General features: G+C 63.4%; 58 protein-coding genes and 1 tRNA gene (2 of these 59 cut by a window edge). 26 read left to right on the top strand and 33 right to left on the bottom strand.

The window, feature by feature from the left end; all coding sequences use genetic code 11:
* Together NDO55_RS11690 and NDO55_RS11685 are read right to left on the bottom strand one after the other, a co-directional pair.
* Positions 1-108, bottom strand: partial view of an SIMPL domain-containing protein gene (locus NDO55_RS11690; RefSeq protein ID WP_252115404.1) — the 5' end (the start) only. Its footprint begins 624 nt before the window's first position; 108 of the gene's 732 nt are visible here — the first part of the coding sequence; its start codon is at positions 106-108; its stop codon lies beyond the left edge, outside the window.
* 100 nt (positions 109-208) lie between these two features.
* Positions 209-475 (bottom strand): GlsB/YeaQ/YmgE family stress response membrane protein, encoded by a 267-nt coding sequence (locus NDO55_RS11685; protein WP_252115402.1) that lies wholly within the window; start codon positions 473-475, stop codon positions 209-211.
* A gap of 236 nt (positions 476-711) precedes the next feature.
* Between NDO55_RS11685 and NDO55_RS11680 the strand changes: the two genes are divergently transcribed.
* The 3 genes from NDO55_RS11680 to NDO55_RS11670 are packed head-to-tail and all read left to right on the top strand — an operon-like array spanning position 712 to position 6752.
* Positions 712-1947: an efflux RND transporter periplasmic adaptor subunit gene (locus NDO55_RS11680; RefSeq protein WP_252115400.1), complete on the top strand. Its 1236-nt coding sequence runs from the start codon at positions 712-714 to the stop codon at positions 1945-1947.
* 26 nt (positions 1948-1973) lie between these two features.
* Positions 1974-5462, top strand: a complete 3489-nt coding sequence (locus NDO55_RS11675) for an efflux RND transporter permease subunit (protein ID WP_252115398.1) — start codon at positions 1974-1976, stop codon at positions 5460-5462.
* A gap of 33 nt (positions 5463-5495) precedes the next feature.
* The gene (locus NDO55_RS11670; RefSeq protein ID WP_252115396.1) at positions 5496-6752 is read left to right on the top strand and encodes a DUF445 domain-containing protein; all 1257 of its coding nucleotides are present in this window, start codon (positions 5496-5498) and stop codon (positions 6750-6752) included.
* Here NDO55_RS11670 and murA read toward each other — a convergent pair.
* The 5 genes from murA to NDO55_RS11645 all read right to left on the bottom strand — a co-directional run bounded on the left by murA (position 6749) and on the right by NDO55_RS11645 (position 11243).
* The gene (gene murA, locus NDO55_RS11665; RefSeq protein WP_252115394.1) at positions 6749-8032 is read right to left on the bottom strand and encodes a UDP-N-acetylglucosamine 1-carboxyvinyltransferase; all 1284 of its coding nucleotides are present in this window, start codon (positions 8030-8032) and stop codon (positions 6749-6751) included. The genes NDO55_RS11670 and murA overlap by 4 nt on opposite strands.
* Before the next feature lie 47 nt (positions 8033-8079).
* Positions 8080-9132 (bottom strand): serine hydrolase domain-containing protein, encoded by a 1053-nt coding sequence (locus NDO55_RS11660; protein WP_252115392.1) that lies wholly within the window; start codon positions 9130-9132, stop codon positions 8080-8082.
* A gap of 69 nt (positions 9133-9201) precedes the next feature.
* Positions 9202-10002, bottom strand: coding sequence for a helix-turn-helix transcriptional regulator (locus NDO55_RS11655; protein ID WP_252115390.1), 801 nt, complete (start codon positions 10000-10002; stop codon positions 9202-9204).
* On the bottom strand, positions 9981-10331 hold the full coding sequence (gene clpS / locus NDO55_RS11650; RefSeq protein ID WP_252115388.1) for an ATP-dependent Clp protease adapter ClpS: 351 nt from the start codon (positions 10329-10331) through the stop codon (positions 9981-9983). Before clpS ends, NDO55_RS11655 begins: the two co-directional genes overlap by 22 nt.
* A gap of 141 nt (positions 10332-10472) precedes the next feature.
* Complete coding sequence (locus NDO55_RS11645) at positions 10473-11243, bottom strand: phasin family protein (protein WP_252115386.1); 771 nt, start codon at positions 11241-11243, stop codon at positions 10473-10475.
* Positions 11244-11403: 160 nt separating this feature from the next.
* Here NDO55_RS11645 and gmk point away from each other — a divergent pair, with 160 nt between their 5' ends.
* Complete coding sequence (gene gmk / locus NDO55_RS11640; RefSeq protein WP_252115384.1) at positions 11404-12048, top strand: guanylate kinase; 645 nt, start codon at positions 11404-11406, stop codon at positions 12046-12048.
* On the opposite strand, the gene NDO55_RS11635 is transcribed toward gmk, so the two are convergent.
* Genes NDO55_RS11635 through NDO55_RS11610 form a run of 6 tightly spaced genes read right to left on the bottom strand, consistent with a single transcriptional unit; the run spans position 12045 to position 15880 of the window.
* Positions 12045-12734: an ATP12 family chaperone protein gene (locus NDO55_RS11635; protein WP_252115382.1), complete on the bottom strand. Its 690-nt coding sequence runs from the start codon at positions 12732-12734 to the stop codon at positions 12045-12047. The two genes, gmk and NDO55_RS11635, sit on opposite strands and share 4 nt — an antisense overlap.
* Positions 12731-12961 (bottom strand): hypothetical protein, encoded by a 231-nt coding sequence (locus tag NDO55_RS11630; protein WP_252115380.1) that lies wholly within the window; start codon positions 12959-12961, stop codon positions 12731-12733. The genes NDO55_RS11635 and NDO55_RS11630 overlap by 4 nt, the downstream gene beginning before the upstream one ends.
* Positions 12952-13617, bottom strand: a complete 666-nt coding sequence (locus NDO55_RS11625; RefSeq protein WP_252115378.1) for an HAD-IA family hydrolase — start codon at positions 13615-13617, stop codon at positions 12952-12954. The genes NDO55_RS11630 and NDO55_RS11625 overlap by 10 nt, the downstream gene beginning before the upstream one ends.
* Positions 13614-14810: an RluA family pseudouridine synthase gene (locus tag NDO55_RS11620; protein ID WP_252115376.1), complete on the bottom strand. Its 1197-nt coding sequence runs from the start codon at positions 14808-14810 to the stop codon at positions 13614-13616. Before NDO55_RS11620 ends, NDO55_RS11625 begins: the two co-directional genes overlap by 4 nt.
* Before the next feature lie 10 nt (positions 14811-14820).
* A complete protein-coding gene (locus NDO55_RS11615; protein ID WP_252115374.1) occupies positions 14821-15171 on the bottom strand; it encodes a ribose-phosphate pyrophosphokinase in 351 nt (116 codons plus the stop codon).
* 10 nt (positions 15172-15181) lie between these two features.
* Positions 15182-15880: a DUF4893 domain-containing protein gene (locus NDO55_RS11610; protein ID WP_252115372.1), complete on the bottom strand. Its 699-nt coding sequence runs from the start codon at positions 15878-15880 to the stop codon at positions 15182-15184.
* Between the two features lie 82 nt (positions 15881-15962).
* Here NDO55_RS11610 and rarD point away from each other — a divergent pair, with 82 nt between their 5' ends.
* Together rarD and NDO55_RS11600 are read left to right on the top strand one after the other, a co-directional pair.
* Positions 15963-16877 (top strand): EamA family transporter RarD, encoded by a 915-nt coding sequence (gene rarD, locus NDO55_RS11605; RefSeq protein ID WP_252115370.1) that lies wholly within the window; start codon positions 15963-15965, stop codon positions 16875-16877.
* A gap of 21 nt (positions 16878-16898) precedes the next feature.
* Complete coding sequence (locus NDO55_RS11600) at positions 16899-17120, top strand: hypothetical protein (protein WP_252115368.1); 222 nt, start codon at positions 16899-16901, stop codon at positions 17118-17120.
* Here the strand turns inward: NDO55_RS11600 and NDO55_RS11595 are convergent.
* The gene (locus NDO55_RS11595) at positions 17117-18802 is read right to left on the bottom strand and encodes a PHA/PHB synthase family protein (protein ID WP_425276902.1); all 1686 of its coding nucleotides are present in this window, start codon (positions 18800-18802) and stop codon (positions 17117-17119) included. The genes NDO55_RS11600 and NDO55_RS11595 overlap by 4 nt on opposite strands.
* Before the next feature lie 119 nt (positions 18803-18921).
* Here NDO55_RS11595 and NDO55_RS11590 point away from each other — a divergent pair, with 119 nt between their 5' ends.
* From NDO55_RS11590 to NDO55_RS11580, 3 genes are read left to right on the top strand one after another with little or no spacing between them, the layout of a single operon-like run.
* Entirely contained in the window at positions 18922-19542 is a 621-nt protein-coding gene (locus NDO55_RS11590; protein WP_252115364.1) for a trimeric intracellular cation channel family protein, read from the top strand.
* A gap of 55 nt (positions 19543-19597) precedes the next feature.
* Complete coding sequence (locus NDO55_RS11585) at positions 19598-20779, top strand: LL-diaminopimelate aminotransferase (protein WP_252115362.1); 1182 nt, start codon at positions 19598-19600, stop codon at positions 20777-20779.
* Positions 20776-21258, top strand: a complete 483-nt coding sequence (locus NDO55_RS11580; protein ID WP_252115360.1) for a DUF2721 domain-containing protein — start codon at positions 20776-20778, stop codon at positions 21256-21258. Before NDO55_RS11585 ends, NDO55_RS11580 begins: the two co-directional genes overlap by 4 nt.
* On the opposite strand, the gene NDO55_RS11575 is transcribed toward NDO55_RS11580, so the two are convergent.
* Positions 21255-21515 (bottom strand): hypothetical protein, encoded by a 261-nt coding sequence (locus NDO55_RS11575; RefSeq protein WP_252115358.1) that lies wholly within the window; start codon positions 21513-21515, stop codon positions 21255-21257. The genes NDO55_RS11580 and NDO55_RS11575 overlap by 4 nt on opposite strands.
* 115 nt (positions 21516-21630) lie before the next feature.
* Here NDO55_RS11575 and glpX point away from each other — a divergent pair, with 115 nt between their 5' ends.
* The 6 genes from glpX to NDO55_RS11545 all read left to right on the top strand — a co-directional run bounded on the left by glpX (position 21631) and on the right by NDO55_RS11545 (position 28265).
* The gene (glpX, locus tag NDO55_RS11570; protein WP_252115356.1) at positions 21631-22614 is read left to right on the top strand and encodes a class II fructose-bisphosphatase; all 984 of its coding nucleotides are present in this window, start codon (positions 21631-21633) and stop codon (positions 22612-22614) included.
* Between the two features lie 66 nt (positions 22615-22680).
* On the top strand, positions 22681-23229 hold the full coding sequence (locus tag NDO55_RS11565) for a PH domain-containing protein (protein WP_252115354.1): 549 nt from the start codon (positions 22681-22683) through the stop codon (positions 23227-23229).
* Entirely contained in the window at positions 23226-24833 is a 1608-nt protein-coding gene (locus NDO55_RS11560) for a PH domain-containing protein (protein WP_252115352.1), read from the top strand. The genes NDO55_RS11565 and NDO55_RS11560 overlap by 4 nt, the downstream gene beginning before the upstream one ends.
* Positions 24830-26575, top strand: a complete 1746-nt coding sequence (gene recJ / locus NDO55_RS11555) for a single-stranded-DNA-specific exonuclease RecJ (RefSeq protein WP_252115350.1) — start codon at positions 24830-24832, stop codon at positions 26573-26575. The genes NDO55_RS11560 and recJ overlap by 4 nt, the downstream gene beginning before the upstream one ends.
* Positions 26576-26641: 66 nt before the next feature.
* A tRNA-Glu gene (locus NDO55_RS11550) sits at positions 26642-26717 on the top strand.
* Positions 26718-26888: 171 nt separating this feature from the next.
* Positions 26889-28265: a C1 family peptidase gene (locus NDO55_RS11545; protein WP_252115348.1), complete on the top strand. Its 1377-nt coding sequence runs from the start codon at positions 26889-26891 to the stop codon at positions 28263-28265.
* Positions 28266-28352: 87 nt separating this feature from the next.
* On the opposite strand, the gene NDO55_RS11540 is transcribed toward NDO55_RS11545, so the two are convergent.
* From NDO55_RS11540 to putP, 7 genes are all read right to left on the bottom strand, one after another.
* The gene (locus NDO55_RS11540) at positions 28353-28694 is read right to left on the bottom strand and encodes a cupin domain-containing protein (RefSeq protein ID WP_252115346.1); all 342 of its coding nucleotides are present in this window, start codon (positions 28692-28694) and stop codon (positions 28353-28355) included.
* Position 28695: 1 nt separating this feature from the next.
* The gene (locus NDO55_RS11535) at positions 28696-29523 is read right to left on the bottom strand and encodes a universal stress protein (protein ID WP_252115344.1); all 828 of its coding nucleotides are present in this window, start codon (positions 29521-29523) and stop codon (positions 28696-28698) included.
* Positions 29524-30372 carry an S-formylglutathione hydrolase gene (fghA, locus tag NDO55_RS11530; protein ID WP_252115342.1) on the bottom strand — a complete coding sequence of 283 codons (849 nt, stop codon included), beginning with the start codon at positions 30370-30372 and terminating at the stop codon, positions 29524-29526.
* A complete protein-coding gene (locus NDO55_RS11525; protein WP_252115340.1) occupies positions 30372-30761 on the bottom strand; it encodes a VOC family protein in 390 nt (129 codons plus the stop codon). The genes fghA and NDO55_RS11525 overlap by 1 nt, the downstream gene beginning before the upstream one ends.
* Before the next feature lie 9 nt (positions 30762-30770).
* Positions 30771-31874, bottom strand: coding sequence for an S-(hydroxymethyl)glutathione dehydrogenase/class III alcohol dehydrogenase (locus NDO55_RS11520; protein ID WP_252115338.1), 1104 nt, complete (start codon positions 31872-31874; stop codon positions 30771-30773).
* 105 nt (positions 31875-31979) lie between these two features.
* The gene (locus NDO55_RS11515; RefSeq protein WP_252115336.1) at positions 31980-32459 is read right to left on the bottom strand and encodes a phage tail protein; all 480 of its coding nucleotides are present in this window, start codon (positions 32457-32459) and stop codon (positions 31980-31982) included.
* 45 nt (positions 32460-32504) lie between these two features.
* Positions 32505-33974: a sodium/proline symporter PutP gene (gene putP, locus NDO55_RS11510; protein WP_252115335.1), complete on the bottom strand. Its 1470-nt coding sequence runs from the start codon at positions 33972-33974 to the stop codon at positions 32505-32507.
* Between the two features lie 95 nt (positions 33975-34069).
* On the opposite strand from putP, the gene NDO55_RS11505 reads away from it, so the two are divergent.
* The 3 genes from NDO55_RS11505 (at position 34070) to NDO55_RS11495 (ending at position 38216) form a co-directional block, all read left to right on the top strand.
* Positions 34070-35431: an alkaline phosphatase PhoX gene (locus NDO55_RS11505; protein ID WP_252115333.1), complete on the top strand. Its 1362-nt coding sequence runs from the start codon at positions 34070-34072 to the stop codon at positions 35429-35431.
* A 92-nt stretch (positions 35432-35523) separates the two neighbouring features.
* Entirely contained in the window at positions 35524-37467 is a 1944-nt protein-coding gene (locus NDO55_RS11500; RefSeq protein WP_252115332.1) for a S9 family peptidase, read from the top strand.
* A gap of 20 nt (positions 37468-37487) precedes the next feature.
* Positions 37488-38216, top strand: a complete 729-nt coding sequence (locus tag NDO55_RS11495) for a CPBP family intramembrane glutamic endopeptidase (RefSeq protein WP_252115331.1) — start codon at positions 37488-37490, stop codon at positions 38214-38216.
* Between the two features lie 42 nt (positions 38217-38258).
* On the opposite strand, the gene NDO55_RS11490 is transcribed toward NDO55_RS11495, so the two are convergent.
* The 9 genes from NDO55_RS11490 to pyk all read right to left on the bottom strand — a co-directional run bounded on the left by NDO55_RS11490 (position 38259) and on the right by pyk (position 47599).
* Positions 38259-40268, bottom strand: a complete 2010-nt coding sequence (locus NDO55_RS11490; RefSeq protein WP_252115330.1) for an acetyl-CoA carboxylase biotin carboxylase subunit — start codon at positions 40266-40268, stop codon at positions 38259-38261.
* A gap of 71 nt (positions 40269-40339) precedes the next feature.
* Positions 40340-40732: a hypothetical protein gene (locus tag NDO55_RS11485; protein ID WP_252115329.1), complete on the bottom strand. Its 393-nt coding sequence runs from the start codon at positions 40730-40732 to the stop codon at positions 40340-40342.
* Complete coding sequence (gene scpA / locus NDO55_RS11480) at positions 40729-42855, bottom strand: methylmalonyl-CoA mutase (protein WP_252115328.1); 2127 nt, start codon at positions 42853-42855, stop codon at positions 40729-40731. Before scpA ends, NDO55_RS11485 begins: the two co-directional genes overlap by 4 nt.
* Positions 42856-42865: 10 nt before the next feature.
* Entirely contained in the window at positions 42866-43354 is a 489-nt protein-coding gene (locus NDO55_RS11475) for an RDD family protein (RefSeq protein ID WP_252115327.1), read from the bottom strand.
* A complete protein-coding gene (locus NDO55_RS11470; RefSeq protein WP_252115326.1) occupies positions 43351-43590 on the bottom strand; it encodes a hypothetical protein in 240 nt (79 codons plus the stop codon). Before NDO55_RS11470 ends, NDO55_RS11475 begins: the two co-directional genes overlap by 4 nt.
* Complete coding sequence (mce, locus tag NDO55_RS11465) at positions 43590-44009, bottom strand: methylmalonyl-CoA epimerase (RefSeq protein ID WP_252115324.1); 420 nt, start codon at positions 44007-44009, stop codon at positions 43590-43592. The genes NDO55_RS11470 and mce overlap by 1 nt, the downstream gene beginning before the upstream one ends.
* Positions 44006-44527 (bottom strand): hypothetical protein, encoded by a 522-nt coding sequence (locus NDO55_RS11460; protein ID WP_252115322.1) that lies wholly within the window; start codon positions 44525-44527, stop codon positions 44006-44008. The genes mce and NDO55_RS11460 overlap by 4 nt, the downstream gene beginning before the upstream one ends.
* On the bottom strand, positions 44524-46056 hold the full coding sequence (locus NDO55_RS11455; RefSeq protein WP_252115321.1) for an acyl-CoA carboxylase subunit beta: 1533 nt from the start codon (positions 46054-46056) through the stop codon (positions 44524-44526). Before NDO55_RS11455 ends, NDO55_RS11460 begins: the two co-directional genes overlap by 4 nt.
* A gap of 73 nt (positions 46057-46129) precedes the next feature.
* Positions 46130-47599, bottom strand: a complete 1470-nt coding sequence (gene pyk / locus NDO55_RS11450) for a pyruvate kinase (RefSeq protein WP_252115612.1) — start codon at positions 47597-47599, stop codon at positions 46130-46132.
* A gap of 143 nt (positions 47600-47742) precedes the next feature.
* On the opposite strand from pyk, the gene NDO55_RS11445 reads away from it, so the two are divergent.
* Together NDO55_RS11445 and NDO55_RS11440 are read left to right on the top strand one after the other, a co-directional pair.
* Positions 47743-47985, top strand: coding sequence for a DUF2312 domain-containing protein (locus tag NDO55_RS11445; protein ID WP_252115320.1), 243 nt, complete (start codon positions 47743-47745; stop codon positions 47983-47985).
* Between the two features lie 31 nt (positions 47986-48016).
* On the top strand, positions 48017-48337 hold the full coding sequence (locus tag NDO55_RS11440; RefSeq protein ID WP_252115319.1) for a heavy metal-binding domain-containing protein: 321 nt from the start codon (positions 48017-48019) through the stop codon (positions 48335-48337).
* Here the strand turns inward: NDO55_RS11440 and NDO55_RS11435 are convergent.
* Entirely contained in the window at positions 48334-49026 is a 693-nt protein-coding gene (locus NDO55_RS11435) for a CPBP family glutamic-type intramembrane protease (RefSeq protein ID WP_252115318.1), read from the bottom strand. The two genes, NDO55_RS11440 and NDO55_RS11435, sit on opposite strands and share 4 nt — an antisense overlap.
* A 61-nt stretch (positions 49027-49087) precedes the next feature.
* Here NDO55_RS11435 and NDO55_RS11430 point away from each other — a divergent pair, with 61 nt between their 5' ends.
* Positions 49088-49840, top strand: a complete 753-nt coding sequence (locus tag NDO55_RS11430; protein WP_252115317.1) for a YebC/PmpR family DNA-binding transcriptional regulator — start codon at positions 49088-49090, stop codon at positions 49838-49840.
* On the top strand, positions 49840-50325 hold the full coding sequence (ruvC, locus tag NDO55_RS11425) for a crossover junction endodeoxyribonuclease RuvC (protein WP_252115316.1): 486 nt from the start codon (positions 49840-49842) through the stop codon (positions 50323-50325). The genes NDO55_RS11430 and ruvC overlap by 1 nt, the downstream gene beginning before the upstream one ends.
* Here the strand turns inward: ruvC and NDO55_RS11420 are convergent.
* The gene (locus tag NDO55_RS11420; RefSeq protein ID WP_252115315.1) at positions 50322-51293 is read right to left on the bottom strand and encodes a YncE family protein; all 972 of its coding nucleotides are present in this window, start codon (positions 51291-51293) and stop codon (positions 50322-50324) included. The two genes, ruvC and NDO55_RS11420, sit on opposite strands and share 4 nt — an antisense overlap.
* Before the next feature lie 104 nt (positions 51294-51397).
* Here NDO55_RS11420 and ruvA point away from each other — a divergent pair, with 104 nt between their 5' ends.
* The 4 genes from ruvA to NDO55_RS11400 form a co-directional block, all read left to right on the top strand.
* Positions 51398-51997 carry a Holliday junction branch migration protein RuvA gene (gene ruvA, locus NDO55_RS11415; protein WP_252115313.1) on the top strand — a complete coding sequence of 200 codons (600 nt, stop codon included), beginning with the start codon at positions 51398-51400 and terminating at the stop codon, positions 51995-51997.
* Complete coding sequence (locus NDO55_RS11410) at positions 51994-52902, top strand: M23 family metallopeptidase (RefSeq protein WP_252115311.1); 909 nt, start codon at positions 51994-51996, stop codon at positions 52900-52902. Before ruvA ends, NDO55_RS11410 begins: the two co-directional genes overlap by 4 nt.
* Before the next feature lie 317 nt (positions 52903-53219).
* Entirely contained in the window at positions 53220-54251 is a 1032-nt protein-coding gene (gene ruvB, locus NDO55_RS11405) for a Holliday junction branch migration DNA helicase RuvB (protein ID WP_252115309.1), read from the top strand.
* On the top strand, positions 54251-54318 hold the 5' end (the start) of the coding sequence (locus NDO55_RS11400) for a DUF3089 domain-containing protein (RefSeq protein WP_252115307.1). 1060 nt of this gene lie beyond the right edge of the window; 68 of the gene's 1128 nt are visible here — the first part of the coding sequence; its start codon is at positions 54251-54253; the stop codon falls past the right edge of the window. The genes ruvB and NDO55_RS11400 overlap by 1 nt, the downstream gene beginning before the upstream one ends.

Below are 54318 nucleotides of genomic sequence, written 5' to 3'. Positions count from 1 at the left end.
CGTTGCATCCGCGCTCATGGCCGCAGGCGCGCTTTGCGCCATCGCCATGGTCGGCATGGCCGTGGCCAAAGCAAGGCCCGCCAGTGCCGGGGTCAACAAGTTACGCATACCAAATCTCCCTCAAATATGTGCGCGCGAAACCGCGCCGTTGCCCGCCAAAGGGCCACGGCGCGGCTGCACCAGCGATGAATGGCATGTGCGTGGCGCCTTAGCGCTTTTTCACGACCATCCGGTAGATGAAGAGGATGATCAGCGCGCCGACGATAGCGCCGATCCAGCTCGCGCCTTCTCCGGCATCGTAGAAACCGACCGCGCGGCCGAGGAAACCGGCGACGACCGCGCCGGCAATGCCGAGGATCATCGTGACGAGGCAGCCGCCCGGATCCTTGCCCGGCATGATGAGCTTGGCGATCCCGCCTGCAACAAGCCCGATGATGATCCAGGCCAGCCACCCATGTTCAGTCAACAAATCCATCACCCAAACTCCCTCTGTTGCGCGGGTTTTCCCTAGACTTCCCGCAATTGTCGCGTTGCCGATCTTAGAGCATTGCGGCGCCGATGCGACAAGCCCATGACCGTTTGTCGAAAAGACCGGCGCGCTGGCAAAGGCGATGCGGTTAAGCGGTGCAACTGTGCTAGGAACATGATACGGCTCGCGCGCGCATCAATAGTGGCGTGTCCAGCAATGGGGATTTTTTGGGAAAAATGGTCATGAACCGCGAAACGACGATCGGCACGCCCGCTATCGAAGACGAAAATTACGAACGCGACCGCAAGCGCCGTCGCTTGGCGCTCATCGTCGGCATCATTCTCGTCATCGGCGCCCTGCTGGCGGCCTTTTATCTGATGGGCGGCGAAGAGGAAACCGGTCCGGCCGGTGCCCAGGGTGCCTCCAGCAACCGCCAGGCCCCCAGCGTCACCGTCATCGTCCCCGGCAATACCGAAATCGGTCGTACCATCGTGACCTCCGGCACGCTGGCCGCGCGCCGCGACCAGTCGGTCGGCATTTCCGGCCAGGGTGGCCGTGTCACCCGCGTCCTCGTCGAGGCCGGCGACTGGGTCCGCCAGGGCCAGCTGCTCGCCTCGATCGAGCGCGACGTGCAGGTCCAGCAGGCCGCCCAGCAGCGTGCCAGCATCGCCGCCGCGCAGGCCGATGCCGCGCTTGCCAAGAACGAACTCGAACGCGCCCAGCAGCTGGTCGAGCGTGGCTTTGTCAGCCAAGCCGATATCGACCGCCGCCAGGCCACTTACGACGCCGCAGTCGCGCGGGTCGAAGTCGCCCGCGCCCAGCTGCGCCAGACCCAGGCCTCGATCGGCTTGCTCGACATTCGCGCCCCCACGTCGGGCCTGATCCTCGAGCGCAACATCGAAGTCGGCCAGGTCGTCGGCGGCGGCACGCCCAACGCGTTCCGCATGGCCCGTGGCGGCGAAATGGAAATGCGCGCGGTGCTGAGCCAGGAAGACCTCGCCAACGTCAGCGTCGGCATGCCCGCCACGATCATCCCGACCGGCACCGACCGCGAATTTGTCGGCCAGATCTGGCAGGTGTCGCCAGTCATCGACCCGCAGAGCCGCCAGGGTGAAGTGCGCATCGCCATCCCCTACGACTCGGCCATCCGTCCCGGCGGTTTTGCCGAAGCGCGGATCGGCGCCGGCGCGACGACGGCCCCGCTGCTGCCGCAGTCGGCAGTACTCGCCGATGCTAATGGCAACTATGTCTATATCGTCACCGAGAACGATACGGTCGCGCGCCGCGACGTAACGATCGGCACGGTCGATGATCGCGGCGTTACCATCGCCAGCGGCATCACCGGCGGCGAACGCATCGTCAGCCGCGCCGGCGCGTTCCTTACCGAGGGCCGTGCCGTCACGCCGGTGGTCGAACCCGCCGCGAGCGAAATGCCCGGGGCGGCAGCCGAGACCGACGAAGAAGCCGAAGTCCGCTAAGCGTATTTGAATCTGGAGCCAGCATCATGAATTTCCGCAACATTTCGGCATGGAGCATCCGCAATCCGGTGCCGCCGATCGTGCTGTTCACGATTTTGCTGGTTGCCGGGATCATCGCCTTCGTCCGCATGGAGGTGACCAACAATCCGGACATCGATTTCCCGGCGGCCAATGTCGGCATCAGCCAGCCTGGCGCCGCGCCCGAGGAAATGGAGAACCAGATCACGCAGCGTGTCGAAGCCGCCGTGCGCGGCATCGAGGGCGTCGACGAGATCAACAGCTCGGTCAACGAGGGCTTCACCAACACCTTCGTCCAGTTCGAGATCGGCACTCCGGTCGATCGCGCCGTCAACGATGTGCGCAACGCCATCGCGCAGATCCGCGGCGACCTGCCCGCCGGCATCCTCGAGCCGCGCGTGAGCCGCGTCGACATTGGCGGCGGCGGCAGCCTTTCCTTCATCGCCGCGCGCACCACCGACATGACGCTGGAACAGCTTTCCTGGTATATCGACAATGACGTCTCGCGCCGCCTGCTCGGCGTCGAGGGCATTGCCGAGGTCAGCCGCTTCGGCGGCGTCGATCGCGAAATCAGCGTCATCCTCGATCCGCGCGCGCTCCAGGCGCAGGGCATCACCGCCGCGCAGGTCAATTCGCAGCTGCGCCAGCTCAACATCAACGCTGCCGGCGGTGCCACCGAACTTGCCGGCTCGCGCCAGACCGTCCGCATCCTCGGCAACGCCGCGACCGCGGCCGCGCTCGCCGATACTCGTATCCCGACCTCGGGTGGGCGCACCGTGCGCCTCAGCGAGATTGCCGAAGTGCGCGATGCCGCGTCAGAGCAGACCAGCTATGCGCGCATGAATGGCGAGGAAGTCGTCGTCTTCAACTTCAGCCGCGCCAAGGGCGCCTCGGACGTCACCGCCTATGATGATGGCTGGGCCGAATTGCAGCGCATCGAACGCGATGATCCGCGCATCGACTTCATCGAGATTTCGAACAATGTGGACTATACCAAGATCCAATATACCAGCTCGATGACCGCGCTCATCGAAGGCGCGGTGCTGGCGGTCCTCGTCGTCTTCCTTTTCCTTCGCGACTTCCGCGCGACGATCATCGCTGCGGTCGCGATCCCCTTGTCGGCGATCCCGGCCTTCTTCTTCATGGATCTGATGAGCATCAACCTCAACTTCCTCAGCCTGCTCGCGCTCGCTTTGGTGGCCGGGGTGTTGGTCGATGACGCGATCGTGGAGATCGAGAATATCGTCAGACATATGCGGATGGGCAAGTCCGCCTATCAGGCATCGATCGACGCTGCCGACGAGATCGGGCTGGCGGTGCTTGCCACCACCATGACCATCGTCGCGGTCTTCCTGCCGGTCGCCATGATGCCCGGCATTTCGGGCCAGTTCTTCCAGAATTTCGGCTATACCGTCGTGCTCGCGGTCATCATGTCGCTCCTTGTCGCGCGCATGATCACGCCATTGATGGCAGCCTATTTCCTGCGCGCCGAGGGTGAAGCGGAACATGGCAATAGCTGGTGGATGCGCAAATATCTGGCGATCCTCGGCTGGACCCTGTCCAACAAGAAGTCGAAAGACATCATCAACGGCCTCGACGTTCCCGAGCGCAAGCCGATCTACAAGAAAATCCCGGAATATCTCGCGCTGGGCTTTGCCGCCTTGCTGATCATTTCGTCCTTCTTCCGTCCGCAGTCCGAGATGGTCGACGGCACCATGGTGATCACGCCCGGCCGCAGCGTCGACGGCTTCGGCGACCTCCTGAAGCTCCTCATGGACTTCGGCTTCACCTTCCTCGGCCTTCTGATCGTCATCAGCTTCGTCTTCATGGCGATTGCCGGGATCTGGGGCGCCATCACCAAGCAGCGCGATGGCTGGGGCCAGCGCGGTGTCTATCGCTGGAAGCGTATCGGTGCGCGCCTGCGCGACCATCGCCTCTCGGCGGTCGTCGGCGGCTTCGTGACGCTCGGCCTCACCATCATGCTGTTCGCCCAGCTGCCGATCGAGTTCAGCCCGCTTGAAGATCGCGACCAGTCGACCATCAACGTCTCGCTGCCCCCGGGCGCGACGATCGAGCAGACCGCTGCCATCGTCGAGCGCGTCGCTGCGACCGTCGAAGACCATCCCGAGGTCGATGCCGTGTTCCAGCGCATCTTTACCGGTCGCGGCAACGTCAACGTGATCTGGAACGAGGACCGTCCCAACCCGTCCTACGAATATGAACGCGAGCTCGCGCCTGCGCTGACGCAGATCCCCGATGCCCGCATCAACTTCCAGAACCAGGGCGGTGGCGGCCCCGGCGGTTCGGGTCAGGCGATCACCTATTATCTCGGCTCGACCGACCCGCTGCTGCTCGAGGAAACCGCCTACCAGATCATGGAAGAAATGGCGGCACGTCCGGAATTTGTCGGCCCGCGCGTGATCGGCGACGATATCCGTCCCGAAATCAACATCACGCCGCGCTTCGACCTCGCCGCGGACCTCGGTGTCTCGACCATCTCGCTCTCGCAGACGATCCGCATCGCGACCTTGGGCGACATCGAACAGAATAGCGCCCGCTTCAGTCTGTCGGATCGCCAAATCCCGATCCGCGTCGCATTGTCGGAAGAAGAGCGCGAGAATATCGATACGCTCCTCAACCTGCCGGTGCCGACCAATTCGGGCGGTTCGGTGCCGCTGAAGTCGGTTGCCGACATCAGCTTCGGTGCCGGTCCCACCTCGATCCAGCGCACCGACCAGCAACGTCGCATCGCCATCGGCACCGACGTCGCGCAAGGCGTCGCCATCGGCGAAGCGCGCGCACTGGTCCAGCAGCTGCCGACCATCGCCAACCTGCCGCAGGGCGTGCAGGAGCTCGAACTGGGCGAAGCCAAGTGGCAGGCCGAGTTGCTGCGCAACTTCGTCATCGCCGTCGGCGCGGGCATCATGCTGATGTTCGCGGTGCTGGTGCTGCTCTACCGCCGCTTCCTCGCGCCGTTCGTGAACATGGGCTCGCTGCTGCTCGCGCCCCTGGGTGCAGCCGTCGCGCTCCACCTTGCGGGCATGAGCGTCTCGCTGCCGGTCTTCATCGGCATCCTCCTGCTGCTCGGCATCGTCGCCAAGAACTCGATCCTGCTGGTCGATTTCGCGCTCGACATGATGGAAGGCGGCATGGAGAAGGACGAGGCGATCCACGAAGCCGGCCACAAGCGTGCCCAGCCGATCGTCATGACCACGGTCGCGATGGTCGCGGGCATGATCCCGATCGCGCTCTCGCTCCATGGCGACTCGTCCTGGCGCGCGCCGATGGGCTGGTCGGTGATTGGCGGCCTCATCTTCTCGACCGTGCTGACCCTGCTGCTCGTGCCGGCCTTCTTCAGCCTCGCCATCGATATCGAGAAGAAGATCGCCAAGCGCTTCGGCGGCCTCGTCAACGAGAATGAAGACCGGCGCCTCGAAGGCCCGCGCTCGCCGGAGCTTCCCGGCGACGACCGGCCGGGAATGCTGCCTGCCGAGTGACTTTCCTGAGGCACCTGCGTTAGGGAGGCAGTGATGAACGGTCCTGCCCCCCTTCGCACCGACCAGCCCGGCGCCGGCGGCATGAAACGGCTGGCGACCGGCCTGCTCGTCCTGATGATCGCGCTCTATTTCACGAGCCGCGCCTTCATCCCGCAATATCCCGCGCTCGAATGGGTCAATGCCTTCGCCGAGGCCGCGATGGTTGGCGCCTTTGCCGACTGGTTTGCGGTCACGGCCTTGTTCCGTCACCCGCTCGGCATACCCATCCCGCACACCGCGATCATCCCCAACAACAAGGATCGCATCGGCAACGCGCTGTCGCGCTTCATCCGCCAGAATTTCCTGACCCCGCCGGTCATCGCGCGGCGGATGCGCCGGACCGACGTGGCGGGCGCTGCCGGACGCTTCCTCGCTCGCCCCAGTGCCGGCGAAGGCCGCATGCGCGCGGGCGCCAGCCGCCTCATCGCCGATGCCTTCGAAAGCCTCGATGACGAGCGTTTGGGCGGCATTGCCAAGGGCGCCATTGCGGGCCGCCTCAAGCGCATGGAAATCTCCCCCGTCATCGGCCGCGCCATGGCGGTGGCGATCAACGAGGACCGGCACCTGCCCGTCATCGACAAAGCGGTGCTCTATCTCGCCAACGCCTTGGACGACAATGAAAGCATGATCCGCGACATGGTCTACAAGCGGACCAGCTGGATCCTGCGCATGGCCACGGTCGATGAGAAGATCGCCAATTCGATTGTCGAGGGCCTGCGCAAGCTGTTCCACGACATGGCCGCCGATCCCGGCCATCCGGTGCGGATCAAGATCGAGCAGCAGCTCGCCGACCTTGCCAACAACCTCCAGACCGATCCCGAGCTGCAGGCCAAGGTCGAGGCATGGAAGGTGAAGGCCATCGACAATTCGTCGGTCGCGCTCTGGCTCGACGATCTGTGGCAGCGCTTCCGCAAGTCGATCATCGACAGCGCGCACGATCCCGACGCGGTGATGGCCGGGCAACTGGGCGACGTGCTGCAGTCGATCGGCAAGAGCCTCGAGGAGGATGAGCGCCTCAAGAAAGCGATCAATCGCTTCGCCCGCCGCACGGCTGTCGGCGCGGCGGCCAGCTATGGCGACGCCATCGTCACCCTGGTCAGCGACACGGTCAAATCATGGGATGCGACGACGGTCACCGAACGTCTCGAAGGCGCGGTTGGCCGCGACCTCCAATTCATCCGCATCAACGGGACATTGGTCGGCGGCCTGGTCGGCCTAACGCTCCACGCGTTGCATCATTTCGGGGTTTAGCCGCCCGAGCGCCGCTCGATCGTTGCGCCAACGCCGGCCAGCTTTTCTTCCAGTCGCTCGTATCCGCGGTCGAGATGGTAGACGCGCAGGACTTCGGTTTCGCCCTTTGCCGCCAGCCCGGCGATAACAAGGCTCATAGAAGCGCGAAGGTCAGTGGCCATCACCTTTGCCCCCGTCAGGCCGTCGACGCCGCGCACGATGGCGCTGCGTCCGCGCGTCTCGATCTCCGCGCCCATGCGGCGCAGTTCGGGCACGTGCATGTAGCGATTTTCGAAGATCGTTTCCTCGAGATAGCTGTCGCCGTCGGCCAGCGTCATCATCGCCATGAACTGTGCCTGCATGTCGGTCGCAAAGCCCGGATAGGGCGCGGTCGAAATGGCCAGCGGGCGCAGCTTCTCGGTCGCGGTGACCTTGATGCCGTCGTCGGTAAATTCGGTGAGCATGCCTGCCGCAGCGAGCGCATTGGTGGTCGCCAGCATGTCGGATGCGCGCGCGCCGACCAATTCGATCGAGCCGCCCGTAATCCCGGCCGCGCAGGCATAGCTGCCCGCCTCGATCCGGTCGGGCATGACTTCATAGTCCGCGCCGTGCAGCGCCTCGACGCCCTTGATGGTGAGATGTGAGGAGCCGATCCCCTCGATATCCGCGCCCATCGCGACCAGGCAGTTGCACAGGTCGACGATCTCGGGCTCGCGCGCGGCGTTGAACAGCTGGGTCGTTCCTTCGCACAGCACGGCGCCCATCACCGCATTTTCGGTCGCACCGACCGACACCACGGGAAACTCGAAGTCGCCGCCGGGCAGCTTGCCCTTGGGGGCGGTCGCTTTGACATAGCCCTCGGCCAGCTCGATCTCCGCACCCATGGCTTCCAGCGCCTTCAGGTGCAGGTCGATGGGCCGGTCGCCAATGGCGCAGCCGCCGGGCAGCGACACGGTCGCCTCGCCCATCCGCGCCAGCATCGGGCCGAGCACCAGGATCGACGCACGCATCTTGCGCACCAGCTCGTAGGGCGCGACGGTCGAGGAAATGTCCGCGCCCGAATAGGTGATCTTGCGCTTGAACTCGCCCGCCTTCTTGCCCGAGACCTGCGTCGAGACGCCAAGCTCGTTCATCAAATGGCCGAAACTGTCGACATCGGCGAGGCGGGGAAGGTTGCCCAGCGTCAGCGGCTCGTCGGTGAGCAGAGCGCAGGGAATGAGCGTCAGCGCGGCATTCTTGGCGCCCGAAATGGGGATTTTCCCCTCGAGCGTCTTGCCGCCTTCGATCCAGATTGAGTCCATGGCTCCCCGCCATAAAGCGGATGGCGGGGAACACAAGGGCGCGGGACCTAGTCGAGCAATGGCATGAGATGCTCGGTCAGCAGCCGGTCGGTGATGGCATGCGGCTGGCGAACGTTGAAATTCTCGGTCGTGATGACGATCACCGCATTGCGCCCGGGCACCACGGTGACGCGATTGCCGCCCGCGCCGTTCATCGCATAGGTCGGTACCTGTTCGCCCGCGACCTCGAAGGTCGGCAGCCAGGTGAGGTAGCCATAGTCGAAGCCGGGCATGACCTGCGCCTTGGGCGTCACCATCGCTTCGGCATAATCGGCAGGCAGGACGCGCACGCCATCCACCTCGCCCTTGCCGAGCAACAGCCGCCCGAATTGCAGGAGGTCGCGGCTGCGATAGCCGGCCCCTCCCCCACCCTGCGCGAAGCCCAGCGGCGCAAATTGCCATTCGGGTTCGGCAATGCCGAGCGGTTCATGGAGCGTGCGGCGTGCGAAATCGGGCAGGCTCTCGCCGGTCGCCCGCTCGAGCATGGCGCCGGTCAGCGTCACCCCTGCCGTGCAATAGGAAAAGGCCCGGCCATAGGGGCGATCCCCGGGCTTGGGTTCCCAAGCCGGAAAGCCGCGCACCGGCAGGTCGAGCGCGAAACCCGCCCAATCCTCGATGAGATACATCTTCTCCTCATTGCCGCGCGAAAACTGGTTCTCGTCATTGCATTCGAGGAGGCTCGACATGGTGAGGAAATCCTCGATCGGGGCGGCCTGCTTGCGGGGGTCGGGATAGAGGTTGGGGCCACGGTCGGCGAAGAAGGGGAAGAGCGGTTGGGCGACACTATCGAGATGCCCCTCGCCAATCGCCGCGCCGACCAGCATGGCCGTCACCGTCTTGGTGGCCGAACGCGTGTTGCGCCGCGTCTCGGCATCGCCGGCATAATAGGCCTCGTGCAGGATCTCGCCGTCCTGCCAGATAACGACACTCGTCACTTGTTCGAAGTCGCCCGCCTCGATCGACGCATCGACTGCAGCGAAATCGACGGGCTGGGCGGTAACGGGGGCGGGAATGGCGGCCAGCGCGATCGCCAGCGAAACGGGTACATGCAATTTGGTCATCAACAGTCTCCTTTGGCGAGCTGTATTATTTGACCAATACGCTTACGTCTTGAATATTCGCAACCTCGTTCAGAAAAATTCCTGCTGCAATCGGCGCGGGGTCGTGCCGACGAGGCTGCGGATGGTCCGGCTCATATGCGCCTGGTCGGCAAAGCCGCATTCATGCGCGATATCGCCAAGCGCGCGGTCGCGCTGCATCCGCGCCATCGCCATGGAGGCGCGTCGCCGTAGCAGGCTGCGCGCAGGCGCCTCGCCGGTCTCGCGGCGCCAAACCCGCGCGAAATGTACCGGATGGACGCCGCAGCGCGCGGCGGCGAAGCGCACATCGCCGCCCGGCGTCGATGCTGCTTCGTCGAGCGCGACTTTCGCCCGCCCGAACCAGTCGGGCGCGCTCGATGCTTCATGTCGGCGGTCGATCGCCGCGACGAGATCCAGCGCCAGCGCTTCGATCATCAGCGGCGCATGGCCATGCCATTCAAGCGCCGGCCCGATCATCGCCATGATCTGCGTCTTGCCGCGACCAGACGGCAAGGCAGCAGGCACGCCCTCTTGGTCGATGAGGTCGAGCGGCAGGTCGATGGCAAGGAAGCGCCCGCCCGTCGCGACGAAACGGTCGCGATGTTCGGTTCCGGGCGGATTGTAGACGGCAAAGCTGGAGGCCGCCGGATCGTCGTCATTGGCACGGCTCTGGTAGCCGGCATCCACGGCGAGGACGCAATGCGCCTCGTCATGGCCATGTTCGGGAAGGTCGCCGGGGGCAACCGTAGCCCGGCTCAGCGTCAGGCCGATACCACCGGCCATGCGGCGGTGCACGGCACTGCCGAAATAATTGCCCGAGCGGTCGGGATTCAGGCCTTTTCCAGCGTGCATTGCAGCGGGTGCTGGTTCTCGCGGGCGCAATCCATCACCTGCACGACCTTGGTTTCGGCCACTTCGTAGGGAAACACGCCGCACACGGCGACGCCATTCTGGTGGACTTGGAGCATGACGCGAGTCGCATCTTCCACGCCCATATTGAAAAAGCGCTGCAGGACGTGGACGACGAATTCCATCGGCGTGTAATCGTCGTTGAGCATCAGCACCTTGTAATTGCTGGGCTTCTTGGTCTTGGGACGCGTGCGGACGGCGACGCCGGTATCGGTGTCGCTATCGTCGGTGCCGGTCGGGCCGGCGGTAATTTTCCATTCGAACTGGGTCATCTTGGTCCCTGATATGGCACTCCCAAAACGCGCTGCAACCTCTCACGCTCCATCGCGGTCCAAAAGAGGGACAAAAAGAGGGGCCGCCGTCCCGCAAAAGGACGACGGCCCCAGCTTTTTCGTCGGTAAAGAGACGATGGCTTAGGCCATCAGCTCCTTGACCTTTTCAGCGTTGACGCTGGCGCGGTTCTGGACCGGCTGCATCACGTCACCGGCGAGCTTGACCATCTTTTCGGTCAGCTTCGAACCTTCGGCGACGAACTGGTCGAACTGTGCCTTGGCAAGTTCCGACTGAAGCGCGACGAACTCTTGCGGGTTCTTGGCTTCGGCGAACTTGCGCAGGTTGTCCGACGCGGCGTCGAACTGGTTGCGGCCGTCTTCGATAAGCTCGGTGCCCAGATCCTTGGCGCCACCCGCATAGATGCGGCCGGCTTCGATCATCGCTTCGATGTTCGCCTTGGTCATTTCGGCGAGTTCTTCACCGGCATGCTTGCCCTTGGCAATGAACTCTTCGCCCTGCTTGCCAGCAGCAGCGATCATTTCTTCGACTTTGTCAGCCTGCGGCATTTCGAAACCGGCAAACCACTTGTTCCATTCGTTCGTCATGTTGAACATTCCTTCCTTGGCAGGCTTCGGCGCGGCTTTCTTGGCCTGGACCGGAGCCTTCAATTTCTTTTTCACGGGCGCTGCCTTCTTGGCCGCGACCTTTTTCACTTTCTTGGCCTTCGGGGCCGGTTTCTTGGCCGGCGCGGCCTTCTCACTCTTCACTTCGACCTTTTCAGGCGCTGCCTTGACCTCGACTGCTTTGGCCTCCACCTTCGCAGCTGCAGCAACGACGGGTTTCTCCGCCGGAGCATCGGCCTTCTTGACGGGCGCCTTCTTGGCTTTCTCGCTCTTCGCTTTGTCGGCCATAAAAACGTACACCCTTTCTCACTCTCTGTTGCACTGCAATATATAGTGCGCTGCAACAATATGCAAGGACTTTTGTGCGCTGCACAAACAGCGAGCTTGGCTCGTGCACGGCTCGTCGTACGGGTTGACGAACGGGGTGCTAGCTGGCCATGGCTTCGCGATGGAACTTCGACCCGACCAGCGCCGCGGCCTCCTCATCGTGCTCTCCAGCCCTTCGGGTGCGGGCAAGACGACGATCTCGCGCATGCTGATGGCTGCCGACCCCACGATCACCATGTCCGTGAGTGCGACGACCCGCGAGCCGCGCCCGGGGGAGGAAGAAGGCGTCCACTATTATTTCGTCAGCGACGACACGTTCACGCAGATGGTCGAGGAAGGCGAGTTTGCCGAATGGGCCTATGTCTTCGACCATCGCTACGGCAGCCCCAAGGAGCCGATCAAGCAGGCACTGAAGGACGGCCGTGACATCCTGTTCGACATTGACTGGCAGGGTACGCAGCAGCTCGAAACCGCCTTCGGCAACGACCTTGTTTCCATCTTCATCCTGCCGCCCTCGATGCGCGAGCTCGAGCGCCGCTTGCGCGATCGCAAGACCGACAGCGAAGAGGTGATCGAAGGGCGCATGCGCCGAGCCTCGGGCGAGATCGTCCACTGGAACGAATATGACTATGTGCTGGTCAATGACGATGTGAACGAGTGCCTTGCCAAGGTGCACGCCATCATCGCGGCCGAGCGGCTGCGCAAGCATCGCCGCCCCTATGTCGCCGACCTCGCCCGCAAGCTGGTCGAGCGCCCTAACGATTAAAGCAGGCTGAGGAAGCGCGCGCCGGCAAGGAAATCGCCGCGCCGCGATTCTGCCGCTTTCTCCGCTTCGGCGTCTTCACCCCATTCCTCGATCTGATGAAGCCGGTCGACCTCGACCGCATCCCATGCCTTGTTCGCTTCGACAGCACCGTGCCGTACCGCCAGCGCCGCGATTAGCGACCCGCCATTGCGCACCAAGGGCGACAGCCCGGCGAGTGTGAACGCGTCTTCGCCGAGAACTTCATCGCGCAGCTTGGTCAGCGTCGCCTCGGGCTGCGCGACGTGAATGATGCCCGCCGTCTTCTCGAATTCGATGCCGTAATGGTTCGACGCCCAGTCGAGCAACGGGTCCCAAGCTGCCGCCTGCTTGGCAACGAGGCTGTCGGGATGTTCGGCGCGGTAGCAGCACAATTCGGTTTCGGCGAAGGCCGCCAATTCCGAGGCGAACGCCTCTTTGGCGAGTTCGACCCGGTCGATGGCGGCATTGGCGAGCCCGGTCATCGGCATCGCCGCAGGATCGATCTTCTCGCCCACTGCTTCCCATTCGCCCGAAATTTCGCGCGCCAGCGTCTCGCTCGGCAGCACGAGGTCCTTGCGCGCCGGCGTCTTGAGGCTGCGGCCGTCCAGCTCGATACCGTAGCCGCCGTCCAGTTCGACGACGGCGACGTCCGTCCAGAAGCGCTTCATGCCTCTTTGTCCCACTTTCTCTTGAGCAATTTGGGTCCGCCCAGCAGCACCGCAATCCCAAAAACCCCGATCACCGCCCCGATCGCCGGATATTCAGGTCCCCACGGATTCTTGAGCGCGACGACCATGCCGCCGAAGGTCAGGATCAGGCCAAGTAGCCGGACCAGCGCAAACGCCTCGAAACGGCGTTTCCACAGGCGCTCGTCTTCCTCCGGCGTCATTGCCATGCCCCCTGTCGCCAGGCCTCGCTGAGCGTCAGGACGTCGCTCGCGCGACCGGCCAGCGCATGGGCGCCGCCTTCCTTCAATTCGTCGGGCTCATGATAGCCCCAGATCACGCCGATCGCGCCGACGCCCGCATTCCGGGCCATGCGCATGTCGTGCGAGGTATCGCCGATCATGACGGTCTGCATCGGATCGGCCCCGGCTTCGGCAACCGCGCTGTTGATCATCGAGGGATTGGGCTTTGACGGATGTCCGTCGGCCGTCTGCAGGCTAATGAAATGACCGCGCCAATCATGGGTCTCGAGAATGTGATCGAGCCCGCGCATCGACTTGCCCGTCGCCACCGCCAGCATCCAGCCAGCATTCTCGAAACTCTTCAGTAAGTCGGTGATGCCCTCATAGGGATCTTCGATGGCTGCGCCCGACTGGCGCAATTCGACGAAGGCCTGCTTGTAGGTTTCGGCCATCGCCTCGTGATTGCCCTCTGGCACCAGCGTCCGCATTGCCTCGACCAGCGAAAGGCCGATGACCTTCTGGGCTTCCTCGCGCGGGGGACAGCAAAAGCCGTGATGGCGAAGCGCGCTGTCGAGCGCGCTGTGAATGGTCGAACCGCTGTCGACCAACGTCCCGTCGCAATCGAAAATGGCGAGCTTGCTCACCGACCGCGTCCCTTCGGCTTGCCGCCGGGCTTTCCTCCGCCACGATACGGCCCTTTCTTGGGTCCGCCCTTGCCGCGTGTCGGCCGTTTCATGCGCTGCGAACCCCTCGAGCCTCGCGCATGACGATCAGTCTTGCGGGCCTTCTTGAAGTCCTTCTGCTTGTTCTTCTTGCGTCGGATCTTGGCTTCGAGGCTCATGCCCGGATCGGCCGGCGTCAGCGGCAAATTGTCGCCGTCACGCGCCGAGAAACCGAGGCTGTCGAGGCTTTCGGCGAAATGGTCGGGCAAGTCGGCCTGGCGATCCAGCGTCTTGCCGCCGGGCGCATCGATGCGCAGGCGGCGCGCATGCAGGTGCAGCTTGCGGCTGATCCCGCCCGTCAGCATCGCGTCCGCACCACCATATTTGGCATCGCCGACAATCGGGTGCCCGACCGCAGCCATGTGCGCGCGCAGCTGGTGCGTGCGGCCCGTCAGCGGTTGCAATTCGACGAAGGCAGCGCGCGTCCCGGCGCGGTCGATGACGCGGATGCGGGTGCGCGCGGGCAGGCCCTCTTCCTCGTCGACATGCATCTTCTCGCCGCCCGTGCCCGGCTGTTTGGCGAGCGGCAGGTCGATCATGCCTTCGCCGCCGGCCACTTCGGGAATGCCGGTGACGATGGCCCAATAGACTTTCTTCGCGGTGCGACCCGAAAAGGCCCGCGAGAAATGCGCGGCAGCGCTAGCCGAACGCGCGACCAGCAGGACACCGCTCGTATCCTTGTCGAGGCGGTGGACCAGCTTGGGTTTGCCCTTGTCATCCTCGTCGAGGCCGTTGAGCAGCCGGTCGAGATGCTGGGTCGTCTTGGTCCCGCCCTGCGTGGCGAGGCCGGGCGGCTTGTTGAGGATGAAGGCGTCCTTGGTCTTTTCAATGACCATCGACTGGACAAATTCTGTTTCGTCCGCGCTCAGCTCGACTTTCTTCTTGGGCTTGGGCGCAGGCGCCTTGTCGCTGTCGGGCGGGACGCGGATTTCCTGACCCGCCTCGATCCGGTCGCCGGGCGTCGCGCGGCCGCCATCGACACGCAACTGCCCCGTGCGCGCCCATTTGGCGATCACACCGAAGGCGGTGTCGGGCATGTGCCGCCTGAACCAGCGATCCAGCCGGATGCCGTCATCGTCCTCGGCGACTTTGAAGGTGCGTACATCATCACTCATGCGCCGCCCCTTAGCCGTGCTTGGCCCAATAGTCGAAGGCTTGTTGTTGTAATCGCTCGATCAATGCCTTGGCGCGCGGCCCTTCCCACGGTCCCTGATAGTCGCCCTTCTGCTCCCCGACCCACCAGCCCTGCCCCGGCAATCCGTCCGAGGCACGCACCACCAATACCGCAAGCTCCGGTTCGTCCTTGGCCCGCGCCCGCGCATCGACCTCGCCCAGCGTCACGCAGAGCTGGCGCATCTTGGGGCGGCTGAAGCGATAGCCGAGATGGCTCAGAATTTCGGAATAGGTGAGCGGGGTCCCTGCACTGGCCGCACCGACCAGGTGGGCGCGCACTTCTTCGGGATCATCGAGGCTCATGCCCCCTTATCTAGGGCTGCGGGTCGGTCGGCAAGAGTTCGAACACGTCGAGGATGCCGCCATTGCGCGGATAGGGGATGACGAGACGCCAGCGGAACGGGCCGACCCGTTCCCATACACCCGCCATGTCGCGCGAGGGGTCGTCGCCATAAGCCAGCGGCTCGCGCTCGTTGCCGAGGGCGAGGCTGCCGAGGAAGATGTAGCGGTCGCCGGTCGCTTCCCACAGGCGGCCTGCGGGGCGCTGGCTTCCGGTCTGCTTCACGATTGTGAAGATGTCGCCCTCGATCTGCACGTAACAGAAGAAGGGCTGGTAGGCGATGAAGGCAGGATCGCCATTCTCCGCAGCCCCGAGTTTCACGAGGCGGCACCGATAGCTGCCCGGCGTCGGATCGGAGCGCTCGAGGCCCGCATCGGCTTCAAGCAGCACGCCTTCTTCTTCGACTGCCCTATCGAAGCCGGCCGCTTGCGTGGCCGCAAGCCCCTCGGCCCATGCCTCGTCCAGCCGTTCGAGACGATCCAAATCGGCGGGCGCGGCAAAGCTCTGCCATTCCGCATCTGGATCGGGTTCGGGTTGCTGGACCATCACCACCACAGGCTCTTCGGGCGGCGGCGGTTCGTCGATGATGCCGATATCGCGCATGAGCGCGCAGCCGCCAAGCAGCAGCGCGAGCGACGAGACGGTCGCGATGGAGGGCAACCCCGCTTTCATGCGCAACCAACGCGATAAAGTTGCGGCGGGTTGCGTCCTGCGATTGACTTTCCCGTAACGGGACAGCAGCGCAGAGCCCAGCATGTCCGATCCCGCCACTTCCGCCAGCCGTTCGGGCTATGCCTATGCGCTCACCGCGTTCGGGCTGTGGGGCATCATCCCGCTTTTCTTCAAGGCGATGGACCCGATGAGCGCGATGGATATTGTCGCCTGGCGCGTCATCCTCGCCGTCCCCTTCGTCGGCGTCTTCATCTGGGCGCGCAGCCGCTGGGGCGAGATCAAGGCCGCGCTGACCGACCGCAAGGTACTGCTCACTCTCCTTGCCAGCGCCGCGCTGATCAGCGTCAACTGGATCATCTATGTGGTCGGTGTGAATAGCGACCGCGTGCTCGCCGCGAGCCTCGGTTATTATCTCAACCCGCTCATCAACATCCTGCTCGGCTATTTCCTGCTCAAGGAAAAGCTGGTGAAGCTGCAATGGGCCGCGCTCGCCATCGCCTCGATCGGCGTCGCCGCGCTGGCGTTGGGCGCGCTGGCCGACCTGTGGATCACCATGAGCCTCGCCTGCTCCTTCGCGCTCTATGGCTATCTGCGAAAGAAAGTGAATGTGGGCGCCGCGCCCGGCCTGTTCCTGGAGACGTTGCTCCTCGCGCCTCTGTTCGCGCTGTGGCTCGTCTGGCTGCGCGATCCGGGCGTCCCCATCCTCGGTCCCGAACCGCATTATGTATGGTTGATCGCCGTGTCCGGCGCAGTCACCGCGACCCCGCTCCTGCTCTTCACCGAAGGCGCGCGCCGCCTGCCCTATTCGACCATCGGCATCCTGCAATTCACCGCGCCGACCATCCAATTCTTCCTTGGCATCTTCCTCTTCGGCGAAGAGCTGACGACGGTTCGCGGCATCGCCTTCCTCGCCATCTGGACGGCAATGGCGCTCTATATTTACGCGCTCATCGGCGAGCATCGGAAGGCCAAGCGTGTTAGTCTTGCAAAACAGTAAGCCAGTCCCCATATTGGGGACATGTTGAACTTACTTTCTCTCATCCTCGGGATCGTCGGTATCCCGCTCCTCATCATCGGGCTGGTGCCCTTTTTCGGCTGGACCAACTGGATCTGGCTGATCGTCCCGGCAGTCGGCGCTATCCTCGGCGCGGTGAGCAGCTCGAATAGCGGCTTCAAGCTCAACCTCGTCGTCGGCGCGATCATGGTCATCCGCCTCATGCTCGGCGGCGGTATCTTCTAGCGCGTCTTGACGTAGCGCCCCGGCGCGTCCTCGATCGGCTTCAGTTTGCCCTTGCCGGGCTGGCGGGCGCCCTTCGCATCGACCTGCGTGTCATCGAGCGACTTGAGCCAGTCGATCCAGTCCGGCCACCAGCTTCCCTCGCTGCGCTTGGCTTTCTCGACAAACGCATCGAGGTCCTTGGCCTGCACGCCATCGGGTAGCACCGAATAGTGATATTTCTTGGCCGCGGGCGGATTGACGACGCCGGCAATATGGCCCGACCCCGCCAGCAGGAAGCGCGCCGGGCCCTTCACATGGTCGAGCAGTTTCCAGACGCTGGCGGCAGGCGCGATATGATCCTGTTCGCCCGCCTGCACATAGAGCGGCGTCTCGATCATGGTGAGGTCGATGGCATCGCCGTCAATGCTGATCGCGCCCGGTTTCACCAGCAGGTTGTCGCGATACAGCCGCGCCAGATAGTCGCGATGCCAGGCTGCCGGCAGGTTGGTGACGTCGCCATTCCAGTGGAGTAGGTCGAACGGCCGCGGCTCGTTGCCCATGAGGTAATTGTTGACGACATAATTCCAGATGAGGTCGCGCCCGCGCAGCATATTGAAGGTCGCCGCCAGCACGCGCCCGTCAGTCACGCCCGTCTCCGCCGATAGCTGCTCGAGGATCGAGAGCGTTTCGTCGGACACGAACATGTTGAGGTCGCCCGCATCGGCGAAATCGACCTGCGCTGTGAAGAAGGTGGCCGAGGCAACCTTGTCCGCTTCCCCGCGCGCATGCAGCAGCGCCAGCGTCATCGCCAACACCGTCCCAGCCACGCAATAGCCGATCGTGTGCACCTTCTTCACGCCGAGCAGGTCGCGGATGGTGTCGATAACTTCGATCTGGCCGAGGACATAATCGTCCATGGCGATGTTCGCGATGCTCTCGTCGGCCGATTTCCAGCTGACCATGAACAGACTGACACCCTGGTCCACCGCCCATTTGACGAAGCTTTTCTCGGGCGTGAGATCGAGGATGTAGAAGCGGTTGATCCAGGGCGGGAAGATGACCAGCGGCGTCTCGAGCACCTTTTCGGTCGTCGGCGCATAATGGATCAGTTGGAACAGCTCGGTCTCGTAGATCACCTTGCCCGGCGTCGTTGCCAAATCCTTGCCCAGCTCGAAGGCATTTTCGGGGCTTTGCGTGACCTGCCCTGCCGCCATGTCGGCGAAGAAGTTGCTCATGCCCTTGGCGATCGAATCGCCCTGCGTCTTCTGCGCCTTGGCGAGCACTTCCGGGTTGGTCGCGGCAAAGTTGGCGGGGCTCATCGCATCGACAAACTCCTTGGTCGCGAAACGCAGGCGGTCGCGCGACTTGTCATCCACCCCGTCGATCGCATCGACCGTTTCCATCATCTTCGCAGACCAGGCGAGATATCCATGTTTCAGACTGTCGAAGATCGGGTTCTCAGACCATTCGGGCGCGGCAAAGCGACGGTCGGCTTTCTGCCCCGCCGCGGTCATGTCGCCCATCATCTTGCCCCAGGCTTCCATGCCCTTGGCCCAGGCTTCAGCGCCGGCATTCATCCATTCGCTCATGTCGGGACCAGCGCTCGCGCCTTCCGGCGGCGCCATGCCGAGGCCCGGCTTAGTCGCGCCTTCGGCCATGCTGTCGGCCCAGGCGTCCATCCACATCTTCTGCGCGCGGCCCATCACCGCTGCCCAGTCGTCGGGTCCCGTCTTGTCGCTCAAATGACCATCCCCTTTTTCGGATCGGAATTGCCGCAATAGCATTGATTGCAGAAGCAATCGATGACGGGCATGAAACGTTCATGACGGAAACCATCATTCCTCCCGGACCGCTGGTCCTGCTCGACTATGTCGGGATCGCCGTGTTCGCCGTGTCGGGCGCCCTGCTCGCGGCCAAGAAAGAGCAGACGCTCGTCACCTTTTTCTTCTTCGCGCTCGTCACCGGAGTCGGGGGCGGGACGCTGCGCGACCTGTTGATCGGCGCGCCCGTCTTCTGGGTCCAGCATAACGAGACCCTGTTCGTCATCATCGCGGCGGCGCTGGCCGTCTGGTTCATCAAGGGATTGCGCAAGACAGAGCGCGGGCTTCTATGGTTCGATGCCCTCGGGCTCGCCGCCTATTCGGTCTATGGCGCCTCGAAGGCATTGCGCTACGGCGTGGCGCCGGTCCCGGCCATCGTCATGGGCATCATGACTGCTTGCGTCGGCGGCATCATCCGAGACGTGCTGGCTAACGAGCCGAGCATCCTGATGCGGCCCGAACTCTATGTCACCGCCGCCGCCTTCTCCTCGGCCTTGTTCGTCGTCCTCAGCCTTGGCGGGGTGCCCACCTTGCTTGCTGCGCTCGTCGCCGGCCTGCTTGGCTTCAGCCTGCGCGCCGCAGCCATTTCGCGCGGTGTCGGCCTGCCCTCCTACAAGGGGTGAGCGGCGTGGATACTTTTCGCTTTGCGCACCGCACAAAAAGGCTAATCTGACGCCCATGTCCGACGAATATTACCGCATCCGCCGTCTCCCGCCCTACGTGTTCGCCGAAGTGAATGCGATGAAGGCCAAGGCGCGGGCTGCGGGCGAGGACATTATCGATCTCGGCATGGGCAATCCCGACGGCATGCCGCCCAAGCATGTCATCGACAAGCTGGCCGAGGTTGCGCACTCGCCGACCGCGCATCGCTATTCGGCGAGCATGGGGATCAAGGGGCTCCGCAAGGCGCAGGCCGATTATTACCAGCGCCGCTTCGGCGTCGAACTCGATCCCGACAGCGAAGTGTGCGTTACCCTGGGCTCCAAGGAAGGCTTCGCCAATCTCGCGCAAGCCATTACCGCGCCAGGCGATGTCGCGCTGACGCCCAATCCCAGCTATCCGATCCACCATTTCGGATTCATCATTGCGGGCGCTGCCATCCGCTCGATCCCCGCCGCGCCGGGTCCGCTCTTCTTCGAAAAGCTCGAGCTGGCGATGCGCTACACGGTGCCGCGTCCCAAGGTGCTGGTCGTCGGTTATCCCAGCAACCCCACCGCCTACACCGCCGATCTCGATTTCTACCGCAAGCTGGTCGACTTCGCGAAGGATGCCGGCCTCGTCATCATTTCCGACCTTGCCTATGCGGAAATCTATTTCGACGGCGAGCCGACGCCCTCCATGCTCCAGGTCGAAGGCGCCAAGGACATCGTCGTCGAATTCACCAGCATGTCGAAAACCTATTCGATGGCCGGCTGGCGCATGGGTTTCGCGGTCGGCAACGAGAAGATGATCGGCGCCCTCAAGCGGGTGAAATCCTATCTAGACTATGGCGCCTTCACGCCGATCCAGGCCGCTGCCGTCGCCGCCTTGAACGGCCCGCAGGACTGCGTCGAGGAAAACCGCCAGCTCTACAAGAAACGCCGCGACGTCATGGTCGAGGCATTCGGGCGGGCCGGTTGGGACATCCCGCCGCCGCCTGCCTCGATGTTCGCCTGGGCCCCCATTCCCCAGCCCTTCCGTCACATGGGCAGCATGGAATTCTCCAAGCTCGCGCTGCAGGAAGCGCATGTCGCGGTGGCGCCCGGTATTGGCTTTGGCGAGGAAGGTGAAGGCTTCGTTCGCCTCGCCATGGTCGAGAATGAGCAGCGTCTGCGCCAGGCCGCGCGCGGCATCAAGACCATGCTGGACAAATACGGATGATCGCCAACGCCAACGACGTCACCACGCTCGGCCATACGATCGAGCTCGCCATCGCGCCGGTCTTCCTGCTGGTCGCGGCAGGCGGCTTTCTCAATGTGCTGGCGGGCCGCCTCGCCCGGATTGTCGACCGCGCCCGCACGCGCGGCCAGATCCTGATGGAAGCGACCGGTCACCAGCATGAATCGATCAAGGAGGAGTTGCGTGCCATCGACCGGCGGATCGGTCTCGTCAACGCGGCCATCTCGCTCGTCGTGCTTGCCGCCGTGCTCATCTGCCTCGTCGTCATCCTGCTGTTCGCCGCCAAGATGGTCGACATCATGCTCTACGATGTGATCTCGGTGCTGTTCGCAGTCGCGATGGTGTCGATCGCGGCCGGATTCTCGCTATTCCTTGTCGAAACGCGCATCGCCAGCCGGTGGATCCACGTTTCCTCCGACCTGCTCGAACATCAGGTCATGATGGACGAGAAAAAGGATTAGCGACCGCGGCGGCGCTTCTTGAGCAGCGACGTCATCAGCCACAAGAGAATGAGGTTGATGAAGGGCGAGCCGAATTCGTCCAGCTGCATCGTGAACCAGTCATTCCACGGCATGCCGAGCGGCTTGAGGATCGCAAACGCGATCTCCATCCAATCCTGGTTGATCCAGTTCATCCGCGCCATGGCGAAGATGCCCATGCCGACGAAATAGGCGATCGCGAACAGGATGGTCGCGGCCTTGAAGACGAAGTGAATCATTCGGCACCCCCGCACTCTTAATCCAAATCAATCTTCTCATGGACGGCAGCGCTCGACAAGTCCTTCGTGAATTGTCATGGGGCGAAGCAACAATTCATCCATCGGGAGCCTCCCAATGCCACGCGCCTCCAACGTCCTCGACCGTGTCCTCGTCCTCGAAATGGTGCGCGTCACCGAGGCAGCGGCCATTGCCGCCTCCAAGCTGGTCGGGCGGGGCGATGAAAAGGCCGCCGATGCCGCTGCCGTCGAGGCGATGCGCGCCGCGCTCAACAAGCTGCCGATGGAAGGCACCGTGGTCATCGGCGAAGGCGAGCGCGACGAAGCCCCGATGCTCTATATCGGCGAAAAAGTTGGCGCCCCTTCCGAGCATGGCGACGCGCCCAAGATCGATATCGCGCTCGACCCGCTGGAAGGCACGACGATCACTGCCAAGGCCGGACCCAATGCGCTCGCCGTGCTGGCCATTGCCGAGCATGGCTGCCTATTGAATGCGCCCGACACCTATATGGAAAAGATCGCCATCGGGCCGGGCTATCCCAAGAAGACCGTGCGGCTAGAGGATGATGTCGAGACCAATATCACCCGCCTCGCCAAGGCCAAGGGCTGCGCGGTGTCCGACATCACCGCCTGCGTCCTCGACCGCCCGCGCCACCGCGAGATCATTGCCGAACTGCGCCGCCTCGGCTGCGGCATCAAGCTCATCCCCGACGGCGACGTGGCCGGCGTCATCGCCACCACCGACGAGGATACCGGCATCGACATCTATATGGGCACGGGCGGCGCGCCCGAGGGCGTCTTGGCGGCGGCGGCATTGCGCTGTGTCGGTGGCCAGATGCAGGGCCGCCTCGTCTTCCGCAACGAGGATGAAAAGGCCCGCGCCCGCCGCTGGGGGATCGAGGATCTCGACCGTATCTACAAGCTGAAGGACATGGCACGCGGCGACTGCATCTTTGCCGCCACCGGTGTCACCGACGGCTCGCTGCTCGACGGCGTCAAGCGTCGCAAGTCGGGAGCCATCGAAACCGAGACGGTGGTGATGCGCGCTTCCTCGCGCACCGTCCGCTATGTGCGCACCGAGCATCGCAAGGGCGTGAAATAGCAAAACCGTTCGTCGGTTCGCCAAATTTCGCTTTGCCGGCAGGACGTAAGCGCTAACATGGGGATCATGAGCGACACCGCACCCATCGATCCCGACACTTTCGACCCACCGCTTCCCGAAAGCATCGCGCCGACCCGGCCGATCCTACCCGAGGGCATGAACCCCGTGCTGCCCGCTTATCGCTGGCTCATTCGCACGCGGATCGCGATTACCTGGCTGCCCTTTCTCATTGGCGCGCTGGTGCTCGACAATACGGTGCTCGAGGACTTCGCCTATCGTGGCGCATTGAGCGGGATCATTGCCGTCCTCTCGCTCGCCATCATCATCATCGCACCGCAGCGCATCTGGCGCCGGCTCGGTTATGCGCTGGCCCCGCGCCAGCTCCGCATCGTACGCGGCTGGCTGTTCCACTGGGACACGATCGTGCCGCTGGTGCGCGTCCAGCATATCGATGTGGCGCGCGGGCCGCTCGACAAGGTCTTCGGCACTGCCAGCCTCATCGTCCATACTGCCGGCACGCATAACAGCGTCGTCTCGCTGCCGGGCCTCGAACCCGAGCGCGCGGTCGAGCTGCGCGATGCCATCCGCGCCGAGATCAAGACCGACTGGCAATGAGCGAGGCCGGGGGTCAGATCAGCGAAGCGCCGGCCGGCTTGCCCGCCACCGAGACGGGCGAGCGCGAACGGCTGCACCCGCTAACCTTCTTCACCGGCCTCGGCGCGGCGCTGCGCAATGCGTGGGGCGCGGTGCTGGGCGGCATCTTCTTCATCTCGCAGGGCCGCGCCTGGATTGCCTTCATGCTGGTCGGCGTCGTGCTTGTCGCCAGCCTCGTCTCGATCCTGCTGCGCTATTTGTCCTTCTCCTACCGCGTCGAGGATGACGAGATCGACATGGCCAGCGGCATTCTCAACCGCAACCAGCGCTCCATCCCCTTCGACCGCATCCAGGACGTCAACATCGAGCAGGGGCCGCTCCACCGCCTTGTGAAGCTCGCCCGCGTCAAGTTCGAGACCGGTGCCTCCGCCGGCAACAAGCAGGACGATGGCAGCCTCGATTCGATCACGCTCGAACGCGCCAACGAACTGCGCGACCTCATCCGTGCGCACCGTGCCGGCACGACGATCAAGCCGCCCGTCGCGGCGGAAGGCGGCAGCGAAGCCGAAACTGTCGAAGAGGCCGAAGAGCGCGCGCCCGTCTTTGTGATGGACATGAGGCGACTGCTGCTCGCCGCGCTCTTCAGTTTCTCGCTGGCGATCGTCGGCGCCCTGTTCGGCCTTGCCCAAACCTATGGCGATGCATTGGGCTTCGACATGTTCGACCCCGGTTTCTGGATCGGGATTTCCAGCCAGTTCGGCCCGCTCGAAGCCTATATGCGCCAGCATCAGATCGTCTCGGTCATCTTCGGCATCGTGACCCTGGTGTTTGCCGGCTTCCTCACCGGGATCATCCGCACCATCCCGCGCGACTGGGGCTTCAAGCTGCGCCGCACCGAAACCGGCTTCCGGCGCCAGCGCGGGCTGTTCACGTTGACCGACGTCGTCCTGCCGCTGAAGCGCGTCCAGGCGGCGATTCGCTTCACCGGGCCGCTCAAGCGTCGTTCGGGCTTCTACGAACTCAAGATCCAGAGCCTCGGGCGCGATACCGGAAATTCGGGCGACCATGTCGTTGCCCCGCTCGCCACGCGCGACGAGATTTCGACCATCATGGCGGAGATGGAATGGCGCCCCATTCCGGAGGTCGACGATAGCTGGCAGCGACCGCGCCCCGCCTTCGTCACCTCCTCGCTCTTTGGGCTGGTTATCCTGTTCGGTACGATCGGCCTTGGCGTGTCGACGCTGATCCAGGCCGTCCGCCTGTCGCAGGGCGAAATCGACGCTTTCGATTTCACGCAATGGGGCCTCATCTTCGGCGCCATCGCGCTCATCCCGACCTTGCTCGGCACCGTCTTCCGCTTCCTCGACTATCGCCATCGCCGCCACCGGGTCGACAGCAACCGCTTCCTGATGCGGCAGGGCTGGTGGCGCCAGCGCATGGTCGTGCTCCCGCTCGATCGCATCCAGAGCGCCGATGTGAAGCGCAACGTCATCGATCGCTGGTTCGGCATTGCCGACCTCAAGCTTGGCGTTGCGGGCGGCAGCGGCTTTGCCGCGCACGGTATCGAAGCGATCGATTTCACCGAAATTTACGCCCTGCGCGAGACATTGCTGGACGACGCATGACCCTCGACATTCAACAGAGCCTGTCGGGCCAGCCATGGCGCTGGCGCTACCAAGGCGGTGACGACCTGACCCGCGACCTTACCGACCAGCTTTTGCTGGCGCGCGGCGTGGACGAGGCCGACCTTGCCCGCCAGCGCGAGCCCAAGCTGCGCGACTTCATGCCCGACCCTTCGGTCTTCCAGGACATGGACAAGGCCGCAAAGCGCATCGCCGACGCCATCGAGGCGGGCGAGAAGATTGCCGTCTTCGGCGACTATGACGTCGATGGCGCGACCTCGGCTGCCCTGCTTGCGCGCTTGCTGCGCCAGCTCGGCAACGATCCGATGCTCTACATTCCCGACCGGTTGATGGAGGGCTACGGCCCCTCGGGCGCCGCGCTCGTGAAGCTGAAGGAACAGGGCGCGGACCTGTGCGTCACGGTCGATTGCGGCGCGCAAGCGTTCGAAGCGCTCGACGAAGCCGCCACGGCCGGACTCGACGTCATCGTCTGTGATCATCACCAGTGCGATACACGCCTGCCCACCGCGCATGCGCTCATCAATCCCAACCGTCTCGACGAAAGCGAGACCGGCGCCGCACACGGCCATCTCGCCGCAGTCGGCATGGCCTTCCTGCTCGGCGCGGCATTGCTCCGCGAACTGCGCGCACGCGGCCGCTTCGTGAACGGCAATCCCGAGCCCGATCTTCTTCCCCTGCTCGATCTGGTCGCATTGGGCACTGTCGCCGACGTCGCCAAGCTGCGCACCCTCAACCGTGCCTTCGTGACGCAGGGCCTCAAGATCATGGCGCGGCGCGGCAATATCGGGCTCACCGCCTTGTCGCGCGTTGCGGGCCTCAAGAAAGCGCCTGCCTCGCGCGATCTCGGCTTCGCACTTGGGCCGCGTATCAATGCCGGCGGCCGCGTCGGCGAGGCCGACCTCGGTGTCCGCCTGCTCACCACCAGCGACCCGCTGGAGGCCGAAGAGATTGCCGCACGCCTAGACCAGTACAATGAAGAGCGCCGCGCCATCGAGGCGGCCGTCACCGAATCCGCGCTGGAACAGGCCGAGGCGCAGGCCGACCGCTCGGTCATCTGCGTTGCCGGCGAAGGCTGGCATCCGGGCGTGGTCGGCATCGTCGCCAGCCGCGTGAAGGAACGCTATGGCCGCCCTGCCTTCGTCATCGGCATTGACGAGGATGGCACCGGCAAAGGGTCGGGTCGCTCGATTTCTGGCGTCGACCTCGGCGCTGCGGTGCTGTCGGCCAAGGCAGAGGGCTTGCTCGTCGCTGGCGGCGGCCATGCCATGGCGGCGGGCGTGACCGTCGCGCCCGGCGGGGTCGAGACTCTCGCCGCCTATCTTTCGCAGCGGCTCGAATCGGATGTCGACACCGCGCGCGCAGGCCGCGCCCTCATCATCGACGCGATGCTCGCCCCTGGCGGCGTCGCCGGCGCGCTATGCGACCGGATCGAGGCCGCGGGTCCCTATGGCGCCGGCTGGCCCGCCCCGCGAATCGCGGTTGGCCCAGCGCGCCTCGTCCAGCCCGGCGTCGTCGGCAACGGCCATGTCCGCTTCCGCGCGGTGGGCGAGGACGGCATGGGCTTCAAGGGAATCGCCTTCCGCGCCGCCGACACCGAATTCGGCCAGGCCATGCTGGCGGCCACGCCCGACCGTCGATTCTGGCTGGCCGGCGTGATGAAGCGCGACGAGTGGACAGGCGGCGATGCGGCCGAATTGCATGTCGAAGATGCGGCTTATGCATAAAAGCGCCAATAAGCCGCTTGACGAATCTGCGCCCACCCCTTAGTTCGCGCCGCACACCACTGGTGTGGCCCCTTCGTCTAGCGGTCTAGGACGTCGCCCTTTCACGGCGAAAACACGGGTTCGAGTCCCGTAGGGGTCACCATCCAGCACAAGAAGCGCCTCCCTCACCGGGGGCGCTTTTTTTTTGGCCGCTTGAGAGAGTGTGCCCCGACCAATCGAGACTTCGGTCACGCGAGCCTTCGCTATATCGCGAACTTGCAACGCCGTTCAACTTATATCAGGTTAGCGATCAACAGCAATTTGATCGGGGGACATGATGCGATACATTGCGGCACTTTTGGCCTTCCTCGTCTGCACCGGCCCAGCGCATGCGCAAGACGTCAGCTTCGGCTTAATTCCTGCGCCAGCGGAGAAGTACGGTTCCATTCCCACCGCCAAGGTTCCCTTTATTGGGGAGCAATTGCCTAGCCAAACTGATCTAAGCCCTCACATGCCGCCGCCCGGCGACCAAGGCCAGCAAAATAGCTGTGTCGGTTGGGCCGTGGCTTATGCGCTCAAAACCTATCAGGAAAAGTTCGATCAAGAATGGGAGTTCATGAATGGCCCCGGCTCAATCGATGCTAGCCGGGTTTTCAGCCCTTCCTTTGTCTACAATCAGATCAATGGAGGGCAAGACAATGGGGCGCTATTTGCGCCTGCCTTCAACATTCTGCGCGATCAGGGCGCTGCTCCACTGAGCGCGATGCCGTATACGCCCAACCCCTTCACCTCCATCCCAGAGTCCGCAAGCGAGGCGGCGTTGCCATTCAAGATTGACGGGTATCGCACGGTGAATTTTTACAATCCCGATGAAGTTAAAGCCCAGCTTGTAAAGGGCTTTCCCGTCATTATCGGAGCTAAGACTTATCAAAACTTCATTGATTTGCCCGCCGGCGAAGTCTGGCGGCAGCCAGTCGGTAGCTTCCGCGGAAACCATGCCATGGTGGTTGTGGGCTATAACGATGAACGAAACGCCTTCAAGGTCATCAATAGCTGGGGCCGCCAATGGGGGTCGGAAGGATATGGTTGGATAGACTACGGCATCTTTAGCCTCGTCGTAAACGAGGCCTATATCGCGGTTGATCTCGAAGGGGTGGAAGCCAAGCCAGTCGAGCGCGTTGACCTCGAAACGCCCATAGACATCTGGGAGGCACCCGAACTTACTGCCAGCGATGCAACAATCACCATTGCACCAGTTTGCCAAAGCATGATCTGCAGCACCGATCAAAGCTTTACCCACTTAACCTATCTCGACGGCATGACCGGTGCATTGGGCATGCGGCTGACGGGCACGGTAACCGTGCCTGAAGGGGTCACAGGATCAGCGCAAATCGTAGTCCCTCTCGAGTTCGCAGACGGGACCAAGATCCAAGCGTTACTGCCACAATTTGCTCTGCCATCGGGACAAGCTGCCTTCGGCACTCCTTACCTGTCACTAGACGGCACTGGGATTACGGTCAGTTGGTACGCCTTCATCCCATACTGTGCCATAAATGTCCCACGCGCAATTAATAGCGGTTGCGCTCCTCCATGGCCTGTCCCGCCGGGCTTTCCATTGATCATATCCAACGTGGTCGCAAAGCCGACATTGTTCATTGATGACTTCGGGGTAGCGGAGGGTCCTGCCCAAGCAATAATGCTTCGACTCTAGATCGGGGCGACTGAACGGCTGACAGGCGACATCGCACCAAATTCGTGTGACGTTTCCGCGAGGCCTATAGTACGAAATCGAGCGCCGTTATCTTGGCTCGACGATCAGGTAGATGACGTCGGTCTCGCCGACATTGACGACTTCGTGCCATTCGGTGCCATCGCTCGCATAGCTTGAGCCCGTGGCCAGATCGACTTCGCGCGTGCCGCTCGCATCGGTGATGCGCATGCGGCCGCCCGACAAGGCGTAGCCGAAATGCTTGTCGTGATAATGGCGCTCATGGCCGACGCCCGGCGGGAAGGAGCAGCGTAGCACGCGCTGTTCCGCATCCTCGTGCAGCTTCTCGCACACCGGCTCGCCCTGCCAGCCGGCGGCGAGCGGATCGGGCAGCGGGTGGGCCGCCGCCAGCGTCATCAGCAATGCCAGCATCCTAGTGCGCGATCATCAGCGCGATGGGGCAGCTCGTCAGCAGCGAACGCGTCACCCCGCCGAACAGGCGCTGGCCGATGCGGCTGTGGCTGTAGCCGCCGACCGTCAGCAGCCCCGCGCCCTTCTTCTCGGCAAAGTCGAGCAGCGCGTTGACGGTTTTCCCGTCGACCTTGGCGATGCGCGAATATTCGGCATGTACGCCATTGCGCGACAGATATTTGAGCACGGAATCAACCGGATACATGCCAGCCGCAACTTCCGCGCCCTTGTCGGTAACGCGCACGACATGGACTTCGCTGGCCTGCTGCAGCACCGAAATGCCGCCGCGCACCGCATTGGCCACTTCGAAGCTGCCGTCCCAGCCGATCACGGCGATGCAGTTGGGATTGTAGCGCTCCTGCTCGTCACCGCGCAGCCAGACCGGCGTGCGCGAATTGGTCAGCAGGTCACCGAGCAAGGCGATCGCGGTGTCATCATCCTTGTCGCGATGCGCCGCGCGGCCAGCGACGATGAGGTCGGCCAGTGCGGCGTGGTTGGCGATGCTGTTCAGGATCGAGCCCGTCTCACGGAAATATTCCCAGCTCACATCTTCGTTGGAGAGCTCCTTCTTTACTCGCTCTTCGAGCTCGCATTCGCGCTTCTCGAACGCCTTTAGGCCGTCGCCGCTAGCCTCGACACCGCCGAAGCTTTCGAACACGGCCGCGACATCGTCGGGAGTGACATGGAGCACATCGAGATGCGCATCGCACGAGCGCGCCAGCGCCAGTGCATTCTCCACCCGCACATCGACGCGCGGATCGTCCTGGACGTGGAGAAGGATCGTTTTCATCTAATCGCCTTTCAACCGGGCCGCATGCCAGGCGACATGATCGGCCAGGAACGTGGATACAAAATAATAGCTGTGGTCGTAGCCCGATTGGCGCCGCAGCGTAAGACCGATCCCCGCCCCGCCACAGGCGGCCTCCAGCGCTTCGGGGCAAAGTTGTTCGTGGAGGAACGGGTCCTCTGTCCCGACATCGACCAGCAATTCCTTGCGCTTGTGCCCGTCCTCGATGAGCTGGACCGCATCATAAGCGCGCCAATCCTTGCGCTCTTCGCCGAGATAAAGCTCGAACGCTTTCTTGCCCCACGGCACGCTCGAAGGATGCACGATCGGCGAAAAGGCCGAGACCGAACGGTAGCGCCCCGGTTCGCGCAAGCCCGCGACCAGCGCGCCGTGACCGCCCATAGAATGGCCGCTGATCGCCTGCCGGCTCATGTCAGCTGGGAAGCATTCGGCGATGATCTTGGGCAGTTCCTCGCTGATGTAGCTCCACATGCGATAATTGGCCGCATAGGGCTTTTGCGTGGCATCGACATAGAAACCCGCGCCCAGCCCGAAATCCCAATGGCCAGCGCTGTCATCGGGCACGCCCTCGCCGCGCGGGCTCGTATCGGGCGCGACGAAGATGATGCCATGCTCGGCGCAGGCCGCGCGATACTCGCCCTTTTCGGTGACGTTGGCATGGGTGCAGGTCAGCCCCGACAGATACCAGAGCACCGGCAACTGCGTGCCCTCAAGGTGCGGCGGCACGAACACCGAAAAAGTCATCTCGGTGCCGGTCGCCTCGCTCTTGTGACGATAGACGCCCTGGCGGCCGCCATGGGAAACCCAGCTGTCGACGGTCTCGATGCTCATTACTTTTCCCGCGGCGGGCGATACATGGCGCACAGCTTGTTGCCAGCCGGATCGCGCAGATAAGCCAAGTAAAGCTGGCCGAACGGATTGGCACGAATACCCGGCGGGTCCTCGATCGGCTGGCCGCCGGTCGCGGCGCCGACTTCGTGCCATTTGTCGACCATTTCGGGGCTGTCGCACAGGAAGCCGATGGTCATGCCGTTGCCCGGTGTCGCCGCCTCGCCGTCGATCGGCTGAGTCAGCATGAAGACCGAGCCATTGTGAATCCAGCTGGTACGACCACGATCGTCGCTTCGTCCCGGCTTGCCGCCGATCGCCTGGATTGTGGCGTCGTAGAAAGCGCGACTGGCATCGAGGTCGTTGGCACCGACCATGACATGGCTGAACATAGAGTCTCCCTAGTAAACGACGACGCTTCGGATCGACTTGCCCTCATGCATGAGGTCGAAGCCCTTGTTGATATCCTCAAGCTCGAGGACATGGGTGATCATCGGATCGATCTCGATCCGCCCATCCATGTACCAATCGACGATCTTGGGCACGTCGGTGCGGCCCTTGGCCCCGCCGAACGCGGTCCCGCGCCAGTTGCGGCCGGTGACCAACTGGAAGGGCCGCGTCGCGATTTCCTTGCCGGCCTCGGCCACGCCAATGATAATGCTTGTGCCCCACCCCTTGTGACAGCATTCCAAGGCCTGGCGCATGACCTCGACATTGCCGGTGCAGTCGAAACTGTAATCCGCACCCCCGTCGAGCATGTTGACGATTCTCTCGACGACGCTGCCGTCGCGCGCGTCGATGAAGTCGGTCATCCCGAATTTCTCGCCCCATTCGGCCTTGTCGGGATTGATGTCGACGCCGACGATCCGCGCTGCGCCCGCCATCTTGGCGCCCTGGATGACGTTGAGACCGATGCCGCCAAGCCCGAAGACGACGACATTGTCGCCCGGACGCACGTCGGCGGTATTCACGACCGCGCCGACGCCCGTGGTCACCCCACAACCGATATAGCAGCTGGTCTTGAACGGGGCGTCCTTTCGGATCTTGGCCACGGCGATTTCGGGCAGGACGGTGAAGTTCGAAAAGGTCGAGCAGCCCATATAATGGAAGATCGTCTCGCCCTTGTAGGAGAAGCGGCTGGTCCGGTCGGGCATCAGTCCCTTGCCCTGCGTCTCGCGGATCGCGCTGCACAGGTTGGTCTTGCCCGAAAGGCACATTTTACATTGTCGGCATTCGGGCGTGTAGAGCGGGATGACATGGTCATCGGGTGCGACGCTGGTCACGCCGGGCCCAACCTCGCGGACGATGCCCGCGCCTTCATGGCCGAGGATCGAAGGGAAGATGCCCTCGCTGTCGAAGCCGTCGAGGGTATAGGCGTCGGTATGGCAGATGCCGGTCGCCTTGATCTCGACCAGCACCTCGCCGGCCTTGGGCCCTTCAAGATCGACTTCGACGATCTCGAGCGGCTGTTTCTCGGCAAACGCAACGGCGGCGCGCGTCTTCATGACTGGCTCTCCCTCTTTCGCGCCCTTGCTAGGCCAGCCGGAACCGCCCCGCAAGACAGCCCCTCAAGGAGAAAGGCGCGCCGCCGCCATAATGCATTGAGGCTGCTAGTTGCGCGACGGGTAGATGCCTTGCAGCGCAATGCACCAATTGACTACGAGATAGGGCTGCATGTTGTTCACCGGATCGGTCGAGGCCGCAGTGTCCCCCTCACGATTACCGCGTTGCGGTGCGACCGGCACGCTCCGAGGGGCGGTTTCCACAGTCCCGCTAGTCTGGCCAAGCCGGGCCGGCGGCAGGCCCGGTCCCGTTCCTTCGTGAACCATGACGCGACCGCGCATGTCGGGAAGTGCGAAGGTGGTCCGACCGTCGCCGCCATAATAAGTCCCCAGCAGTGAGAATAGAGCGGTATATTGGGAAATTGCGAGCAATTGACCGTCTAGCGGCGCCCAGCCGCGCGGGCAGAAATTGAAACCGAATGGCCGGATTTCGCCGAGCATTGCATCCTGCGCGGCCGCAGGGGTCGGTGCTGCTAAGGCCATCGTCATTGCCGCGCCAAGTGCGGCCATCAACTTCTTCGACTGCATACGCGTTCTCCTCCTTTTTGAATCTCCGTACGACTTAATCTTTGCCTAGGCCTGCTCCGTGCCGCCGGCTGTCGACGCCTCGGGCCGGGTCGCAAGGCTGACCAGCCAGATTGCGACCCACGCCGCGATGAAGCCCGGCACGATCTCGTACAGGCCATCGCTCGCGCCGGTCGCGATCCAGCCCATGACGACGGCAGCGCCAGTCACCAAACCGGCAACCGCGCCTGCACCGGTCATCTTCTTCCAGGTCAGCGACAGGATGATGAGCGGTCCGAACGCCGCGCCGAAGCCCGCCCAGGCGTTGGAAACGAGGCCCAGCACCTGGCTGTCCGGATCGCTGGCGATCATGATCGCCGCAACCGCCACCAGCGCGACGCAGACACGGCCCACATTGACCCGCTCGCGCTCGCTCGCATCTTTGCGCAGGAACAAGCGGTAGAAATCCTCGGTCAGCGAGCTCGACGCGACCAGCAATTGCGAGCTGATCGTCGACATGATCGCGGCGAGCAAGGCGGCGAGCAGGAAGCCGGTGACGATCGGGTGGAACAAGGTATTGGCCAGCACGATGAAGATCGTTTCCGGATCATCGACGACGATGCCGTTGCGCTCGGTATAGGCACGCCCCGCAATGCCGACGCCGATCGCGCCGATCAGCGCAACGCCCATCCAGCTCATGCCGATATTGCGCGCCGTCTTGACCGCCGCGACGCTCCTTACGGCCATGAAGCGCACGATGATGTGCGGCTGGCCGAAATAGCCCAAACCCCAGGCCATCAGGCTGATCCAGCCGACGAGCGTCAGCCCCTTGGTCAGGTCCGTAAAGCCTTCGACAGGCACATCGGCAATGCTGCCGCCGCCCTCGCCGCCGGCACCGAACATGACGACCAACGGCATGACGACGAGCGCCGTCACCATGATGATGCCCTGCACGAAATCGGTGAGGCTGACCGCAAGGAAGCCGCCGACCATCGTATAGGCCAGCACCACCAATGCGGTGATCCAGATGCCAGTCATATAATCGCTCATGCCGAGCCCGGGCAGCATGCCGGCAAAGCTCGTCTCGAACAGCTTGCCGCCGCCGACGAGGCCGGCCGCTGTATAGACCGCGAAGAAGAGCACGATGATGATCGCGCTGGTGACGCGCAGCGCCACGGCCTGATTGGGGAAGCGGTTGGCGAGATATTCGGGGATGGTGAGCGCGTTGCCGCGCTCCTCGGTCTGCTTCCTCAGCCGCGGCGCGACCACGATCCAGTTGACGAGCGCGCCGATGAACAGGCCGATGCCGATCCAAGCCTCGACGAGGCCCGCGGCATAGAGCGCGCCCGGCAGGCCCAGCAGCAGCCAACCCGACATGTCGCTCGCGCCCGCGGACAAGGCCGCGACCGCCGGATGGAGGTTGCGCCCCGCGAGCATGTAGCCCTCGCTCGTGTCGGTCGACTTGCGATAGGCGTAGAAGCCGATTCCGATCATGACGATGAAATAGGCGGCGAGTGAAATCAGTGTCCCTGTTTGCATGCGCGCGACGCTATGGATCATTTGGGCCTGCGTAAACCGCTTGTTCCGACTGTATTATAGTTACAGCACAGCTGGGCCGTGTTAGGAATGACACCATGAAAATCTCACGACGCGCGATGGTCGGCACCTCGGTCGGTGTGGCAGCCGCCGCTTTTGGCGGCCTGACGGCATGGCGAAACCGCAACATCCCATCGACCAATCGCACCATGGCATTGGTTGCCGATCCCGATTCCATTCTCGACCTGCCAGAGGGTTTCTCCTACCGGATCGTCGCACGCACCGGCTCGACCATGACGGACGGCTTGTTGCGCCCCGGACGGCCCGACGGCATGGCTTGTTTTGCGATGCCGGGCCGCGAGGACATGGTCATCCTCACCTCCAATCACGAAATCCCAACCTGGGAGAGCAAGAGCGCGTTCGGCGAGGATGACCGGCTGCTCGACCTTTATGAGGGCGAATTCTACGGCACGCGGCCTGATACCGGGCGCCCCTATCATGGCGGCGTCACCATCACCCATTTCAACCTTGCCACGGGCCACGTTGAACGCGACTTCCTCGCCTTGGCCGGGACCAAAATCAATTGCGCCGGCGGCGCGACGCCTTGGGGCAGTTGGCTGAGCTGCGAGGAAACCACCGATGTCGGCAACAAGCCGCACGGCTTCGTGTTCGAAGTCCCCGCGCTGGCCGACGGACCGGTCGACCCTGTGCCTCTGAAGGCCATGGGCCGCTTCAGCCACGAAGCCTGCGCCGTCGATCCGGCCAGCGGCATGGTCTACATGACCGAAGACGATGACGAGGACTGTTTCTACCGCTTCATTCCTGACGTCCCGGGACGTTTGGCCGACGGCGGCACGCTACAGGCGCTCGTTTTGTCTGACATTCCTCATGCCGATACCAGCAACGGGTCGAGGCCCACATTGGTCGAGGGCAAAGCCTATGCCGCGCGCTGGATCACGCTCGACGATGTCGAGGCCCCCGAGGCCGATCTTGCCCGTCGCGCCCAGGCGGCGGGTGCGGCGATGTTCAAGCGCGGCGAAGGGATCGCCTATGGCCACCGGCCCGGCGGGGCACAGGGCGACATTTTCTTCACCTGCACCTCGGGCGGCAGGGCCGGCGTCGGGCAGGTCTTTCGCTACGCGCCGGACGAGACCGGCGATGGCGGGACGCTCACCCTGTTTTTCGAAAGCCCCGGCGCCGGCACGATGGAATATTGCGACAATTTGGCAGTCGCGCCGTGGGGCGACCTGATCGTCTGCGAGGACGGCGTCGGCGACCAGTATCTGCGCGGAGTGACCCCGGAGGGCCGCATCTACGATTTCGCCCGCAACGCCCATGACGAGAATAGCGAGTTTTGCGGTGCCTGCTTCGCGCCCGACGGCAAGACCATGTTCGTCAACATCCAGGAACCCGGCATCACGCTGGCCATCACCGGCCCCTGGGAAACCCTGCGCGCCTGAGCTTTTCGACAAACGGGGGCATCCTGCCCTTCCGCAGGCCGATATGGGTCTGATATTCGTTGCCGCTTGATACGAAGAGCGAGGGGAACATCATGACCATCAAGCGCACATTGTTCGCATCGGCCGCCGCCTTGGCGCTGCTGACGGCCTGCGGCCAGACCGGATCATCCAACCAGCCGGAGGCGCCCGTGACGCTCGACTATGAAGTCCCCCGCTATAGCGCCGAACAATTTTACGACAGCGTGTCCTACAGCCTCGCCGGCAGCGGGCTGGGCAGCGCCTTCTCGCCCGACGGCGATGCCGTGCTCATCAATTCCGATGCGAGCGGCGTCTTCAACGCTTCGCTCCTCCCGCTCAATGGCGGCGACCCTGTCCCGCTCACCGAGAGCACCGATGACGCGACCTTCGCGATCAGCTTCATTCCTGGCAGCGGCCGCATCCTCTACACAGCCGACGATAGCGGCGATGAGTTGAACCATGTCTGGGTCCGCGAGGAAGACGGCTCGGTCCGCGACCTCACGCCGGGCGACGGGCACAAGGCCAACTTTGCCGGCTTCAGCGCCGACGGCGAGACCTTCTACATCGCCACCAACGAGCGCGATCCGCAGAATTTCGACGTCTACGCTTATGATGCGAGCGACTATTCGCGCGAGATGATCTTCGAGAATGACGGCTACTTCCCCGCCGGCATTTCGGGCGATGGCCGCTGGATGGCGCTCCAGAAAAACAATTCGAGCGCCGACAGCGACCTCTTCCTCGTCGACCTCGCTGCCGACGACAAGACACCGCAGCTCATCACCGAGCATGAGGGCAATATTCGCTACGGTTCGTTCGGTTTCACCCGCGACGACAGCAAACTCATCTACGCCACCGACGAGCATGGCGAATGGCGCGAGGCGTGGACCTATGACCTCGAAAGCGGCGAGCGCGCCGAATATGAAAAAGCCGATTGGGATATCGGCTATATCAGCCATTCCAAATCCGGCCGCTACCAGGTCGTCGGCGTCAACGAAGACGCGCTGAGCCGCGTTACCATCGAGGATACGGAAAGCGGCGAGACGGTCGAACTGAGCGGCCTTCCCGACGGCAATATCAACGGCATCCGCTTCGATGCCGATGAGGGCCGGATCGCCTTCACCTTGTCGTCCGACACTTCGCCGTCCGACATCTATGTCGCCGATCTCGACAGCGGCGAAGCGCGCCGCCTTACCACCGCCCTCAACCCCGCGATCGACGAAGATCATCTCGTCACCGCCAGCGTCGCGCGGTTCGAAAGCTATGACGGCCTCGAAATCCCGGGCATCCTCTATCGCCCGCACGGCTCCAGCGCCGACAATCCCGCGCCCGCCGTCGTGCTTGTCCATGGCGGTCCCGGCGGCCAGTCGACCCGCGGCTATCGCGCACAGGTCCAGCACCTCGTCAATCACGGCTATGCCGTCTACGCGATCAACAATCGCGGCAGCTCGGGCTACGGCAAGACCTTCTTCCATCTCGACGACAAGAAGCATGGCGATGTCGACCTGAAGGACGTGGTCGCCTCCAAGGACTTCCTCCAGTCGATGGACTGGATCGCCAATGACCGCATCGCCGTCATGGGCGGTTCCTATGGCGGCTACATGACCGCCGCGGCACTCGCCTTCCACCCCGAAGTCTTCGATGCCGGCATCAACATTTTCGGCGTGACCAACTGGGTGCGCACATTGAAGTCGATCCCGGCATGGTGGGGCGCCAACCGCGTCGCGCTCTATGACGAAATGGGCGACCCGGCCACCGACGAGGAACGCCATCGCGCGATCAGCCCACTCTTCCATGCAGACCAGATCACCAAGCCGATGCTGGTGGTCCAGGGCGCGACCGACCCGCGCGTGCTGCAGGTCGAAAGCGACGAGCTGGTCGCCGCGATCGAGGCCAATGGCGTGCCGGTCGAATATGTCCTGTTCGAGGATGAAGGCCATGGCTTCCGCAAGCGCGAGAACCGCATTGCCGCCAGCAACGCCTATGTCGCCTTCCTCGACGAGCATATCGGCACCAACTGAGCCGAGCCGACGCAACAGACATGACAACGCCGTGGCGCGACAGCGCGCACTATTTCCTGCTAGCCGTTGCAGTCACCTACGCCGTCTGGTTCGCCACCATGCCGCTCGTCCCACTGCTCGGTCGGTGGGTGGAGGGCCTGGCCATCATCGGACCGACCGTCGCGGCCCTGTGGATGGTCCGCAAGCAGAGGCCATTCGAATGGCTCGCCGAGCGCTTTCGTGACACGCAAGTCAAAGCTTGGTGGCTACTCGTCCCGCTCGGGCTCTATGCGCTGGCCGCAGCCGTCTCGGCCGCCATCGGCCCCCCGCCGCTTCCCGAATGGCAGTCCGCGCTCGCGCTGTTTGCAATCCAGATCGTCATCACGGCGATCCCTGAGGAAATTGGCTGGCGCGCCTATCTCACGCCCAAGCTGATGCAGGTCGCCAACCCGCTGGTCGCGTCGATGATTGTTGGTGTGTTCTGGGGCCTGTGGCACGGGCCGAAATTGCTCTTCATCCCGACGCTGCCGCTGCTCTGCATCGCCCTGTCGATCCTCATGACCTATGCCTGCTTCCGCCTGCGCGGCGGCCTCCCGCTCGCCATCCTGATCCACGGCAGCTTCAATGGCGCGACCTTCTGGGCGGCGAACGCCTCCAACCAGGAACAATCGCTCTTGGCGCTCAACATCATCATCGCCATCTTGAGCTGCGGCGCGTTGCTGCTCCTATTAGCGAAGCGTCGGTGGTTTTTCCAAAGGACGGCCAACTAGCGCCTGCATTGGTGCAGAACGCCGCGTTGCCGACTGAATGGTCTATTCGAATTCGACGATGACTTCGTCCACCTGCAGGCTCGCGCCTTCTTCGACCGGAATGGCCTTTACCGTGGCGGCCTTTTCGGCGCGGAGGATGTTTTCCATCTTCATCGCCTCGACGACGGCAAGCGGCTGGCCCGCTTCGACGCTGTCGCCTTCGGCCACCTGAAGCTTGGTCAGCAGGCCCGGCATCGGCGCCATCAGGAACTTCGACAGGTCGGGCGCGACCTTTTCGGGCATGTGCGCCAGAAGATCGGCAACGTCGCGCGCATAGAGCCGGGCGTGATGCTTCGCCCCGCGCGTCGTCAGGTGGAAGCCACGGCCATTATGCGCGACCTGCACGATGCGGTGGCGCCCGTCGCAATCGGCCTCGATCAGGGTCTGGCCCGGTGAATAATCGGCGATGACATCGACCTGCTCGTCATCGCCGATGCCGATCAGGGTCCCACCATCATAGGGATCGATGGTCACGTCATGCCGCGCGCCATCGAGGAACAGGACCTGTTCCATCGACGGGAACACTGGATCGCCCAGCTGGCCGTCGATCAAGCTCATGCGCGTTTCGTGCGTCATCGCGACGACGGCCGCGATCGCGACAAGGTCGGTGCGCAGTTCGTCATCGGTCGGTGCGCCCTCGAAGCCTTCGGGATATTCCTCGGCAATGAAGCCCGTCGTCAGCTCGCCCGAACGGAAGCGGTCATGCTGCAAGAGCGCCGAAAGGAAATCGACATTGTCGGCGAGGCCTTCCAGCTCGAACGCATCCAGCGCTTCCACTGCCAGGTCAATCGCCTCGTCGCGCGTCGCGCCATGGGTAATCAGCTTGGCGATCATCGGGTCGTAGAACATCGAGACTTCGCCGCCTTCGGTGACGCCGTCGTCGACGCGCACCACGCCATCCTCGCTGCGCATCTCTGCGGGCGGCGAATAGGTGGTCAGGCGACCCGTCGAGGGCAGGAAGCCGCGATAGGGATCCTCGGCATAGACACGGGCCTCGATGGCCCAGCCGTCATAGGTCACGTCATCCTGCGCGAAAGGCAGCTTCTCGCCAAAGGCGACGCGGATCATCTGCTCGACCAAGTCGACGCCGGTAATCTCCTCGGTCACCGGATGCTCCACTTGGAGGCGGGTATTCATCTCGAGGAAGTAGAAGCTTTCACCGGTCTTGTCGGCACCCGAGACGATCAATTCGACCGTGCCCGCCGAATGGTAATCCACCGCGCGGGCCAGCGCGACGGCCTGTTCGCCCATCGCTTTGCGCATCTTGTCAGTGACGAAGGGGCTCGGCGCTTCTTCGATCACCTTCTGGTGGCGGCGCTGGATCGAGCATTCGCGCTCGCCCAGAAAGACGATGTTGCCATGCTTGTCGCCGATCAGCTGGATCTCGATATGGCGCGGATCCTCGATGAATTTTTCGATGAAGACGCGGTCGTCGCCAAAGCTGTTGAGGCCTTCGCGCTTGGTCGCCTCGAACCCGTCGCGCACATCCTGTTCGCTATAGGCGAGGCGCATGCCCTTGCCGCCGCCACCGGCAGAAGCCTTCATCATCACCGGATAGCCAATATCCGAAGCGATCTTCACCGCCTCGTCCGTATCGGCAATCTCGCCGAGATAGCCCGGCACGACGTTGACGCCCGCTTCCTTGGCGAGCTTCTTGGATTCGATCTTGTCGCCCATCGCCGCAATCGCGCCAGCCGGCGGTCCGATAAAGGCGATGCCGGCTTCATCGAGCGCTTCGGCAAAGCTGGTCCGCTCGGACAGGAATCCATAGCCCGGATGAACGGCTTCAGCGCCGGTTTCCTTGCACGCCGCGATGATCTTGTCGGCGACGAGATAGCTTTCCGCAGCCGCTGCGGGCCCGATATGCACCGCTTCATCGGCCATCATCACATGCGGCGCATGCGCGTCGGCATCCGAATAGACCGCGACGGTCTTGATCCCCATGCGGCTGGCAGTGCGCATCACACGGCAGGCAATTTCGCCCCGGTTTGCGATCAGGATTTTCTTGAACATGCGGTCTCCGCTCGGGCCCTCTCGTGACGTAACTCGCCTATGCCGTCATGGGCCGGCGAGGGCAAGGCAACCTAGCCGAAAATGCCGATCGCCAGCCCCACGAACAGGCTGATCCCCCCACCGAACAACGTCGGCGCAATAGGCTCCAGGAAACGCAGCGTCTGGCTTTGCTCGATCACCCCGTTGAAGAGACGAACCATCTCTTGGAGCGCAATGAATGAACTGATGCCGGCCAGTGCGATCAGGCCGATCGAAGCGAAGAGGCCCCAATCGGGAATGAGGTCGGCATAGGCCGTTTCGCCTAGGGTGAGCACGGCGCCGAGCGACAATAGGGACACATTCATGACCGTCTTCAGAAAGTCGTAGCCAAGATGTTCTGTGTCCGCCCCGCGAAGTTTGGCCTGGCGAATCTTCCACGCCGGCTGCTCGACTTCTGTCGAAATCTCCTGCTCCTGTTCGCTCACTCTTCGTCCTCCCCGACCGGCGGCATGTTGTGGCCGAGCAGGCTCAGCACGTCGCGGGCAGCGTCGGCGAGGTTGGTGCCGGGACCGAAGATGGCCTGCACGCCCTTGTCGCGCAGATAGGCATAATCCTGCGGCGGGATGACACCGCCAGCGACGACCTTGATGTCGCTGCGGCCCATATCCTTCAGATGAGTGATCAGCTCGGGGATGAGGCTCTTGTGGCCTGCCGCCAAGCTCGAGGCACCGACCACGTCGACGGCTTCCTCGACCGCCATTTCGGCGGCTTCGCGCGGGGTCTGGAAGAGCGGACCCGCGACGATATCGAAGCCGAGATCGCCAAAGGCCGAGCTCACGAGGTTGGCGCCGCGGTCATGGCCGTCCTGCCCCATCTTGGCGACCAGCATCTTTGGCGCGCGACCGAGGCGCTGCGTCACCGCGCCGGTCCCTTCCTTTGCGGCTTCCCACGCAGCGTCGGCGCGCTGGCCGTAAATGCCCGAAACCGGCTGCGGCACGGTGTCGTAGCGACCGAAGACCTTTTCGAGCGCATGGCTGATTTCGCCGAGCGTGGCGCGGGCGCGGGCCGCATCGACCGAGAGCGCCAGCAAATTGCCGTCGCCCTTCGCGCCATCTTCCAGCGCATCAAGCGCCGCCTGCACCTTGTCCTCGTCGCGCTCGCGCTTGACGCGTTCGATGCGCTCGATCTGGCTGGCGCGGACCTTGGCATTGTCGATGTCGAGAATGTCGATCTCGGGCTCGTCCTCCAGCCGGTAGCGGTTGACGCCGACGATCACCGTCTCGCCCGTATCGACGTTTGCGGCGCGCTGGGCAGCCGCTTCCTCGATCCGGCGCTTGGGCAGGCCCTCGGCGACTGCCTTGGTCATGCCGCCCGCCGCCTCGACTTCGTCGATCAGCGCCTTGGCCTTCTCAACCAGCTCAGCCGTCAGCGCCTCGACATAATAGGACCCGCCAAGCGGATCGGCGACCGCAGTAATCCCGCTTTCCTCGGCCAGGATCAGCTGCGTATTACGCGCGATCCGCGCCGAGAAATCGGTCGGCAGCGCGATGGCTTCATCGAAGCTGTTGGTGTGCAGGCTCTGCGTGCCCCCCAAGGTCGCGGCCATCGCCTCGATCGTCGTGCGGATGATATTGTTATAAGGGTCCTGCTCGGTGAGCGAGACACCCGAGGTCTGACAGTGCGTCCGCAGCAGCTTGGACTTCTCGCTCTTCGCCCCCAGCCCCTCCATGAGTTCGGCCCAGAGCGTGCGCGCGGCACGCAGCTTGGCGACCTCCATGAAGAAATTCATGCCGATGCCGAAGAAGAAGGAAAGGCGCGGCGCGAACTTGTCGAGTTCCAGCCCCGCTTCCATCGCGGTGCGCGCATATTCGACCCCGTCGGCCAGCGTGTAGGCCAGCTCCTGCACCGCCGTCGCCCCGGCCTCGTGCATGTGATAGCCCGAGATCGAAATGCTGTTGAAGCGCGGCATTTCCGCGCTGGTATAGCCGATAATGTCGCTGACGATCCGCATCGAGGGCGCGGGCGGATAGATGTAGGTGTTGCGCACCATGAATTCTTTGAGGATGTCGTTCTGGATCGTGCCCGACAGCTGGGCGCGATCGACCCCCTGCTCCTCGCCCGCGACGATGTAGAAGGCCATGACCGGCAGCACCGCGCCGTTCATCGTCATCGACACGCTCATCTCGTCGAGCGGTATGCCGTCGAACAGGAGCTTCATGTCTTCGACCGTGTCGATCGCGACGCCCGCCTTGCCGACATCGCCGACGACGCGCTCATGGTCGCTGTCATAGCCGCGGTGGGTGGCAAGATCGAAGGCGACCGACAGGCCCTTCTGCCCCGCCGCGAGGTTGCGGCGATAGAAAGCGTTCGATTCCTCGGCGGTCGAAAAGCCCGCATATTGGCGGATCGTCCAGGGACGCCCCGCATACATGGTCGCATAAGGGCCACGCGTGTAAGGCGCGACGCCGGGGAAACCGGGGTCCGCATCGGGCGCGTCTTCGGGCCCGTAAACGGTCTTCAGCTTGATGCCCTCGGGGGTCTCGACGGCGAGGTCCTTGCCCCGTGCTTCCTTCTCGGCCTTCTGGGCCCATTCGTCACGCTTGGTCATGGCGCGCCTGTTAGCGCGTCACGCGGGTTCCTGCCAGCCTGTCATAGGGCGTGCGCCCATCGCCGACGAACAGGCTCGCCACATAGGCGAGGCCGATCAGCATGGCAGCGACCGAGACCGCCATGTTGGTGGGCGGCATCGGGTCCACGAAGGGCTGCGCATCCTGCCACCAGATCGCGGCATGGGCGATTTCCCACGGCAGGAATTTCACGATGTTGCGCAGCCAGGTGCGGTTACCCTCTACTTGAAGTTTGAGCGCCCGCTTGCCGAGGCTGGCGCGCTTGGGCCCGCCTTCGGTGAGCGCGAAATAAGCGATAACCGGCAGCGTCAGCGAGAGAAAGCCGACCAGATGCGCCCCGGCGCGCCCGGCCCAGCTGCTCATGTCGAGATTCTCGTGAAGCCCGGTCGCGACGCTCACCAGCCCGACGAAGACGGCCCAGCAGGCAATCAGCAGATAGTCGAAGCCGAACGCGGCGAGGCGGCGAACCGGCTGCTTCATCGGATCTGGAAGATAAGGTCTGCCGAAATCCAGAGAAGCAGCAGCATCCCCACCGCATTGGCGATGACGACGAAATTGAACTTCGCCTCGCCCACTTCGCTGCGAGAGATGCGCTTCTTGTAGATCGGCACCACGCCCTTGGTGAGCGCATGACGGATGCGGATCGCGAGCAAGACGGCCAGCGCCGCCGACACGATGCCGACCAGGATTTCTTCGGGACGTCCTTCGCCGAACATCAGTGCGCCTGCTTCGGCGATTCCATAATTTCCGTGAGAACCCCTTCCATATCCTTGGGATGCAGGAAGAAGATCGGCGTGCCGTGCGCGCCGGTGCGGGTCGGGCCGAGGATGCGTTTGCCGATCCCTTCGAACCAGGCGCGTGCTTCCTCGATATCGGGCACTTCGAAGCACAGATGATGCTGCCCGCCCAACGGGTTCTTCTCGAGGAATTTGTGGATGGGGCTATTCTCGCCTAGCGGCTCGATCAGCTCGATCTGGCTGTTCGGCGTATCGACGAAACAGACCTTCACCCCCTGCGCGGGCAGGTCGAACGGCTCCATGGTGACGCTGGCGCCCATGGTCGCTTCGTAATGCGCGATGCTGTCGGCGATGGACGGCGTCGCAACGCCGACATGGTTGAGGCGGCCTAGTTTCATGGGATTTTCAGCTCTCCTGACTTCACTTGGTCTTGCAATTTATCGCGGCGCCTTTGGACACCAGACAAGTGAATCGATTTTACGTGGTCGCGATATCCTCGGTAGGATCGCGAGGTACTGTCCTTGCGCATTTCTGCGACAAGGGCGGCGTAGGCATCCTCACCGCCTTCTGCGATCCAGCCTCCCGGAAAATCGTCGTAGTAAGTTACTAGCTTCTTCAAGAAACCTGGTGAGCCGTACAGCAACAGCCGACCATTCAGATCAGAATATTTCGTTTCCAGCTCCGTGAAGATTTGCTGCTCGTGTGAGGGCAACGGCGTTTGCTCAGCAAATTTCTTAAAGATGGCGTGAACTTCCGGGCGCCCAGTCCAAGCGCCGAGATTCAGAAAATCTAGATAAGCTTGAGTGCGCTTTTCCTTATTAAGCTTTGCAGCATCGCGTCTCGCTCCGAAGAGATAACCGATCCCCAGCGTTAGAAGAGGAAGAATTAGCGCAAGTTCAGTTTCACCAAGCATCATAGCGGAATATTGTCATGCTTCTTCCACGGATTTTCCAGCGCCTTGTCGCGGAGCTTCCGCAGGCTCGTCGCCACCCGCTTGCGCGTCGAATGCGGCATGATCACGTCGTCGATGAAGCCCTTCGACGCCGCCACGAAGGGGTTGGCGAAGCGTTCTTCATATTCTGCCGTCTTCTCCGCGATCTTATCGGGATCGTCGCGATCCTTGCGGAAGATGATCTCGACCGCGCCCTTCGCGCCCATCACCGCAATCTCCGCGCTCGGCCAGGCATAATTGACGTCGCCGCGCAGATGCTTGGAGGCCATCACGTCATAGGCGCCGCCATACGCCTTGCGCGTGATGACGGTGATCTTGGGGACGGTCGCCTCGGCATAGGCGAAGAGCAGTTTCGCGCCATGCTTGATGATGCCGTTATGCTCCTGCCCGACGCCCGGCAGGAAGCCCGGCACGTCGACGAAGGTCAGGATCGGGATTTCGAAGGCATCGCAGAAGCGCACGAAGCGCGCCGCCTTCTTCGATGAATTGATGTCGAGCACGCCCGCCAGCACCATCGGCTGGTTGGCGACCACGCCCACCGTGCGCCCCTCGATCCGGCAGAAGCCGACGATGATGTTCGCGGCATGTTTGGGCTGGATTTCGAAGAAGCGGCCCTCGTCGGCGACCTTCTTGATCACCTCGTGCATGTCATAGGGCTGGTTGGCGCTGTCGGGGATGATCTGGTCGAGCAAAGGCTCTTCGCGGTCCCACGGATCGTCGGTCGGGATTTCCGGGACCGCGTCGCGGTTGGAGGCGGGCAGGTAGCTGAAGAATTCGCGCGTCGCGAGCAGCGCATCGATATCATTGTCGAACGATACGTCGGCGACGCCCGATTTCTGCGTGTGCGTGATCGCCCCGCCCAGTTCCTCCTGCGTGACTTCCTCATTGGTCACCGTCTTCACGACTTCGGGGCCGGTGACGAACATGTAGCTCGTATCCTCGACCATGAAGATGAAGTCGGTCATGGCTGGCGAATAGACCGCCCCGCCCGCGCACGGGCCCATGATGACCGAAAGCTGCGGGACGACGCCGGAGGCCAGCACGTTGCGCTGGAACACTTCGGCATAGCCGCCCAGCGAGGCGACGCCTTCCTGGATGCGCGCGCCGCCCGAATCGTTGAGGCCGATGACCGGCGCGCCGACCTTCATCGCAGCGTCCATGATCTTGCAGATCTTCTCCGCATGCCGTTCCGACAGCGAGCCGCCGAGCACGGTGAAATCCTGCGCGAAGACATAGGTGAGCCGACCGTTGATCGTGCCCGAACCAGTGACCACGCCGTCGCCCGGATAGTGGACCTTGTCCATGCCGAAGTCGGTGGCGTTATGCTCGACGAACATGTCGATCTCTTCGAAGCTGCCTTCGTCGAGCAGGACATTGAGGCGTTCGCGGGCGGTCAGGCGTCCCTTGGCATGCTGCGCATCGATACGCTTCTGCCCGCCGCCCATCCGCGCGGCCTCGCGCCGTGCTTCCAGCTCCTCGATCGTCGTGCCCATGAAGTCCAAACCCTCTCAAAATGACGAGGCAGGCGGTGGCACAGCGGGCGCGGTGCCGTCAATTGGGGGAACCCTAAAGCTCGAAATGCCGCTGGTGGGTTTCCAGCTCGTTGCCCTGCAGCTTCACGACGTGGATCACGTTGGTCGATCCCGACACGCCGAACGGCACGCCGGCCATCAGCACGATCCGCTCGCCGCCCTTGGCGATGGAGTGACGCAGCGCCATGCGCTTGGCCTTGCCGACCATTTCCTCGAAACTGTCGACGTCGCGGGTGCGCACGGCATAGACGCCCCACAGGATGCCGAGGCGGCGCGCGACCTGCTGCGAAGCGGTCATGACGAGGGTCGGCACGCTCGGCCGTTCGCGCGCGATGCGGCGCGCGGTCGAGCCCGACGAGGTATAGCAGACCATCGCCTTGGCATCGACGGTCCGCGCGATCCCGCGGGCGCTTTCGGCCAGCGCATCGGCGGTCGTCGGATCGGGCGGGGTTTCGGTGAAGTGGACTCGGTCGAAATAGCGTTCGTCGCCTTCGACCGCCTTGCCGATGCGGTGCATCATCTTGACCGCTTCGATCGGATAATCGCCCGCCGCGCTTTCGGCCGACAGCATCACGGCATCGGCGCCGTCATAGATGGCATCGGCGACATCGTTCACTTCGGCGCGCGTCGGCGTCGGCGAGGTGATCATGCTTTCCAGCATCTGCGTCGCGACGACCACCGGCTTGCCGTGGAGGCGCGCGGTGGCGACGATCTTGTTCTGTACCGGCGGGACCATTTCGGGCGGCAGTTCGACGCCCAAGTCGCCGCGCGCGACCATGACCGCGTCAGCCTCTTTTAGGATTTCATCGAGGCCATCGACCGCCTGCGGCTTTTCGATCTTGGCGAGGATCGCGGCCTGCTTGCCGACCAGTTCGCGCGCTTCCCTGACATCCTCGGGACGCTGCACGAACGACAGTGCGATCCAGTCGGCGCCCTGGCTGAGAGCGAACTGGAGATCGCTGCGATCTTTCTTGGTGAGCGCGGGGATCGGGATCAGCACGTCGGGCACGTTGACGCCCTTGCGGTCGCGAATGGTGCCCGAAACCCTGACCTCGGTGACGATCTTGTCGTCCGACACCTCGGTGACCTTGAGGCGCATCTTGCCATCATCGACGAGCAGCAGCGAGCCGACCTCGACCGCTTCGAACAGTTCGGGATGCGGCAGGCAGACGCGGGTCTCATCGCCCTTTGCCTTGTCGCGGTCGAGGATGAACGTGCCGCCTTTTTCAAGATCGGCCTTGCCGCCCTCGAAAGCGCCAACCCTCAGCTTGGGCCCCTGGAGGTCGAACAGGATCGTCGTCGGGCGACCGAGCTTTTCCTCAAGGCCGCGAATATGCTCGACCAGCTTGGCCTTATCGGCCTGCTCGCCATGGCTCATATTGATTCGGAAGGCGTCGGCACCGGCGCGCATCAGCGCTTCGATCATTTCCGGTGTATCGGAAGCCGGCCCCAACGTTGCGAGGATTTTGACCTTACGGCCGCGGGGCTTCAGCTTGTCGCTCATCTTCGTCTTCTTGCTCATCGGGCACGGCATAGCGTCCTGAAATGACAGTGCAACTGCCTTGAGCCCTCCTGCCTTCCGGTCTAGGAGAGCCGACGCGAGTTTTTCACTCAACACCCACACCAACAGTGACCTGGAGAAGTCTTATGGCCGACGGCGCCATCGCAGCCGACCAATTGAAACTGCTCATCGAGCGCATCGAGCGCCTCGAAGAGGAAAAGAAGGCGATCGCCGACGATGTGAAGGACGTCTATGCCGAGGCCAAGGCCAATGGTTACGACACCAAGATCATGCGCAAGATCGTCGCCCTTCGCAAAATGGAACGCCACGAATTGCAGGAACAGGACGCGCTGCTGGAAACCTATCGCGCCGCCGTGGGTCTTAGCTAATAGGACCAACCAAGAACGGGGAGCCACGCCGATGATCCAGACCACCACGCCCAATGTCGAAGGCCGCACTATTTCGGCCTATCTCGGGATCGTGCACGGGGAGGTCATCATCGGCGCGGATATCTTCAAGGACCTGTTTGCGGCCGTCCGCGATATCGTCGGCGGCCGCTCGGGCGCCTATGAGAAAAGCCTCGATGAGGCGCGCCGCCAGGCGCTCGCCGAATTGCAAGGCGAAGCCGCCGAACTGGGCGCCGACGCGGTCATCGGCATCGACCTCGACTATGAGGTGATTGGCCAGAATGGCTCGATGCTGATGGTCACCTGCAGCGGCACGGCGGTGAAGCTGGCCTAGATCCCCAGCGCGATCAGGCTGACTGCCAACGAATTGTTGGCGGCATGCACCGCCACCGCTTCGGCAAAGCCGTATCGCAACCTGACATAGCCAAAAAGGATGCCCGCAATCAGCTGCGGCCCCACGAACAAGGCGGTCAAAGCACCGCCAGCCGAGAAATTGGTCATGTGGAGTGCGGCGAATCCGATTGCCGTCAGCCAGAATAGAATCGGGAAAAACCGACCGAAGATAAATGGTGACAGCTTATCCGCATTCGCCAAGCCGATTATCAGAACGGCGGCGAAGACCGGGACGAAGGTGAGCGGACCCGCCACGACCGCGCCCGCCGCTGAACATGCCGAAACGATCATCGCCGCCGCCAGACCGGCCAGGATGGCGACGATCAGAATGAGACCGCGCGGGCGCCGGTCGAGCCAATAGCGAAAGACCCACTCCTCGCCGAGCGGGAAGAGCAGGCCGACGATCAGATATTGCTGCCACAACGGCTCGTCCTCGCCGATGAGGTCGTAGCGCTCGACGCCCATGGACGCCTCGAACCTGCCAACCAATGTGGCCACGGTGACGATGAGCGTGAAGCCGATCGCGAACAGGATCGCCACTTCGCCCCAATGGGTACGTTTTTCCTCGAAAGGTCGCGGACGGCGCAGGAAAGCGATGAGGTCGCCAACGGCCCGATCAACAAGCGTCACTTAACAAATCTCCAGCGGGCGCTATAGACCGGCCCATAACTTCACTAACCGAGCAGGACCCATGGCAGGCCATAGTAAATTCGCCAATATCAAGCATCGCAAGGGCGCGCAGGACAAGAAGCGCTCGGCGCTCTTTTCCAAGCTGAGCCGCGAAATCACCGTCGCGGCCAAGATGGGTCTACCCGACCCGGACATGAACCCGCGCCTCCGCCTCGCGGTCAACACCGCGCTCAAGCAGTCGATGCCCAAGGACAATATCAAGAAGGCGATCGACAAGGCCTCGGCGTCCGAAGGCGATGATTATGAAGAAATCCGCTACGAAGGCTATGGCCCGAACGGCATCGCGCTGATCATCGAGACGCTCAGCGACAATCGCAACCGCACCGCCACGAGCGTGCGCACCATCCTGTCCAAAAATGGCGGCAACCTTGGTTCGACCGGCGCGGTCGCGCACAGCTTCGACCGTCTCGGCCTGATCGAATACAAGGCCGAGGGCCTGAGCGAGGAAAAGGTTCTCGAAGCTGCGATGGAAGCGGGCGCGGACGACATCCAGTCGGACGAGGAAACGCACACCATCTGGACCGAGGCCGACCAGCTCCACGAAGTCTCCTCGGCGCTCGAAAAGGTGCTTGGCGAACCCGAAACGGCGAAGCTCGCCTGGCGCCCGCACATGGAAACCGAAGTCGAGGGCAAGGATGCCGACCAGCTGGTCAAGCTGATCGAACTGCTCGAGGATGATGACGACGTCCAGACGGTGTGGGGCAACTACACCTTCTCGGACGCCGAACTGGAGCGGCTCGGCCAGGCCGAATAATGAAAATCCTCGGACTCGACCCGGGCCTCGGCACCACTGGCTGGGGCCTGGTCGAGGCCGACGGCAATCGCCTGCGCCACCTTGCCAACGGGCAGGTGAAAACCGATGCGAAGGAGGCCCTGCCGCAGCGCCTTTCGCACCTTGCGCTGCAGATTGACGCGCTGATCAAGGATCATGATCCCGACTGCGCGGCGGTGGAGGAGATTTTCGTCAACAAGAACCCGCAATCGACGCTCAAGCTCGCGCAGGCGCGCGGGGCGCTGCTGGCGGTTTGCGCGCAGGGCGGTATCGAGGTTGGCGAATATGCCGCGCGGCTGGTCAAGAAGTCGGTTGTCGGCGTCGGCAATGCCGAAAAGCGCCAGGTTCACGACATGGTCAAGGTGCTGATGCCCGGCATCAAGATTGCCGGCAGCGATGCCGCCGACGCCCTCGCCGTCGCCATTACCCACGCCCACCATGCCGCGAGCCGGGCGCGCGGGCTCTAGTCGGCCAGCGCGAGCCCGTCCGACCCCGCACCCGCATCGAAGCGCGTCACGACCTCGCCCGTATCGAGATCGACCAGCGCCACCTGCGCGCGGCCGGTTTCGGCGACGAATAGGTGCCGGCCGTCTTCGGCGAACAGGATCGTGACCTGCCCGGCTTCCTGCGTGCCCGACACGGCGATGGTCTGCGGCGCCTTGTCGGTGTCGATGACGGTGAGGCTCCCATCGGCATAGTTGGAGGTCACCACCCGCTTGCCGTCGGGACTGACCGCGACGCGGATCGGGAAGTTGCCCGTCTCGTAGCGGCGGATTTCGCGATAGGTCGGGATTTCGAACTGGATCAACGTCGCATTGTCGCGGTCGGCCACCCATAGCGCCTTCCCGGTCGGCGATACGGCGATGCCCTCGGGCGTATCGCCCGCCGCGATATCGCGCACCTTGCTGCCAGTCTTGAGGTCGATCACGCTCACCGTGCCCGACCCCATATTGGCGACGAAGGCTGTCTCCTCATCGGGGGTCAGCGCCACCATGTGGCTGACCTGCTGGCCGGTCGGGATGGCCCGCACGCTGTCATCCTCGAGGTCGACGATGGTCAGGCTCTGGCTTCGCTCGGTCGTGATGATGAGCCGGTCGTTGGAGGCCCAGACGATGCCATGTGGCCCTTCATTGTCGCCAAGATCGATGGTGCGGATCGAGGCCGGATCCTCGGCATCGAACAATTCGACCGACTTGCCGCCATAATGAACAACCGCGACCGTCTCCCCATCCGGCGAAACGGCGATTTCATGGGGGTTGCTGCCCGTCGCCAGCCGCGCAAGCTCGGCGCCCGTATCGAGATCGATAAAGCTCACCGTGTCCTCGCTCTTGTTGCCGACCACCAGCATGTCGGCGCTGGTGCCGTAGCGCAGCGGCTCGGCGGTCGTGCTGCACGCGCTCAGCATGATGAGCGGGGCGAGAAACAGGGTACGCATGATCAAGGTCTCCAAGTTGAATAGTCGCCGCTCCGCTACACCCTATGCCCCTGCCGCGTCACCACCCCCTCGACAGACGGCCCGATGCCCGCCACAAAAGTCGCATGATCGCACGGCTCACCGGCAAGCTTGCCGAAATCGGTTCCGACACCATCGTCCTCGACGTTTCGGGCGTCGGCTATCTCATCCACGTCTCGGCGCGCACCTTGGATGCCATCGGAACCGTGGGCAGCCACGTCATGCTGATGACCGAGATGCAGGTGCGTGAGGATTCGATGACGCTCTACGGCTTCATGAGCGCAGCCGAGAAAGCCGGCTTCACCGCGCTGACCGGCGTGCAGGGCGTCGGCGGCCGCGTCGCGCTGGCCATCATGTCGGTCCTCGGCCCCGAGGAACTGGGCGCGGCGATCGCCAGCGGTGACAAGGCGATGATCGCCAGAGCCAACGGCGTCGGTCCCAAGCTCGCGCAGCGCATCTGCAACGAGCTTGCTGGCAAGTTTGGCGACTTCGAAGGCATCCCTGCAGCCGGGCCCAACGTAGCTCCGGCGGGCAGCGTCGCCAAAGATGCGCTTTCGGCGCTCGCCAACCTGGGGTTCAAACCCGCCGAAGCCAGCAAGGCCGTTGCCGCGGCGCAGGAGGAATTGGGGTCCGGGGCGTCACTCGACGCGCTCGTGCGCGTCGCGCTCAAAAAGGCCGCCAAATGATCTCCATCCTAGCCCTCGCCGGCTCCATCGCCGTCAGCGACCAGCCCGTTTATCGCATCGATATGCCGGGCCCCGGCGACTATGAAAGCTGGGTCGTCGATCACCAATATTCGGCCGAGCTCGGCGGTCCGGTCCAGATCATCGCCGAAGGCGCCAATGGCGCCAAAGTCGTCCAGGAATGGCCGGACATATCGATGCTCGACAGCAACGTGGACGGGCGCTTCACCTACGTCGCCCATTATCCCAAATCGCTGGAGGTCAGGTCCTTCACGATCAGTGTCGGCGACATCGGCGTGCGCTATGAGCCGATCGCCTTCGAACAGCAGGGCAGCTACATCCTGCCGCTCGCCGGCAATGCGATCATTTCGAACGGCGTCTTCAACAATAACGGCCATGGCTGGATCCGCTCGCGCTTCGCCTATGACTTTCTCGGCCTGTCCGACACGTATGGGCCCATGACCGACCCCGAATATCGGAACGAGAACCTCGCCGGCTTCGGGATGGACGTGATCGCGCCTGCCGACGGCAAGGTCGTCTTCATCGAGGATCGCGTCCCCGACCAGGTGGGCGGTTATGACAGCGCCACCTTCACCTTTCCCGATGGCAGCCAGGCCTATCACGGCAACAATGTCATCATCGACCATGGCAACGGCGAGTTCACCTCGCTCATGCACCTCAAGTTCGGATCGGTCGTCGTCGCGGTCGGCGATACGGTCGTGCAGGGCCATAAGGTCGGCGAACTCGGCAATAGCGGCGACAGCTATGGGCCCCACCTCCACGTCCAGCTCCAGCATTGCGGCGAACCGCAAGCCTGCCCGAGCCTGCCGCTGACCTTCGCCAATCATGGCGATGAAATCCTCGAGGCCGGCGACTTCATCACCTATCGGCCATTGCCGTCGGAATAGCGGGCAACTTCGCGCTCGCAGTGGCGGGAAAGCCGCGTTAGGTTGTCGCCATGGCCACTGACCCCGACCGCCTGACCACGCCCGAGCGCAGCAGTGAGGATGCGGGGCTCGATGCGCTGGTCCGCGTGGCATTGAAGAAGGCGGCGAAGTGAGGCGTGTCCTTGCTATGCTGCTTTTTGCATTCTTACTTTTGGGGCTGTTGGGTTACTGGTTTGTGATGCATTCAGAATTTATGAAGAAAGATCGCTGCTTGGATCGAGGTGGCTCGTGGAGTGGGCAATCCGAGCAATGCATCGGAGCGGAAATCGGTTCGAATTATGGCCACTGACCCCGATCGCCTGACCACGCCCGAGCGGCGCACCGAAGATGCCGACGCAGCGCTGCGTCCCAAATCGCTCGACGAATTTGTCGGGCAGAAGGGCGCGCGCGAGAACCTCCGCATCTTCATCGATGCGGCGAAGAAGCGCGGGGATGCGCTCGACCATGTGCTCTTCTTCGGCCCGCCGGGGCTGGGCAAGACGACATTGGCCGGAATCATCGCGCGCGAACTCGGCGTCGGTTTCCGCGCCACGTCCGGCCCAGTCATCGCCAAGTCGGGCGATCTGGCCGCCTTGCTCACCAATCTCGAGGAAGGCGACGTCCTCTTCATCGACGAGATCCACCGTCTCAATCCGGCGGTCGAGGAAATCCTCTATCCCGCGATGGAAGATCGCGCGCTGGACATCATGGTGGGCGAAGGCCCGTCCGCACGTTCGGTCCGCATCGACCTGCCGCCCTTCACTTTGGTCGGCGCAACCACGCGGCAGGGCCTGCTCGCCACGCCTTTGCGCGACCGCTTTGGCATTCCGGTTCGCCTCAATTTCTACGAGGTGGAGGAATTGGAACTGGTCGTCACCCGCGCCGCGGGCCTGCTCGACGCGCCGCTCGCTAAGGATGGCGCGCACGAAATCGCCAAGCGCTCGCGTGGCACGCCGCGTGTTGCGGGCCGCCTGCTCCGCCGCGTCCGCGACTTTGCGCAGGCCGAGGATGCCGCCAGCATCGACGCGGCCACTGCCGACCGCGCGCTTACCCGGCTCGAGATCGATGCACTCGGACTCGACGCGATGGACCGCCGCTACCTCACCATGATCGCCGATCTGTATGGCGGCGGCCCGGTGGGCGTGGAAACGCTCGCCGCAGGCCTTAGCGAACCGCGCGACACGATCGAGGATGTGATCGAGCCCTATCTCATTCAGCTTGGCCTCATCGCGCGTACCGCAAGAGGGCGGCAGTTGAACGGACGCGGCTGGACCCATTTGGGCCTGACGCCGCCCTCCGACACGCAAAACGGATTATTCGAGGAAAAGTAATGTCGCTTCTCGCTCTGGCCTCGCTGGCCGCCGCGCAGCCCGCGCTCGACGCGCCCGATTACACGCT

The organism is Sphingomicrobium sediminis (assembly GCF_023805295.1).
Taxonomy (GTDB): Bacteria; Pseudomonadota; Alphaproteobacteria; order Sphingomonadales; family Sphingomonadaceae; genus Sphingomicrobium; species Sphingomicrobium sediminis.
The sequence above is the reverse complement of the archived record's forward strand: the minus strand, read 5'-3'. Positions and strand labels throughout refer to the sequence as shown.

What these genes read in the sequence shown, in the direction of transcription:
- NDO55_RS11685 (WP_252115402.1), bottom strand. Translation starts at nt 475, where the DNA reads ATGGATTTGTTGACTGAACATGGGTGGCTGGCCTGGATCATCATCGGG.
- NDO55_RS11680 (WP_252115400.1), top strand. Translation starts at nt 712, where the DNA reads ATGAACCGCGAAACGACGATCGGCACGCCCGCTATCGAAGACGAAAAT.
- NDO55_RS11675 (WP_252115398.1), top strand. Translation starts at nt 1,974, where the DNA reads ATGAATTTCCGCAACATTTCGGCATGGAGCATCCGCAATCCGGTGCCG.
- NDO55_RS11670 (WP_252115396.1), top strand. Translation starts at nt 5,496, where the DNA reads ATGAACGGTCCTGCCCCCCTTCGCACCGACCAGCCCGGCGCCGGCGGC.
- murA (WP_252115394.1), bottom strand. Translation starts at nt 8,032, where the DNA reads ATGGACTCAATCTGGATCGAAGGCGGCAAGACGCTCGAGGGGAAAATC.
- NDO55_RS11660 (WP_252115392.1), bottom strand. Translation starts at nt 9,132, where the DNA reads ATGACCAAATTGCATGTACCCGTTTCGCTGGCGATCGCGCTGGCCGCC.
- NDO55_RS11655 (WP_252115390.1), bottom strand. Translation starts at nt 10,002, where the DNA reads ATGCACGCTGGAAAAGGCCTGAATCCCGACCGCTCGGGCAATTATTTC.
- clpS (WP_252115388.1), bottom strand. Translation starts at nt 10,331, where the DNA reads ATGACCCAGTTCGAATGGAAAATTACCGCCGGCCCGACCGGCACCGAC.
- NDO55_RS11645 (WP_252115386.1), bottom strand. Translation starts at nt 11,243, where the DNA reads ATGGCCGACAAAGCGAAGAGCGAGAAAGCCAAGAAGGCGCCCGTCAAG.
- gmk (WP_252115384.1), top strand. Translation starts at nt 11,404, where the DNA reads ATGGAACTTCGACCCGACCAGCGCCGCGGCCTCCTCATCGTGCTCTCC.
- NDO55_RS11635 (WP_252115382.1), bottom strand. Translation starts at nt 12,734, where the DNA reads ATGAAGCGCTTCTGGACGGACGTCGCCGTCGTCGAACTGGACGGCGGC.
- NDO55_RS11630 (WP_252115380.1), bottom strand. Translation starts at nt 12,961, where the DNA reads ATGGCAATGACGCCGGAGGAAGACGAGCGCCTGTGGAAACGCCGTTTC.
- NDO55_RS11620 (WP_252115376.1), bottom strand. Translation starts at nt 14,810, where the DNA reads ATGAGTGATGATGTACGCACCTTCAAAGTCGCCGAGGACGATGACGGC.
- NDO55_RS11615 (WP_252115374.1), bottom strand. Translation starts at nt 15,171, where the DNA reads ATGAGCCTCGATGATCCCGAAGAAGTGCGCGCCCACCTGGTCGGTGCG.
- NDO55_RS11610 (WP_252115372.1), bottom strand. Translation starts at nt 15,880, where the DNA reads ATGAAAGCGGGGTTGCCCTCCATCGCGACCGTCTCGTCGCTCGCGCTG.
- rarD (WP_252115370.1), top strand. Translation starts at nt 15,963, where the DNA reads ATGTCCGATCCCGCCACTTCCGCCAGCCGTTCGGGCTATGCCTATGCG.
- NDO55_RS11600 (WP_252115368.1), top strand. Translation starts at nt 16,899, where the DNA reads ATGTTGAACTTACTTTCTCTCATCCTCGGGATCGTCGGTATCCCGCTC.
- NDO55_RS11595 (WP_425276902.1), bottom strand. Translation starts at nt 18,802, where the DNA reads ATGGGCCGCGCGCAGAAGATGTGGATGGACGCCTGGGCCGACAGCATG.
- NDO55_RS11590 (WP_252115364.1), top strand. Translation starts at nt 18,922, where the DNA reads ATGACGGAAACCATCATTCCTCCCGGACCGCTGGTCCTGCTCGACTAT.
- NDO55_RS11585 (WP_252115362.1), top strand. Translation starts at nt 19,598, where the DNA reads ATGTCCGACGAATATTACCGCATCCGCCGTCTCCCGCCCTACGTGTTC.
- NDO55_RS11580 (WP_252115360.1), top strand. Translation starts at nt 20,776, where the DNA reads ATGATCGCCAACGCCAACGACGTCACCACGCTCGGCCATACGATCGAG.
- NDO55_RS11575 (WP_252115358.1), bottom strand. Translation starts at nt 21,515, where the DNA reads ATGATTCACTTCGTCTTCAAGGCCGCGACCATCCTGTTCGCGATCGCC.
- glpX (WP_252115356.1), top strand. Translation starts at nt 21,631, where the DNA reads ATGCCACGCGCCTCCAACGTCCTCGACCGTGTCCTCGTCCTCGAAATG.
- NDO55_RS11565 (WP_252115354.1), top strand. Translation starts at nt 22,681, where the DNA reads ATGAGCGACACCGCACCCATCGATCCCGACACTTTCGACCCACCGCTT.
- NDO55_RS11560 (WP_252115352.1), top strand. Translation starts at nt 23,226, where the DNA reads ATGAGCGAGGCCGGGGGTCAGATCAGCGAAGCGCCGGCCGGCTTGCCC.
- recJ (WP_252115350.1), top strand. Translation starts at nt 24,830, where the DNA reads ATGACCCTCGACATTCAACAGAGCCTGTCGGGCCAGCCATGGCGCTGG.
- NDO55_RS11545 (WP_252115348.1), top strand. Translation starts at nt 26,889, where the DNA reads ATGATGCGATACATTGCGGCACTTTTGGCCTTCCTCGTCTGCACCGGC.
- NDO55_RS11540 (WP_252115346.1), bottom strand. Translation starts at nt 28,694, where the DNA reads ATGCTGGCATTGCTGATGACGCTGGCGGCGGCCCACCCGCTGCCCGAT.
- NDO55_RS11535 (WP_252115344.1), bottom strand. Translation starts at nt 29,523, where the DNA reads ATGAAAACGATCCTTCTCCACGTCCAGGACGATCCGCGCGTCGATGTG.
- fghA (WP_252115342.1), bottom strand. Translation starts at nt 30,372, where the DNA reads ATGAGCATCGAGACCGTCGACAGCTGGGTTTCCCATGGCGGCCGCCAG.
- NDO55_RS11525 (WP_252115340.1), bottom strand. Translation starts at nt 30,761, where the DNA reads ATGTTCAGCCATGTCATGGTCGGTGCCAACGACCTCGATGCCAGTCGC.
- NDO55_RS11520 (WP_252115338.1), bottom strand. Translation starts at nt 31,874, where the DNA reads ATGAAGACGCGCGCCGCCGTTGCGTTTGCCGAGAAACAGCCGCTCGAG.
- NDO55_RS11515 (WP_252115336.1), bottom strand. Translation starts at nt 32,459, where the DNA reads ATGCAGTCGAAGAAGTTGATGGCCGCACTTGGCGCGGCAATGACGATG.
- putP (WP_252115335.1), bottom strand. Translation starts at nt 33,974, where the DNA reads ATGCAAACAGGGACACTGATTTCACTCGCCGCCTATTTCATCGTCATG.
- NDO55_RS11505 (WP_252115333.1), top strand. Translation starts at nt 34,070, where the DNA reads ATGAAAATCTCACGACGCGCGATGGTCGGCACCTCGGTCGGTGTGGCA.
- NDO55_RS11500 (WP_252115332.1), top strand. Translation starts at nt 35,524, where the DNA reads ATGACCATCAAGCGCACATTGTTCGCATCGGCCGCCGCCTTGGCGCTG.
- NDO55_RS11495 (WP_252115331.1), top strand. Translation starts at nt 37,488, where the DNA reads ATGACAACGCCGTGGCGCGACAGCGCGCACTATTTCCTGCTAGCCGTT.
- NDO55_RS11490 (WP_252115330.1), bottom strand. Translation starts at nt 40,268, where the DNA reads ATGTTCAAGAAAATCCTGATCGCAAACCGGGGCGAAATTGCCTGCCGT.
- scpA (WP_252115328.1), bottom strand. Translation starts at nt 42,855, where the DNA reads ATGACCAAGCGTGACGAATGGGCCCAGAAGGCCGAGAAGGAAGCACGG.
- NDO55_RS11475 (WP_252115327.1), bottom strand. Translation starts at nt 43,354, where the DNA reads ATGAAGCAGCCGGTTCGCCGCCTCGCCGCGTTCGGCTTCGACTATCTG.
- NDO55_RS11470 (WP_252115326.1), bottom strand. Translation starts at nt 43,590, where the DNA reads ATGTTCGGCGAAGGACGTCCCGAAGAAATCCTGGTCGGCATCGTGTCG.
- mce (WP_252115324.1), bottom strand. Translation starts at nt 44,009, where the DNA reads ATGAAACTAGGCCGCCTCAACCATGTCGGCGTTGCGACGCCGTCCATC.
- NDO55_RS11460 (WP_252115322.1), bottom strand. Translation starts at nt 44,527, where the DNA reads ATGATGCTTGGTGAAACTGAACTTGCGCTAATTCTTCCTCTTCTAACG.
- NDO55_RS11455 (WP_252115321.1), bottom strand. Translation starts at nt 46,056, where the DNA reads ATGGGCACGACGATCGAGGAGCTGGAAGCACGGCGCGAGGCCGCGCGG.
- pyk (WP_252115612.1), bottom strand. Translation starts at nt 47,599, where the DNA reads ATGAGCGACAAGCTGAAGCCCCGCGGCCGTAAGGTCAAAATCCTCGCA.
- NDO55_RS11445 (WP_252115320.1), top strand. Translation starts at nt 47,743, where the DNA reads ATGGCCGACGGCGCCATCGCAGCCGACCAATTGAAACTGCTCATCGAG.
- NDO55_RS11440 (WP_252115319.1), top strand. Translation starts at nt 48,017, where the DNA reads ATGATCCAGACCACCACGCCCAATGTCGAAGGCCGCACTATTTCGGCC.
- NDO55_RS11430 (WP_252115317.1), top strand. Translation starts at nt 49,088, where the DNA reads ATGGCAGGCCATAGTAAATTCGCCAATATCAAGCATCGCAAGGGCGCG.
- ruvC (WP_252115316.1), top strand. Translation starts at nt 49,840, where the DNA reads ATGAAAATCCTCGGACTCGACCCGGGCCTCGGCACCACTGGCTGGGGC.
- NDO55_RS11420 (WP_252115315.1), bottom strand. Translation starts at nt 51,293, where the DNA reads ATGCGTACCCTGTTTCTCGCCCCGCTCATCATGCTGAGCGCGTGCAGC.
- ruvA (WP_252115313.1), top strand. Translation starts at nt 51,398, where the DNA reads ATGATCGCACGGCTCACCGGCAAGCTTGCCGAAATCGGTTCCGACACC.
- NDO55_RS11410 (WP_252115311.1), top strand. Translation starts at nt 51,994, where the DNA reads ATGATCTCCATCCTAGCCCTCGCCGGCTCCATCGCCGTCAGCGACCAG.
- ruvB (WP_252115309.1), top strand. Translation starts at nt 53,220, where the DNA reads ATGGCCACTGACCCCGATCGCCTGACCACGCCCGAGCGGCGCACCGAA.